A 53,655-nucleotide genomic window follows, 5' to 3' on the forward strand; every position below is an offset into this window, starting at 1 on the left:
TCGAGCCTCCAGTGACCACGGTTGATGTCCTGGGAACCGAAAGCGGCGCGGATGGCAGCGCGCGGGGTCAGCGTGCGGCCCGACAGATAAGCGTACTCGTTCGCCGCGATTTCCATCTTGAGTGCCGACATTGCGATGTCCCGGGCGGCATCGGCGTCCGTGCGACCGAGAGCGCGGTGAAGGTCGTCCTGGCAGCCGAAGAAGTTCACGAGTGCGACCGTCGGGGAGCAGGCCGAGGTCTGGCGCTTTGCCAGCGATACCGTAGCCTTGGACCGAGCCTTCCGGAGCGAGACCGGACGCGCCAGCGAGACGGTGGTCTGGGCGTTTACGTTAAGTGCGAACATGTGATCTTTCCCTTGTTGAAATTGCGCCGGGTTCCAGTCGGCGGGGTCGGATGCGGCCCAATGACACCACCCCAAGCGGTGGTGTCAGAATGCGGCATCAGGCGGCTTCGGCCATCATTTCCCGGTACGAGCGGATCGCATCGGGAAGCTCGCTGCGGACGAATGCGGCTTGCGCGAAGACGCTTTTGGCGAGTTTTTCGTAGTACTGAGCAACACCGTCGGTAAGTCCGTCGCGCTCGTCGAGGACGAGTTCGACGTGGTCCTCACTCTCAGCGAGATATACCCAAGCGTACACCCCTGCTCTGCCTTCGCCGTATGAGAAACGGAAATACCACTCGGCCTTTCCGTTTTCGTTTTCGCCGTATTCGCCGACGCCATCAGCACCTTCGACGGGCGCGTGTTCGACGCAGTAGACAGGGAATCTAGCAACGCGTGGAAGATTTTCTTTGGATACTTTCATGTGATCTTTCCTTTTTCTGTAAGCGCCCGGTTCCAGCGAGCGGGGTAGTGGGTTTGGCTACCGCGACCGGGTTTCCCCGGTTTCGGTCCCGGCCAAGGGACCATCGTCAGGCGGCTTCGATACGGACCGCCTTCAGCTCTGCAACGACAGCGGCAAGCTTGTCGCCGACAACATCCGCGATATCGCCGAGGACACCGCTGCGGGCGTCGGGGCTGGTCTCTTCATAGAATTCCCTGACGTCGCCGAGCGCCGTCGCAACCGCATCGCGGTACTCGCTGTTGACGTTCAGGTGACGGTCTTCGGTTACCAGATCAAGATCGGCGTCGAGCAACTCGAGCGTGCTAACAACGACCGTGCCGTCGAGGGCGATGTCGAAGGCAACATGCAGGTCCTCATCGGTGACGACTGTCGCGTTGACGATGGAAATGCGTTCCCTCATCGGTGCCAGGAGTTTGACCTGCGTACTGTCGATGAATTCCTCCACCGTCTCTTCGAGTACGTCGGCCGCACTTTCGATGCTCTGGTATCCGGCGTCCTGCACGTGGGCGAGAAGGGCGGCTTTCGCATCGATGCCAGTGTAGACACCGAAGAACGTGCCGTTGGCCCAAACTGCGAAATTCTGAATTGCTGTAGTCATTTTATTCTTCCTTACTTAGTTCGCCCGGTTCCGAGAGCGTTGAGAGTGGCTAATTCCGTCTCTCAAGTAAGTATGATTGCTGATCCCTGTGTCGGGGACAACCCCATTTTTCAATAAAAATTAAGCACAGTTCGCATCTTGAATTATGGTGTCTTGAATTAATTAGAATTGTAAACGAATTTTTATTCAAGAAATCGCGTCGACGGTAGCTTTTTATGAAAATCATGCAGAGTAATTCGAGAAGTATTCGAAACGTTGTCAACACTTCTATAGGGGCGGATACTGCGGGCCGGCGGCGGCGTATACTGTATAGAGCGGGATGCCGGTCAGAATCGGCCGTTGTACGCGGAGCTTTCGAAATTGACGCCGAGGCGCTCGACAGCACGGTAGATGCCCGCGAGTTCTTGAATTGTCAGGCTCGCGTTGTAAGCAACCTCGATGACGTCAAGGCGCTGGGCATAGCCGTCAAGAACCGGAACGACGAATAGCCGGCCGCCGAAAACGATGTGCAATTCCGGGCCGGCGGCTTCGAGTGTGACGATGGCGGCGGTCATCTTGCGATGTCCCGGGTGCGGAAGCCGAAGTCATGCATGTGGCGGAGCCGCTTGATGTCGGTAGGAGATAAGGTCATGGCTTGTCTCGCAGTGTGATCGGCTTCGGACCAGTCCTCGATCGGGGCGTAAAAGGGGTTCTCCGTAAGGCTGTGGAAGAACTCGTTCGTCGTGGCCGTGTGACGGCCGATGAATTCGTCGTCGAGCGGGCGCAGGTGCCGGACGATGCTATCCCAGTTCTTCCCAAAGTCGGCGAGGCCAAGGAACAAAGGCTCGCCGGAACGCTTCTCGTCCGCTTCGAGGCGCTCGAATTCCCGGAACAGGTTCCAGAGTGCCACCCTGGCGTCCTGCCGTGCTTCGACAACGGCGTCGGCGTCGAAACACCGACTGGGCATCCGATGCTTGTAAGAAGCCCACGAGAGCGCGAGATGCTTATCGAGGATGTACCGATAGCCCTCGATAGCCATCAGGCCGCCGTCCAGACGATATCGGTGACTACCCATGATCTCCGGGCAAGCGAACACGAAAATGCGCATCTCGGAGATGGCGGTTTCAAACGTCTTGGCATCGCTCATGACGCGGTCCTCCTGTCGATGATGTTGACGACCTTGTCGTTGATGACGGTCTGTCTCAGCATGAAGTCACGCAGGTGGTTGACGTGGTGCGCGATGAGCTTGACCTGCTCGCGGAGCTTCTCGGTCTCGGCGAGCAGGGTCTTCAGCTCGTCCTCGCGGGCGCGCTGCTTCTCGGCTTCGGCTTTCGCGAGTTCGAGACGGAGCCCGGTAAGATTGACGATACTCATACCGACACCCTCCTTCCCATGACGTCGGCCAGCGCATCCACCGTCCGCTGGAACTCGGTCTTTGGCTTGAGATCGAGACGACGCCCGGTTTCCCAGACCACCGACAGCGCCGACTGAAACCGCTCCGCGGACATGACGCCAAGAGCCGGCCGGCCATGGCGCTCGACGATATCGGCATCGGTCAGCTTGATGGAGCCGCGTCCGAACGGCCCGGGCTTAGTACCCTTTCGGACGTCGTGGGAGACTTTGCTGCGGATGGCGCGGTTGCCATGCTCGTTGGCGTTCTCGGCGACAAAGTCGAGGCCGATCAGCTTGACGGTGTTCGCGCGTTTCCGGGCAAGGTTATGCTGGCGCAGCGCCTTGACGGAACACTTCAGCTTTGTCTGTCTGGTGTTGTCCAGGTATTCGGCGAGGAACTTCCTGCTCCATTCGTCGAAGTCACCAAGTTCGACCGTGCCGCGTGGATCGACGTCGCCATGCTCTAGGTATTTCGCGGCGACCCTGGCCCTGATGTCATTTTCGGCGTCACTACCGAGATCGAGAGCGGTCGGCGCGATGTGCTGGGTTTCAAGATTCATAGTGTTCCCTCATTTTGTCTTTTCTGGTTGCTCGGTTCCGGAGAGCGGCCTTGGCCGGCATGGCGAAGATCGGCGTCTCGGGATCGGGAATTGGCTGGTCGCCGACAGGGCTTCCCAAGCGGCCACCCGCGCGCCGAGGCGGGGATGGCGGCGGAAGCCGCGCAGGTCGGCGTAAAGGTCGGGGCCGCGATCTACGATATCGGCGCAGCGCGAACGGCGGAGATGGACGTGGCCGGTGATCTGGCGGAGCGAGTGCCCGACGGCGAATAGCTCGACGATGTAGTGTTCGAGATCGGCGGCGCGGCATGCCTGGACCCAGCGGCCGTGGCATGTGCGGTTCTCGATGTTGGCCGGGGTCGTCGGGATATATGATCGGTCGCCGCTCGATGCGCCGCCGCACATGCCGATCCGGACCATGTCGAGTCCGGGTGCGGAGAGACCGTCCTCGAGCGCGGCGCGGATCGCGAGCGCTGCCTGGAGCCGGTGCGGTTGGATTTCGGATGAAAGAAGGGGATCGGACGTCACACGGCGGCGGGTCTCGGGCGTGCCGAGATCGCGCTTTTCAACCGTTTAGACGGATTTCTTCTTCCGAGTCACTTAGCCGTTCCCCAACTACTAAGTATATCTCCGGGCTACCGGTGGCGAGAAACAAGTATTTATCGCGCCATGAAGGGCGAATTAACCATGAAATACTTAATTTATATTAGGTATTCTATAGAAACGAAGAAGGCGCAGGTCATTTTTGGAACCCCTGCGCCCTCCCGGAAAGAACACAGCTGTTTCGCGACTGCATCCATGCCGCAATATCCGTCGACCAGGTTAATGTGTCAAGACAACGAGAAACCCCGGCGTCGGTGAAGACGCCGGGGTTTTAGCTACTAGAGATGTTCCTCGGCCCAGGCAATGATGCGCGGGCGGAGGCGTTCAAGAGTCCATGCACCGAGAGCGAAGACGTTCGACGCCTTGTAGCGCAAGATGTCGTGATCTTCGGGGCAGGAGATAGGAAGATAGACGACGGCCATCTTCTTCCCTTTCCAGTGCGTCCAGTAGCGGTCGTACTTCGCCTTGCTGGCGGCGTCGAGGAGAGCAACGGCTGCTTCCTCGAACTCGAGCTTGACCACCACCAGGAGCTTCTTCTCGATGAGACGAAGCACCACGCGCAAAGTCGGAGACTTGTCCGGGAAAAGCTGCGCGACCTTGTCGCTAGCCTCGGCCCAGTGGTTCCCAACGATCCCACACATCAAGTAAGCGCGAAAGAAATCGGGAATGTTATCTCCTTCAGCCTTCAGCACGCACTCGGGCTGACGGATCATCTGGAACTTCTTCTGCCCCAGAACCTTTCCTTCGGCGTTCGGGAAGTTGTAGAAGCGGCTACGCGGCTTCTGCTTTGAGAGCGGGGTGGTAGTCTTGGTGTTCGCCATAAGCGATACCTCCGACGGCAATGGGTGCCGGACCCACACTGCATACTGTTATGCAGCGTATGAGCCCCGGTTTAGTCATGCACGCCATGTCACACCTTCGTTTTCGTGGACGGCCGATGTACGCGTCAGAACTCAAGAAACCCCTTCGGAAATCGCTCGCATTTTAACTACCCATCGCCAGCGTGCACTTTTTTGGTGCTCATTTGCGCTAAAGCCGGACAGGCGTCGGGCGTGGACCATGTCTCAGTGAGTTCGGTAAAATTGTCTGCAACTAGATACCTTTAATTCAACTTCTCCGGGTTATTCATCGGATCGAGATGCAATCTCAGGAGTGCAGTGATGTCGTTCGGAAAACTTGTCGCATTGTCGATGCTCGGAGCGTTTTCGGCCGGCGTAGGTTACAGCTACGTCGCCCAGCCGCAACAATTTCAGGCGGCCGGACATCAGGACGTTGTGTCGTCGGCGAAGATCGAAACCGTCAGTCCGTCCGTGCAACTCATCAAAACACCGACGACGACGTCAACCGTGAAGTCCGAAGCTTTGAAGCCCTATACGCTCTGCTCGGGGTCGAAGCGCTACCACTGCGTTGTCGATGGGGACACGCTCTGGCACCAGGGGGCGAAAATCAGGATCGCCGATATCGATACCCCGGAGGTTGGAGAGCCGAAATGCTCGTCCGAAGCGGCGCTCGGCGCTCGGGCTACGAAGCGGTTGCTCCAACTCGTCAACGCAGGACCGATCGAGTTTGCGATGTGGGACAATCGAGATGAAGACAAGTACGGCCGCAAGCTACGAGTCTTGATTAGAGACGGCATGAGCCTCGGCGACGTTCTGGTATCGGAAGGTCTGGCGCGGACGTGGAGCGGCCGACGGGAGCCTTGGTGCTAAAATGGGGAATGGAATGAAGAAAACGGTATGCGCGGCCATCGTCGCGATGATGATGTCGCCTTCGGCTGGTTCGGCTGGAAACCTCACGACGGACCAGTGCCAAGCGCTTTCCGACATGCTCGACGTCTATATGGAAGCGCACCTCATGACCGCCAAGGCGGCGTTGAAGGCGCAGAAGGCGGCGCTGTTTGCCATGGCAGACCTGACACCGCAGGACCCGATCCTCAAGGAGTTGCTCGAAGAGCAGCGTGCTGCCGTAGCTCATGTCGACAAGGAGAAGATCGTGCCTGGTGTCGTAGCCTTTCGTGCGGCGTGCGCGGACGATCTCGGCCTTCACTGAAAACTAAAGTCCCCGCTGACGGGGTCGCCGCTACCTGATAACGGCCGGCTGACAGATGGCGTCGGCGGTGTCGATGCGGCACTGGTCTTCCTGTCTCCGAATCCAGGCGGCCGTTGTTCCGTGGACAGGGATCGCCCGGACCATGCCGCTGCCGTCGAGCGCAGGTAGGTAGCACTCGGTATCCCAGTCGATGTGAAGCATGTCGTCTTCTTCGGATGCCTCGGGCATCTCGATGTCGTCCCATTCAAGCAGTTCGCCGCCACCGATCTCGTAGTCACTCGTAATCATAGACGTCATCCCCGAACTCGTTGACCCCGTGACGATGCTGACCGCAATTCCGGACCTCGGCAACCCGTCGCCGCTCGCCCTCGGCGCGCTGCACACGACGGACCATCGTCGCGTCTTCGAAGGACACGACGTTCGACGTCGGGGTCTGTGCCGGTGCGGGCCGGGTCTCATCGAGATAGAGTTCGAGGCAGGCGACGTACGGATCGACGAGGGACCGCTCGGCGGGCGAGAGCATGCCGAGCTTACCGAGGAGCCTGAGGCCGCGTGCGGTGAGAGTTTGGATGTCAGGCTGTGTCGTGTTCATGGCGCTCCCCTCAAAAGCTTCTCGGGTTATGTTTGCTCGAAAAAGGCCGGCATCAAATCCGCCGGCGGTTTTCGAACACGGGAAATGGGACGCCTGGAATATCGTCATCAGGATCGGGAAATTCGGACGTCGCCGCATGCAAATCATGCCAACCCCAGACGTCGGCAACGGCAGCGACGCGGTCGATGATGTCGCGGTTTGGAGCCATGTTGCATGGACCCGCGAATTGGCGGACGTGGCCGACATGAAGTTCGAACGTGCCGAGCGGCTTGTCGTCGGTATCGCGGACGCTGTAGTAGCGGGTTGTCGACCAGGTCAGGACGTTCCCGTGGTCGCCGTGGCGCAGGCAGTTGTGCATGCGGATGCCCTCGCGGCGAAGGGCATTAGGCGTCAGGATTTGAACGAGACTGTAGCCGTCGCCGAGGTGTGCGACATGGACCTCCTCGTCGTGGTCGAGGACGATCTCGGGTTGTTTGCTACGATGACGAAGGCCCCTGGTTGCTTCCACGACAAGGCGGTCAAGCGTGCTGCACTTCGTCAGCTTCTTCGGATGTCCGCGATCATCGACGTTCCGGAGCCAGTACTGATTCATCTCACGCGATACGATCAGCCAGTCGATGACATGGCTGACGTCGATGTTGTTGAGATCATACCAGGCCTCGGCGCGAATACGCCATTTGCAGTCTGTTTCCTCGGGCGATGTGCCGCCGATTTCCGAGCTCCCGTCGTCCGCATCTTGCTGCCAGAATCGGAAAAACACCTGCCCGAGACCGGGGTCGATCAGGTCCCGGATTGGGCCGAGCAGATGATCAGGGAGGTCGATCGCGACAACGAGCGCGTTCATCGCCGCATCCCATTCCGCCGTGTCGGCCGACTTGCTCATCGCATGCCTCCGACCCGACGTGCGGGCGCATACGACGGCTGCGGGCGCATGGACATAGCGGCCTGGACGTCTTGCCAGATGCCGTCGGCGGCATCGATCGCGTCGTCGAAGGAAATGGGCGTCATGCCAAGACGGTTGAATTTCGACCAGTTCGACCGCAGGCGCTCGTAGTCGGCGACATCAAGCGTGTCCGGCAGCGCCGTCGGATCGATGCCGCGGTGACGACAGACGCGTTCGAGTTCGTCGGCGATCTGATCGGTATCGATGCCGTCCCACAAGCGCTCGTCGGCGACGTCGGCGAGATGTTTGACGCGCATGTCGGTGCCAGATTGGCAGATGACAGCGAGGAGCTTTTCGGCATAGGCAGCCTCGAGTGGCTGGCAGGCAATCGTCAGTGGCGGAAGGCGCGAGATCAGCGATGGGATTTCGGTGACCTCGATCGCGGGCGAGAATGCGTCCGGGCCTCGGCCGAGGGTAATGTCGAGCTGGGTGTGCGCGCGCACGCCTCCAACGGAGCCACGGATGGTCCAGCGTTCGACGGGGTCGCCGTGGCCGATGTCTATCGGCTGCGGTAGATTGGAAAGGAAGTCGATATCCATGCCCTCGCTCTGGAGCAGCGTGCGGATGATGAGGAGGCCCCGGTGCATCTCGTGCGGCATGTAGCGGCGCACGGCCGTGATGTCGGCGTCGGACGTCGGACGGATGCGCTGGTCGAACAACTCGCCGCCCTTGAGTTCGATCGGCGACGGCCCCATCCCGTGGTGCCAGTGGCGCAGAACGCCTTCGGCGAGCGTGCGGTCCGCGAGGGCGTTGATTTCGACGCCGTGGGCGCGGACGGCGGCTTTGAGACGCCCGTCGAGGCTTTCGGCTATTCCAGAAACTTTTGCCATGATGATCCCCTCAGAATTTTTGGCTCTGAGGGGATCGTTGGCCGTCGGCTTGCAAGGAACTACATCACTACGTGATTTAACCGGTGGCCGATTCACAGAAAGGAAGTAATGGGGAGAAGACGGCCAAAAAACACCATCCGAAACCCGATATGCAGCGGGTCACAGAGACGGAAGTGGTCACTTCAAGACGGCATGATGTAACGATCGAGCAACGTCACGCCGGAGGTGCTGTTGACCAGCGGAACGAGAGACGCGGCATCGAGACGCCGAACTCGACGGCGGACTTGACGCGCCGCCTGGTCATGAGCGTAACCTCTGGCAACGAGGTAGTTTACCGCCATCAGTTCCAGAGCCGTCGCGCGAGTCACGTCACGCTTCGAAGACGTCGCTTCTGCTGTGTGTCTGTAGACGGTGACGGCGGCCGCCAGCGCGGTATCTACAGCGTCCGTCTCAGGTCGGCGCTCGGCCCTGTTTCGCTTGCGCCATTCGCGCGTTGGCTCTGTGCTGTCAGCCCCATGGTTCGCTCTCGGCATGTCCATCTCCATCACTACGTATCATCACTACGTGATAGTCGGCAGAAGCGACGCATGAGACAAAAACGGCGGCCGAGATGTCCCAACCGCCGAAATCAAAACACGTTGAGAATGGGACATCCGCGTCCCATCGGTAAATCATGATGACTTCATCGCAATCTCCAAGAGCTTTGGCTTGAGGCGGCCGCTACGCGCATTTGCCCGGATCGTGAGGACAGCACCGTGCTGATCGTGGAAGACCTTTGTCAGATATCGCTCAATCGACGCCGATCCTTCCGCACCAGACGCCAGGAGCATAATCGCGGCATCCGCCAAGGCTTCTCGCGCTGACGCCGCATCGAACTTCACGCTGCCTTCGTCGGTGCGTGCCTTGAGCTTGGCACGGCGCTCGGCCTGGCGTTGGGCTTTGTACGCTCTGCGCTCCGCGTCCGGCAGGTCACGGATACCGATCGGCGTCGGCTTTTTCGGCGGCATGCGGATAGTTGGCTCGTCGATAAGTTCTCTGAGAAGCTCGGCTACGTACGACATTCTGAAACTCCGTTCTACCTGTAGAACAAGAGTGCTTGTCGGCGACGCTCGAAACAAGTGGCATTCAGATTTTATGTTCTACCTGTAGAACACAAGTATTTTTCCAAACGGAGAGGCCAGGGCGGAGTTGTAGAAATGGAAAAGGGGCGACGCCGGAAGTCACCCCTTTTCAGAGCAAGGCGGCCGGGATGGCGCTTGCTTTACACTTCGATTCTGATCGTCGGCGGAGCATAAAGCAAGCGCCGCGACCGTTTATTCTGGGGGCGTCAAACTTGGCCATACAGTACCGTTTCTTGTGTCAGATGTGCCGAGATACCTTCAGGAACGTTTCCGGTGCTGTACGAGCCTCCCTGTTGCGATCTTGAGGCTTTGCGTTTCTCGGCGGCAGCCTTTGCCATTTCCCATTCTGCGATACGTTCAGCATTGGCGCGACGCAGGAACTCTGGAGCAGGACGCCGAACGGTTGGACGAGGAGTTTCCAGGTTGACGAAGGAGACGACAGGGCCAGAAGAGACACCAGGTAGAATCTCAGAAGCTGAGGCGAGAGAAAGGGAAGAAGACTCGAGATTCTTATTGACCGTTGGAGCCAGAGGAGAGGGCCGCCCACAAGGACCATTCCATTTGTAGTCTATATTCACGTAAACCTCTGTTCTCGTTGTCGTATTCGACACGATCGACTTGACGATCTGATCACGGTTCGAAACCTTACCGAGGACCCGTTCGAAGGCGTCCTTCATGACCTGGACGAGCGTCTCCCTATGGCTCTCCGGAAAGATAAAGCTGTCATGGACGGGCAGGACTGGAATACCGCGCTTGACGGTCATCTCGGTCAGCACGATCTCGGCCATGCGGGCATCGAGACCCTGGAGTCGAATGCCGACGCCACTGTGAAAATAGCTCTCGACGTCGCGGTGGCGGTGCTTGATAGCTTCGATAACGGCCTCGGCTCCACGGTAGTCACCGTTCATCTCCTTTGCGACCGCGCCCAGCGCCGACTTGTACGTGGCGGCATTGATCAGGATATTGAAGGCAGCCTTACACAATCCTCGGTCATGTCCCGGCATGTCGTATGCGTCGCCGACGAGTTCAACGCCCGCTTCCATGTAGATGATCCGCGGGTGTATCTGCGAGTAGTCGATTTCCTCGGTCCGCTCGCCGTTCAAGAGAAAGTACTGGCGGTCCTCGGACTTCACACCTTGCCACCAGCCACCGTAATACCGTCCGCCATAGGTCAATCCGCCGTTGAAGACACGGTAGACGCACTTGAGCGCCGGATACATCACGTAGTCGCCTTTGCGCAGCCATGGGCCGTCAGCGACTACGCCTTCGGCAGCCAGAACGATATCCGTGTGCTCAAGGACCTCGTTTACCTTACGGACAACCTGACGCATGTCGTGTACTCGCCCCGAGAAAGACGGCCCCTTCTTCTTGCTATCTGTTGTGCCGGTTGGACGACGTGCATCGTTGAAAGGGACGACGTTGCCATCCTTGTCTTTCATAATGATCTCCGTGCGATGACGGGTCGGTATGATCGGCTGCACCAGCATGGCGAGCGACGGATGAGGCTTAAAGGACGACTGTCTGCCCCGCGGCCCTGGTGGACGGCGGATGTGGTCAATGATGTAGCCGAGGCTATCGAGTACATCGATGGCCTCGGTGACGTTGGTAAGGTTGACGCCGCGCGGCAGATACTGGCGTCTAGCCTTATAAAATGCGTCCGTGCGCGAATATGAGATGCTCCTGCCAGGATGCATCTTCGCTGACATGACGATATCGGCGGCGACCATGCGCAGTACTGCGCTGCCGATCTTCGACTTCATCAAAGGGAGCATGAGCGTATCGGCACAGTCGTCACCGACGAGTTCGGCGCGGAAGCCAAGAGGCTTGTCCCGGGTTGAGTCTTCGAGCCAGTGGTCGTCATATCCGTGCATCGTCGATGGCTGCTGTAGCGCATCGACGTCTTTGATATTATCGAAATTAAGCATTGTTCTATCCCGGTCTTTGACGAGATAGAATTCCGGCTCCATCTCGTTATGAAATGGTGCTTGTCGGCGGAGATTGAATCAAATGATACTTGAAAAATACTTTATCTATTGTCGATCGTTGAAAATTAACTACGTACGCGGTCGACGCGTTGACTGCAGACTCGGTGCCCGGCACAACAGGCCCAGAGTTCAAGGAGACGGTCATGAACGCACTGCGAATAGCCCGATAGCCCCCACGCCGCCGCATCCGCGGGCGGCGACGCTATCATCTATTTGCAGGAGTTCGCGATGTCTCGCTTCGATTCTCGGCCGTCATTCGAGTCCACGATTGCCCGCCTTCACCTCATCCGCGTCATCACCAACCTCGGCCCGTCGGCGTCGGGGACGTACGTCGTCGCCGTTCCGGCGACGACGGAGGCCGAAAAATGGCTACGGCCTGCACTGGCTTACATTCAGGAAATCCAACACGTCGCAGACATCGAAGAAGCTGTTGACGGTGTGAAGCCGCAGGCTGCTTACGACGCCGCTCTGCTGACGTCCGACGGCATCTACACAGGTCATATCGGTGCGCGCTGCACGCTGTATCTGACCGAGACCGAGCATGAAGACCTGGGGCATCCGTCCGGCCGCCTCGCCGACGGCATCATCGACGTCGAACTCGACCCCGAACTCGTCGTCCAGGCGGCTGCGGAGATGGGACGCGACATCTCCTTCGACGAGGCCAAGCTCTTGATCTCGATGCCCTGGCGTCACCGTCGACTTGCACTGCTGTCACCGCGCCCCATTTCCGAGAGCTACGAGCTTCACCTCGTCGCGCTCGAGGACGAGGCAGGCGTGAAGGTCGCCGAGGAAGCCAAGAAGGCAGAGAAGGACGGGAAGAAAAGCAAGACGCCGAAGCGGATCGTCCCCGACGTCCGTCCGCTTGAGGAGTTGCACGGCTACGGAGACGCCAAGGCGTGGGGTCTCGAACTTGCCCGGGATATCGACGACTGGCGTCGCGGTGACATCGCTTGGCCTGACGTCGACAACGGCGTCCTGCTTTCAGGGCCTCCGGGTTGCGGCAAGACCACGTATGCAGCGGCGCTGGCGAAAACCCTCGACGCCCATTTTGTGTCAGGCAGCTACTCGGCTTGGCTGGGAACCGGTGACGGCCATCAAGGCAACCTGATTATCGCTATGCGCGCAGCCTTCGATGAAGCTCGTTTGCACGCGCCGTCGGTGATCCTGATCGACGAGATCGATAATTTTGTCCAACGCGGCAGCATCGGTGACGGCCGTGCCGACGAATGGACCCGCGGTGTCGTGAACGCTCTCCTTGAGTGCATGGACGGCGCTCTCGAGCGCGAAGGCGTCATTGTCGTCGGAGCTACCAACGATCCGTCGGGGATCGATGCTGCGCTTCGCCGAGCCGGCCGCCTTGACCGACATATCGGAATCAAGCTCCCCGACCGCGAGGCGCGGCTCGCGATCCTCGCGCAGCATCTCGGCGTCGGTAAGGATTTCCCGCTCAATCTGTTCGGGCGTCACACGGAGGGCATGTCTGGAGCGGACCTCGAGCGCCTCGCTCGCGATGCCCGTCGGCATGCACGACGCGACAAGAGTGAGCTCAAGCACCAGCACGTCGCCCGTGCATTCCCGCGTCGTACGCGCCGGAGCGACGATGACATCCGCCACATCGCCGCTCATGAAGTCGGCCATGCTGTCGTCGCGGCCGTCCTCGGAGCGAAGGTCCACGAGGTCATCGTGCAGCGCGAATACGACCCCGCCGTCTCCGCCCAGATCGCGGGTGCGGCGATCGTCAAGACCCGAGAGACGCGCCGAGACTATCAATGGCACCTGGATCGCGTGGCTCACATCCTCGGCGGCATGGCGGCCGAGCAAATGGTCTATGGCGCTCATACCGACGGCGTCATCGTCGATCTGTCCGAGGCCACTAATTTGCTGACCTATGCGTTGTCGACCGTCGGAATGGGCGAAACCATTGGCTCGGACGGACACCGTGATCCGGCGTCGATGGTCAGTGCGCGGCAGTTCGATCAGCGTCTACGGCAGCGCGTCGAGGATGTGCTTCAGGAGCAGGCAGTCCGCGCTCGTGACATCCTCGAGCGTAACCGACCGGCTTTCCAGGAGCTTGTCGAGCGGCTGGCCTCGCGCTGCCGCCTGGACGGCGAGGAGGTGCATGCGGTGGTCGATGGCTTCGCTCAACCGCAGCTTTCTCTGGCGATTTGAGGGAGGGTCACATGTTCGTAAGGAAGTTCTACATCTCGGACACCCACTTCTGCCACGAGCGCTTGCTCGCGATGCAGCCGCGGCCGTTCTCGTCGATCGATGAGCATGACGAGCACCTCATCGAATCCTGGAATTCGGTCGTCGGTGAGTTGGATATCGTCTACCACCTCGGCGACGTCTTCTTTTCGTTGAGCCGCAACGCCGACAAGGTCCGTGAGATTTTCGGCAGGCTGAACGGGCGTAAGCACCTGGTCATCGGCAACCACGACGTTGATAAGCGGGGCAACCTGCATCCGACGCTGGCGGCGCTCGACTGGGCGGCAAGACCCGAACACGCGCTGCGCACAAGGGACGGCGGCCGCGACGTCTATCTGAGTCACTACGCCGCAAGGACTTGGCCGAGCCAGCACCATGGCGCTGTCCATCTCTACGGCCACTCCCACGGCCGCCTACCATCGTTCGGACTTTCCCGCGACGTGGGCGTCGATGTCCCGGATGTAGACTTCACCCCAAGGACATTTCAGGAGCTGACGGCCACGATGGAGCTGCCCGATGTCAAATGAGATCGCCGAGGCGGCTGCCTATTTCCTCTCGGTCTGCCGGGAGCATGGCCGCGAGTTTCCGTTGCGTAACATCCTGGTCGTCACCGACGGCTATCGGGCGGCCGAGGACAAGGACCGGTTCGTCGCCGACGTGCATTCCTTTCTGGAAGCCGAGAAGGGCAACTCTGCCGGCGGTTAGCTTCCGCCGGCTGAATCCCGAACCCATCATTGATGTCAGAAACCTACTCTGAGGGGAATTGCATGACCTGCCGAATGCCGTTCATGAGCGATTGGATCGGGAATCGGCGGTGCTCGCCATGTAAGATTCGCACCGCGTCTGAGGGCGTAGACGACTGAAATTCAAGAACTCGCGATGCACGCGGAATGGTTGAGTTCTTGAATTTTAGGTGGCATAGATAAACTTTAAATCAAATGCTTCTCGGCAATTCAAGACTAAATTAAGTTGCTGTTTTCAATTTACAAATTTCGCCGACGAAGCCAGTTTCGCGACATTTATAAACTGGGTTAGAAATTTATCTCCGGTTGTTATTTAGTTGTTGACGAGTTGCCTTGATACGTGATTTCTGCGCTGACAGAAATCGACGTGGAGACGAGCAGATGGCGACAAAGCGACCTGAGGATGAACTGGATCACATGGAGCTGAGCCGTCGCAATCTTGCGGACATGGAAGAATTCCTCGTCGATTTCCAGATGGGCATGAACGACGTTATCGACGGGATGCATGTCGCGAAGGACGCCGTCCAGGTCGAGGCTATGGGCATGGCTCCAAGGGCGTTCGGCGAGGATGTTCCCATCAAGCTCCGTGACGCCGTTTATCTCCCCGTCCTCGGCGGCGAAGTGCTGCGAAACGGACAGCGGATCGCAAGCCCGACATACAAAGTCAGCTCCCTCGACCGCGCGATCCGGCAGGGCCATCTTGAGGGGAGAATGGACAACAACAAGATGTGTGTGACGATCAGGGCGCTGACAGACTGGATCGCGAGTGGCGCGCCGTCGGCAGCCCCGAAAACCGTGCGTCAGCCTCAGACCGCAGCCGCGATCACCGCTCGAGATACCGAGCGCAAGATTGGGGCGAAGCAGAACGCAATGTCCACGATCAACGCACTTTTGGATGCCGCGAAAAAGAAGAAGTAAGGAGCGATCATGGGACGGCCGCGCAAGGGTGCCAGGGAATGGCACGACGAAAAGACCGACACATACTTTCTCCGTGACATCGACGCCGACGGGAAGCCGATCAAGTTCTCGTTGGGCTTCGGCAAAAAAGACCCCGATCACGTAGCGAAGATCGAACTCGCCAAGGTCAAGTACATCTCGGAGAAGCATGCGAAAGCCAACGTCGCCGTCAGGGTGAAGAACCAGGACATCGCTGACGTCCTCGTCGCCGACGTGATCGCGCTCTACGTCGATGTCCGGCTCACCAACTTCATTCCGGGTTCCGACGGAAAGAAGAAGCCCGTGGCGAGGCCTGAGGAACTTCTCAGCCGTCTCCGTACGATCGTCGAGTTTTTTGGCGACATGACGCTCGACGATCTCGACATCAATGCCCGCGATCAGTTCGTGCGGCTCCTGCGCGACAAGACAGTGCAGCGCGCCCGTGAGGCTCATGCTCGGGCCATGGAAACGTACGTCGAGAAAAAAGAGAAGTGGGACCTTGCCGCCGCTGCCCGCGTTGGCACAAGGCGCAGCCATATCGAGTTCAAGCGGAAGCCGCCCATCGCTCCAGAACCGTTCAACGCCAAATCCGTCTCGTTCGAGCCTCAGGCGGCCCTTAGATATCTTCAGGACCTGAACGCCGCACTCACCTGCGCGTATGAGCGACGACTGACCCGTCTGCACGTCAAAATCCCGCTGACGGGGAAATACGACCGCCGCACGACGGTGTTCACGGACGAGCAGGTTGTTCGCCTCATCACGCATGCGCACTTCAAACGAGGCATGGGCTGGGTAAACGGCCGCCCGAAACAGCGCGTCTTCGTCTGGCGTCACCTGGCGCGGTTCATGTTAATGGCGTACTTCACCGGTTCCCGAAAGACGAAGATGTCTCTGGCGTCATTTGTGGACGAAGGGGATCGTCCTTGGATCGAACTGCGCCAGTCCCGCGACGCCGAGACCGGGCTTACTGTCTGGAAGGGGTGGCTTCATCGCCTCGGCGATGAAGAAGAGGTCCATTCCACGAAGCAGGCCCCGACTATCAAATTGCCACCGCTCCTTGTGAAGTATTGCGTTCGCTGGAAACGGCAGGGGCTGCGCTATCCATGCATGTATCCGTACAGCTCCAATGGCAAAGAGAAGCCAGGTGAGCTGGCCCGCGCTATGCGAAAGTGCTTTCACGAAGTGCTGGGAGACGATACCGATGCGGTCATTCATACCTTCCGACACACTTGTGCGACCAACCTCTGCCAGAACCCGAAGCTGTCGTTCGTTGCAATCGCGGCCTATCTCGGAATGACCGTAGAGACGCTCGTCACGACCTATGCCAAACACCGCAATGAGGACATCAAGAATGTCGCCGATTCCTTCGCCGACCGTGAAGATTTTTCCGTCATCAAGGCACGAAACCTCGGACAGAAACTGACAGAAACTGACAGAAACGGAATCATTCCGTTTGGTGCGGAATACGTGGAGAGTCAAAAAAACGTAATTAGATCAATCGTAAAGGCTGGAAAGAAGGCTGCCTAATTAGCTTACCTCTCACGTTCGGGACGTGGGGGTCGAGTGTTCGAATCACTCCACTCCGACCAGCTTAAAAGCCTCGATCTTCAGGGCTTTGACACTTTCCCGAAACCCTCCCTAAACGACGCCTCGCTTGAACGGCCCGATGACCATCGGGACTATGTCGCACGCGCTTGCGACCGTTGCACGTGCTCACTCGTCTCCCATCGGCCGGATCGAATAGGGGATCGTGCGGCGCATGTTGTGTTCGATCACCAGATGCCCCTTGAGCGGCGGCACGGCGCGGCTGGCGCATTGGGTGCGTTCGCAGATGCGGCAGGAAATGCCGATCGGGTCGTAGGCGCCGGCATTGCTGAGATCCATGTCGTCGGCATAGACGAAGTTTTCGGCGTAGGAGATCTCGCAGCCGAGCGCCAGCGCATAGTGCTGCTGCGGCTGGCGGAAGCCCCGGCCACCGCGCGAGACCTGCATGGAAAGGCACAGATAGCGCGCGCCATCCGGCGTCTCGGCGAGCTGCCGGGAAATCCGGCCGGGGCTCTCGAAGGCCTGATGGGCATTCCACAGCGGACAGGCGGCGCCGAAGCGGGCGAATTGCAGGCGTGTGGCGCTGTGGCGCTTGGTGATGTTGCCCGCCCGGTCGATGCGGGCGAAGAAGATCGGCACGCCCTTCTGGCCGGGCCGCTGAAGCGTCGACAGCCGGTGACAGACCTGCTCGAGGCTCGCGCCGAAACGGGCGGAGAGCAGGTCGAGATCGTGCCGCACCTCGCGCGCCGCCTCCATGAACTTGTGATACGGCAGGAGCAGCGCTCCGGCGAAATAGTTGTGCAGGCCGATGCGACAGATCTCATAGGCTTCGGCCGTGCGGAAACCGGCGCCGCCGGCAACCCTGTCGACGATGGTTTCGGCATGGAGCTGGGCGATCTGCAGCGCGATCTGGAAATGGCGGGTCGGCGCGGGCAGATAGGAGTTCAGCGTGAGCAGCCGCGCCTTGGGATCATAGGCGCGCACGAGATCGTCGTTTTGCGCGGCACGCGTGATCCGCACGCCATATTGTCGTTCGAGATAGCTGGACAAGAGAGGCCCCGGATCGGCGTCGCCGATACCGATCTCCGCCGCCAGCCGTTCGGCCAGCAGATCGAGGTCGCCGATATAGTTGTCGACGAAATGGAAGAAATCGCGCACCTCCTCATAGGGGGTCGCCTCGACGGCGGCGGGGCTGCGGCCCAGCGTGTCGTTGATGCTGGCAAGCTGCTCCGACGTGTGGCGATAGGCGCGGTGCGCGGCGATCAGCGCGTGCGCAAAGCCCGGTGCGTTCTGGGTGACGAGCTTCAGCTCCTGCAAGCTTGGCGAATAGCCGTCGAAAAGCGTGTCCGTCAGCGTTTCCGAGAGCGCCGAAACCAGCCGATCGCCTTCGCCGCCCGAGAGTTCGGCGAGATCTATGCGGAATTTCTCGGCGAGCGCCACGAGCACGCCGGCCGAAACCGGGCGCTGGTTGTTTTCGATCTGGTTGAGATAGGAGACGGAAATGCCGAGGCGTTCGGCGAACTGCGCCTGTGTGGCGCGGTTCGCCTGGCGCAGGTCGCGCACCCGTCTGCCGATATAGAGCTTGTTCGCCGCCATGTTTGCAACTTTGCAAAATTAATTTGCAAAATGTGTAACGCTTGCATGTGCACCCGATCAAGTGTTCATTTCTGCCGCTATTGGGCCTAAGCATGATCGACCGGGGCATTTTTCACGCCCCCTGTTGAACCAGACACGGACAGAGCGATGCACGCAATTCTCGACCAACTCGAAGCCCGCCGGGAGGCGGCGCGGATCGGCGGCGGCCAGCGCCGCATCGATGCCCAGCACGCCAAGGGCAAGCTGACAGCGCGCGAGCGCCTCGACGTGCTGCTCGACGAGGGTTCCTTCGAGGAATACGACATGTACGTCACCCACCGGGCGACGGAATTCGGCATGGCCGAGCAGAAGATCGCCGGCGACGGCGTCGTGACAGGCTGGGGCACGATCAACGGCCGGCAGGTCTATGTGTTCAGCCAGGATTTCACCGTGCTCGGCGGCTCGCTCTCCGAGACCCATGCGAAGAAGATCTGCAAGATCATGGACATGGCGGTGAGGAACGGTGCGCCAGTCATCGGCCTCAACGACTCGGGCGGCGCACGCATCCAGGAGGGCGTGGATTCGCTCGCCGGTTATGCGGAGGTTTTCAGGCGCAATGCCGAGGCCTCCGGCGTCGTGCCGCAGATCTCCGTCATCATGGGGCCGTGCGCAGGCGGCGCGGTCTATTCGCCCGCCATGACCGATTTCATCTTCATGGTGCGTGACTCGTCCTACATGTTCGTCACCGGTCCCGACGTGGTGAAGACCGTGACCAACGAGATCGTCACGGCGGGAGAGCTGGGCGGCGCGCGCACCCACACGCAAAAATCTTCCGTCGCCGACGGCGCCTATGAAAACGACATCGAGGCGCTGGAGCAGGTGCGCGCGCTGTTCGATTTCCTGCCGCTCAACAATCGCCAGAAGCCGCCGCTCCGGCCCTTCCACGACGATCCGGCACGGCTGGAGGAACGGCTCGACACGCTGATCCCCGACAGTTCCAACAAGCCCTATGACATGAAGGAACTGATCACGGCGATTGCCGACGAGGGCGACTTTTTCGAGATCCAGGAGGCCTTCGCCAGGAACATCGTCATCGGTTTCGTGCGTATCGAGGGCGAGACGGTGGGCGTCGTCGCCAACCAGCCGATGGTGCTGGCCGGCTGCCTCGACATCGACAGCTCACGCAAGGCCGCCCGCTTCGTGCGGTTCTGCGATGCCTTCTCCATTCCGATCCTGACGCTGGTCGACGTGCCGGGCTTCCTGCCGGGCACGGCACAGGAATATGGCGGCGTCATCAAGCACGGCGCAAAACTGCTCTTCGCCTATAGCCAGGCCACCGTGCCGATGGTGACGCTGATCACCCGCAAGGCCTATGGCGGCGCCTATGACGTGATGGCCTCCAAGCATATCGGCGCCGATATCAACTATGCCTGGCCGACCGCCGAGATCGCCGTGATGGGCGCCAAAGGTGCGACGGAAATTCTCTATCGCTCGGAACTCGGCGACCCGGAAAAGATAGCCGCGCGCACCAGGGAATATGAAGAGCGTTTCGCCAACCCGTTCGTCGCCGCCGAGCGCGGCTTCATCGACGAGGTGATCATGCCGCATTCCTCGCGCCGTCGCATCGCCCGCGCCTTCGCCTCGCTGCGTGGCAAGCAGGTGGAAACGCGCTGGAAGAAGCACGACACGATCCCGCTCTGAGCGACGCGACAAAGGCCTAAAAGAATGTTCAAGAAAATCCTCATCGCCAATCGCGGCGAAATCGCCTGCCGGGTCATCAAAACAGCGAAGAAACTCGGCATCGCCACCGTCGCCGTCTATTCCGATGCCGACCGCGGGGCGCTGCATGTCGAGATGGCCGACGAGGCCGTGCATATCGGCCCGGCACCCTCGGCGCAGTCCTATATCGTCATCGACAGGATCATCGAGGCGATCCGCAAGACCGGGGCGGATGCCGTGCATCCCGGCTACGGCTTCCTCTCGGAAAACGCCGCCTTCGCCGAGGCGCTGGAAAAGGAAGGCGTCGCCTTCATCGGCCCGCCGGTCGGCGCTATCAGGGCGATGGGCGACAAGATCACCTCCAAGAAGCTTGCCGCCGAAGCGGGCGTTTCCACCGTGCCGGGCCATATGGGCCTGATCGAGGATGCCGACGAGGCGGTGAGGATCGCCGGCCAGATCGGCTATCCCGTGATGATCAAGGCCTCTGCCGGCGGCGGCGGCAAGGGGATGCGCATCGCCTGGAACGATGCGGAGGCGCGCGAGGGATTTCAGGCCTCGAAGAACGAGGCGAAGAGCTCCTTCGGCAACGACCGCATCTTCATCGAAAAATTCGTGACGCAGCCGCGCCATATCGAAATCCAAGTGCTGGGCGACAAACACGGCACCACGCTCTATCTCGGCGAGCGGGAATGCTCGATCCAGCGGCGCAACCAGAAGGTCGTCGAGGAGGCGCCCTCGCCTTTCCTCGATCCCGCGACGCGCAAGGCGATGGGCGAACAGGCCGTGGCGCTTTCCAAAGCCGTCGGTTATCATTCCGCCGGCACGGTGGAATTCATCGTCGATGGGGACAGGAATTTCTACTTCCTCGAGATGAATACGCGCCTGCAGGTGGAGCATCCGGTGACGGAGCTGATCACCGGTATCGACCTCGTCGAACAGATGATCCGCGTTGCCGCCGGCGAAAAGCTGAGCTTCGGGCAGGATGACGTCAAACTGAACGGCTGGGCGATCGAAAGCCGGCTCTATGCGGAAGATCCCTACCGCAACTTCCTGCCCTCCATCGGCCGCCTGACGCGCTATCGCCCACCGGTCGAAGGCGCGCAGGCGGACGGCACCATCGTGCGCAACGATACCGGCGTCTTCGAGGGTGGCGAAATCTCGATGTATTACGACCCGATGGTCGCCAAACTCTGCACCTGGGCGCCGACGCGGCTTGCCGCCATCGATGCCATGGCGATGGCGCTTGACGATTTCGAGGTCGAAGGCATCGGCCACAACCTGCCCTTCCTCTCCGCCGTGATGGGCCACGACCGTTTTCGCACCGGGCGGCTGACCACGGCCTTCATCGCCGAGGAGTTTCCGGATGGGTTCCATGGCGTCGCGCCGGATGCGGCAGCGGCCCGGCAGCTTGCCGCCGTCGCCGCCTTCGTGCAGCAGGCCGTGCAGGAACGCGCCGCGAAAATTTCCGGCACGATCGGCAATCACCGCCGCGTCGTGGGCCGGCAATGGGTCGCAAGCCTTGCCGATGGCGAGCACGCGCTGACGCTGGAGAGCCAGGACGGCGGCGTTTGCGTCCGCTTCGAGACCGGCGAGACGCGTGATGTCGAAAGCGACTGGATGCCCGGCCGCCGCCATGCCGTCTTCACCGTCGCGGGGGAACGACTGGGCGTGAAGGTGGACCTTGCCGGCCCGGCGATCCGCCTGCGCTGGCATGGCATGGATGTGAAGGCGCATGTGCGTGCGCCGCATGTCGCAGCCCTTGCCCTGATGATGCCGAAGAAAGCGCCGCCGGATACCTCGAAACTGCTGCTCTGCCCGATGCCCGGCGTCGTCACCGCCCTTCTCGTTGCCGAAGGCGATGTCGTCGAGTCGGGTCAGGCGCTCGCGACGATCGAGGCGATGAAGATGGAAAACATGATGCGGGCCGAGCGCCGCGGCACCGTCAAGCGCCTCGCCGTCAAGGTCGGGCAAAGTCTTGCGGTGGATGAAACGATTCTGGAGTTCGAATGATGGCCGACAAGACGCTGAAGGACTGGGAGGCGCTCGCCGAGAAGGAACTGCGCGCCAGCCCGGAAACGCTGACCTGGCGCACACCTGAGGGCATCGCCGTCAAGCCCGTCTATACCGAAGACGATCTCGCCGGCATCGACCATCTCGGCTCGCTGCCGGGCTTTGCGCCTTTCGTGCGCGGCCCACGCGCCACCATGTATGCCGGCCGCCCCTGGACGATCCGGCAATATGCCGGCTTCTCGACGGCGGAAGCATCCAATGCCTTCTACCGCAAGGCGCTCGCCGCCGGCCAACAGGGCGTCTCCGTCGCCTTCGACCTCGCCACCCATCGCGGCTATGACAGCGATCACCCGCGTGTCGTCGGCGATGTCGGCAAGGCGGGGGTGGCCATCGACAGCGTCGAGGACATGAAGATCCTGTTCTCCAACATCCCGCTGGAGAAGATTTCCGTCTCGATGACGATGAATGGCGCAGTGATCCCGATCCTCGCCAGCTTCATCGTCGCCGGCGAAGAACAGGGCGTCGCGCGCGAAAACCTGTCCGGGACCATCCAGAACGACATCCTCAAGGAGTTCATGGTCCGCAACACCTATATCTACCCGCCGCAGCCCTCGATGCGGATCATCGCCGACATCATCGACTACACGGCGCGCGAGATGCCGAAGTTCAACTCCATCTCGATCTCCGGCTACCACATGCAGGAGGCCGGCGCGACGCTGGTGCAGGAACTCGCCTTCACCATCGCCGACGGGCGCGAATATGTCCGCGCCGCCATCGCCAAAGGCTTGAATGTCGACGATTTCGCCGGCCGCCTCTCCTTCTTCTTCGCCATCGGCATGAACTTCTTCATGGAGGCGGCCAAGCTGCGCGCCGCCCGCCTGCTCTGGGACCGCGTCATGGACGAGTTCCAGCCGAAGAAGGCCTCCTCGCGCATGCTGCGCACCCATTGCCAGACCTCCGGCGTCTCGCTGCAGGAGCAGGATCCCTACAACAACATCGTGCGCACCGCCTTCGAGGCGATGTCGGCGGCACTCGGCGGCACGCAGTCGCTGCACACCAATTCCTTCGACGAGGCGATCGCGCTGCCGACGGAGTTTTCCGCCCGCATCGCCCGCAACACGCAATTGATCCTTCAGCACGAGACGGGCGTGACCAAGGTCGTCGATCCGCTGGCCGGCTCCTACTATGTCGAAAGCCTCACCAGCGAGTTGGCCGACAAGGCCTGGGCTCTGATTGCGGAAGTCGAGGCGATGGGCGGCATGACGAAGGCCGTCATCGAGGGGCTGCCGAAACGTCTGATCGAGGAAGCCGCGACCCGCCGACAGGCCGCCGTCGACCGCGGCGACGAGGTGATCGTCGGTGTCAACAAGTACCGGCTGGAGGACGAGCAGCCGATCGATATTCTCGAGATCGACAACAGCGCCGTGCGCGCATCGCAGATCAAGCGGCTGGCGGATATCCGCCGCCGCCGCGACGGCAAGGCCGTCGACGCAGCGCTCGAAGCGCTGGAAACCGTCGCGAAGACCGGCGAAGGCAACCTTCTCGAAGCGGCCGTCGCGGCTGCAAGGGCGCGCGCTACCGTCGGCGAGATTTCCGATGCCATGCGCCGTGCCTTCGGCGATCATGCGGCGCTGCCGGAAGTCGTCGGCGATATCTACGGTCCCGCCTATGGCGACGATCCGGAATTCAGGACGCTCACCGGCCGCATCGCTGCGCATAAGGCGCGGCCCAAGATCATGGTCGCCAAACTCGGTCAGGATGGCCATGACCGCGGGGCGAAGGTGATCGCCTCGGCCTTCGGCGACCTCGGCTTCGAGGTGCTGATGGGCCCGCTCTTCCAGACGCCGGACGAGGCGGCGGACCTTGCCGTCGCCGAGAAGGTGCAGGTCGTCGGCATGTCCTCGCTTGCCGCCGGACACAAGACGCTGGCGCCGGCGCTGATTGCATCGCTGCGCGAACGCGGGGCGGAGAACGTCGTCGTGGTCGTCGGCGGCGTCATTCCGCGGCAGGATTACGATTTCCTCATCGAAAACGGCGTCGCCGCGGTCTTCGGCCCCGGCACAAACGTGCTCGATGCCGCCAATGCCGTGCTCGATCTCGTCGAAGGCCGGATCCGCAACCAGTAAGGAGAGACCCATGCTCGGAGCGCTCAACCACGTCGCCATCGCCGTGCCCGACCTCGCCGCCGCCGCGGACCGCTACGCCGCGCTCGGAGCGACGGTCTCCGCCCCGCAGGACCTGCCCGAGCACGGCGTCACCGTCGTCTTCGTCGAACTGCCCAACACGAAGATCGAGCTGCTCCATCCGCTCGGCGAGGCCTCGCCGATTACCGCGTTCCTCGAGAAGAACCCGGCCGGCGGCATCCATCATCTCTGCTTCGAGGTGGCCGACATCGCCGCCGCCGCCGATACGGTGCGGGCGACAGGTGCTCGCATCCTCGGCGACGGCACACCGAAGATCGGCGCGCATGGCAAGCCGGTGCTTTTTGCCCATCCCAAGGATTTCCACGGCGCGCTGGTGGAGTTCGAGCAGGCGTAAGAGGCGGTCTTCCCGCCATACTGTTGCAAATCCGCAAGGTTTCCAGTCGTTCGACGGGGACAACCACAAAGTTTACGGCAAGCGATTCCCCTTTTGCACGGGCTGCGCTATGGCGAATCGAGGCTCGTTTTCGAGTCGCCCCAACACGGCCGCACCGAAGTCCAAGGAACTGGCACTATGAACTCCCGCATTGCAATTCTGGCAGGCGTCGCGCTTGCCCTCGCCGGATGCACCACCGCCACCGTCGCGTCCAATCCGCTGCAGGCCCGCTGGAACGGCAAGACCGCCGGCACCTTCTTCGCGGCCTACGGCCCGCCGCAGTCCGACGCCGCAGGTTCGGGCGGTTCGACGGTCTACAAGTGGCGCGGCGGTTTTGCCAAGGGCAAGTCCTGCACGGTCGAGTTGACCGTCAGCGAGAGCTACAGGATCAACAATATCCGCGCCGTCGCCGATCGTCCCGATCCGAAGGGCGGCCCGTCGCACTGCGAAAAGGTTCTCGACGCGGCCAAGTAACGGACGCATCGATCGATCCCTTTCAAGGCCGTGCGGAAACGCGCGGCCTTTTCATTTGGAGGACAGAATGCAGGAAGACCGTCTCTATCACGACCCCGAACTCGCCGATTTCTACGATCTCGAAAACGGCTGGTCGCGCTCGCCCGATTTCGACTATTGCCTGTCGCTTGCCAAGGATGCCGCAAGCGTGCTCGACCTCGGCTGCGGCACGGGCGAGCTTGCCGCAGCGCTGGCTGAGGGCCGGACGGTCGTCGGCGTCGATCCGGCGCCCGCGATGCTGGAGATCGCGCGGGCAAAACCGGGCACGGCGGAGTTCATCGAGGGCGATGCGCGCACGCTGCGGCTCGGCCGCCGCTTCGATCTCGTGCTGCTCACCGGCCACGCCTTCCAGGTCTTCCTGACGCCGGAGGACCGCCGTGCCGCGCTCTCGACCATCGCGACCCATCTCGCCCCCGGCGGCCGCTTCCTCTTCGACAGCCGCAACCCCGCCTGCCGCGAATGGGAGGAATGGGGACCGGAGGAATCGCTGCGCACCGTCGAGCATCCCCGCTTCGGCCCCGTCTCCGCCTGGAACGATGTCAGCGAGGACCCCGCGACCGGCATCGTCACCTATGGCACCCATTATGAAATCCAGGCCACCGGCAAACGCCTTTCGGCCGCCTCGCACATCGCGTTTCCGGAAAAGGCCGAGTTGGAAGGTTTGATCGCCAAGGCCGGCCTGCGGGTGGATCGCTGGCTGGGCGACTGGGAAGGAAACGAATGGCGCGCGGGCGCGAAGGAACTGATCCCGCTCGGCGGCCTGGCTTAGAAACAGGCACGCCTGCGCGTCAGCGGCTCTGCAAAAGATGCGCCCACAGCATCATCAGCGGCCGGGCCGTGGAACGCATGGCAAAGTGGCTTCCCGCCGGATAGTGCAGCGCCGTGCCCAGGCGGCGCCGGCTCCAGTCGCCGCCTTCGAGCGTGAACTCGCCGTCCGTCAGCGGAAGAACGACGGATGGGTAAGGCTGGATGAAATCGGGAAAACGCGTATAGGGCGCCAGAAGGGTCAGACCGATGCGGACGTCATTGCGCTGCTCCAGGCCATGTTCGCCGATCAGCACCGCATGCGCATGGTCGCGCTCGAAATTCACGCTGGCATAGGGTCCGGCCGGCCCCTGATGCCAGACCATGGAATCACGCAGGTCGCCGAGCGCCTCGGAAAGCCCTCGCCCCTGGGCACCCTGCTTGGAGAGAAGGCGTAGCGCCGTATCGAAGCTCGCCGGGCGTGCGCCCTTGATCGCGGGATCGCCCACGGCCGTCACATGCGCGCCCGGCTTTTGTAGCTTGTGGATCACCTTGCATCCGGTGAAGTTCGCCATCAGCGGCGAGGCCGGCGATACGATCACATTGCCCATCGTATCGATGACATGCTGCAACGCCTTGGGCCGCCCGCCCCATGAGCGGCTTGCACTGCGCGCCGCACCCGCTGGCGTCGCCAGGAACGGGTCCCTGCTCTCCTGTTTGCGCCGGTTCGATGAGGTCATGCGTTTCATCCGACATGTCAAAAACGACAGGGGTGCCACCGGCCATTGAACGAGGCCGACAATGGCCAAACGGAATGAAGGAGAATCCGCCGGAGATCAATGTGCCCCGACGACTTTTGCGGTCGTAGCAGCGTTCATTTGTGGCAATGCCCGTCAAACCACGAGGTTGTCATCCAGCAACGCATGGAAGCGGCAGGATTCGTGCGATTGAGCCTGATCGAAATGGATTCTGTTTGCTTGAAAAGAGCAGCGTGGCTGGGGCGCCAGGACAGTAATCCAGCCAATCCTAGCGCCTTATTTTCTCTCAACATATTGCAATTAAACACATATTTCCGCTATAACTGTTCCGGTAAGATGTTCCGGTTTACTGTTCCGAAAGCGGTCTCATGGCTCGACGTTCTAATCTTATTCGACGCGATGGCGGCACCTATTATGCCCGCGTTTATGTCCCGACCGACCTGAGGGAGCACTTCCCGAGCGAGGACAAAAAGGTCTCGCTTCGCACCAAGGACGAGAACGTTGCAAAGCAGCGCCTCTATCCAGAGCTTCAGAAGTGGGAAGCAATTTTTGAGGATATCCGCGCCCGTCGTGAGATGACAGCCGACGACAAGGCGCATGCGACATGGCAACACTACGAAGCGACCCTTGAGCGCGACGAACAGCAACGGCAGCATCTACCTACCAAGCTCGACATAGATGCAGCCATGGCAAGCGCCATCGATCAGGCGAAAGTCATCGGCATTGATATGGGTAGCAAGCTCGCCCTCATGGATGCCGCCCTCGACGTCATGACTCTCACCGAGCAACGCAAATACGAGGCGAATGCCCGGAAGGTGAAGCTGGAGCATTTGCAGCGTCATCTTCAGGAGGGAGAAACAGCCCTCATCGATCACGACATTGCGGATTACGCGGCGCGAAATCGCTTGCTCATCGATGAGAAGCACCCCGATTGGAGGGATACGGCGCGGCGCATGATCCGTGCCGAAATTGAAGCTCTAAAACGCGGCATGGAACGCGATGCCGGCGACTACACCGGCAAGCCGTCCGACCCCATCGTTAAGCCGGCCACCGGGAAAGCGCGCGAAGCAGCAGCGCCCGGCGAAGGCATCATGGAACTATTCGCGATCTATGAGCGCGAGAACCCAAAGGGCATCACGACCGACACGCTCAATCAAGCACGGCGCGACATAGGCACCTTCCTTGAGCATGTCGGAAGCACGTGCCCAGTGCATCGCATCGACAAGAAGGCCGTTCGCGAGTGGAAAGCGCTTCTGATGCGCTATCCCGTCAAGGCGACCGAGACAAAGGCGTTCGCCGGTATGTCGCTGGCGCAGATCGTGAAGCACAACGAGGAAGTCGGCAAGCCGACCCTCACCCCGCGCACCGTCAACCGCTATCTCTCCAGCCTCGGCGCGTTCTGTAACTGGCTTGTCAATCACGGATACCTCGACCAGAATCCGACCGATGGCATGGCGCTGGCAAAGGAAAAGAAGAAGAGCACCCTTCCCTTCACCATCGACCAGATGAACACCCTGTTCCTGTCTCCCCTGTTCACCGGATGCCAGAGCGCGACCGAGTGGAATAAGATCGCCAAGCCCGGCAATGTTCGCATCCGCGACCATCGCTATTGGGTGCCGTTGATCATGCTCTTCTCTGGTGCACGCCCGGCAGAGATTGCGCAGCTTTCCGTGAGCGATGTTCGCCAAGAACACGGCCATTGGATAATGCACATCACCACCCTTGGCGACGATGACAAGAGCGTGAAGACCGAAGGTTCTATGCGCGTGGTGCCGATCCATTCTGAATTGGTGAAGCTTGGCTTCCTCGACTATCACGCTGGCATGAAGCAGGCGGGACAGGCGCGGCTCTTCCCGTTGGCAGAGCGCAATTCACGCGGCCAGATGATTGCGGATTTCTCACGTGAGTTCGGTCGCTACCTCATCCGGCTCGGGATGAAGACCGGGCGCGGCCTTTCACTCTATAGTTTCCGCCACGGCGCGGCCGACGCCCTTCGCCGCGCTGGCTATCTGGACGAGAACTTTGGTTTCATCCTCGGCCACACCAAGGCGAGCACGACGGGGATTTACGGTATCCTACCGCAGGGGATGCTAGAGCAACGCGTAGAACTCATCAGCGCGATTGCTTATCCGGGCTTGAAGCTGAATCATCTGAGCGAGAAGCATGTCGGCGAAGCACAGCTCTGAGATGGTTCAGTGCGAAATCCCCACAACTCACAGGCAAACGGCACAAAATATAGGGTTCAAACTTCGTTCACAAACCAGCCCTTGACGGGAATCGGCCGAATAGAGTTACTGGTTATGTTCCTGCGATGGTGGCGATGACCGGTGACGCAACCACCGGCCATCGCAGCAGTAATGCCTGGGAACTGGCTCCCCTTGGAAGGCATGAGGACTGCCATCGAGTCCTTATGTTCCATCATAATTTCCTCTGCGCGATTTCCAAGGCCTTTCTTGCCATCGCGCAGCCTCATCCAAAACATCACAAATATCGATATTTTATCGAAAATTCATCAATTTCTGTGAAATAAAGGATTCACACCAGATTCCGAGTGTGTCAAAATTCTCCTCAAGTTGAATTGAGGATGGATTGCCTAGTGCTGGAGAGTATCAAGAAAGCGGCTATGAAGCCGCTGAATAACCTAGTCGCGAAGAAGGCATATTCCCTCTTAGACGAGCGCCTCGGGGAGCTTCTCGGTGTCAGACCTACTGTATCCGGCGTCAATGTGGCCGGTAACTCCGCACTGTGTGTTCCCGCTGTTCTTCAGGCAGTGCGGCTTATCTCTGAGACCATCGGCTCTCTTCCTTGCAAGCTCTATCGCGAGATTGACGCCGTCAAGGAAGCCGCGAAAGATCATTCGGCTTATCGCATCGCCCATCGTCGGGCGAACGAGTGGACCGGCGCAGGCGAGCTTCGCACCGTCCTGACTGCGGACGCCCTCATTCATGGCAACGGCTTTGCGAAGGTGGTCCGGTTCGAGGATGGCCGGCCGTTCGAGCTACACCGCTTGAAGCCGGCCAAGGTCACTATCCTCGAGGACAGCGTGACCGGCGCGCCCGTCTATCGCGTTTCTGAAGTCGCCGGCACCCGCGACTATCCGCACACCGAAATCCTTCACGTTCCGTCGTTCCTCGACACGTCGCCGATTACTTTCGGCAAGGAAGGTATCGGCTTGTCATCTATTCTTGAGCTTGAAGCTGCCCGTTTCTTTGGCAGCGGGCGGCGTCCCGCTGGCGTCATCTTGAACGACAAGCCGCAGGGCGGCGAAGCCGGTCACAAGACCCTTGAAAATATCAAGGCATCTTACCGAAAGTGGCAGGGCGGCAGCAGCCTCGACCCACTCGCCCTTGATGCAGGTTGGAAGTTTGATCAGCCAGCCATGACCTCGACCGACGCGCAGTTCCTTGAGAACCGCACGTTCCAGCTTGCCGAAATCGCCCGCATCTTCGGCGTCCCGCCGCATCTCTTGTTTGACCTCGGTCGAGCGACGTGGAGCAACGCCGAACAGATGGGCGCGAGCTTCCTCCAGCTTTGCCTTCGCCCTTGGCTCGACCGCTGGCAGGACGCTTTCACGACTGTTCTTCTCAGCGAGGACGAACAGGACAACCATTATTTCGAATTCGTTACGGCCGACCTTGAGCGCGCCGACGCTGCCGGCCGTGCTGATATCTATGCCAAGCTGATTGCGGCGCGCGTCTACACGCCGAACGAAGTCCGCGCCCGTGAGAACCTGCCGCCCCTGCCGGGCGGCGACTACCTCGCAAACCCCTACATCACCACGACCACGACCGGCCCGGCCAAGAGCGAGCCGGCGAAGGAGATCGCATGAGCGAGAATATCACCCTTCAGATTTCCGGCACTCCGCAATCGGTTTTGCGTTTTCTGAATGGCCTGAAACAGCCGGCGCGGGAAAACCCCCGGCCGTGGTGGGCAACGGAAACGCCATGGTTTGAGCGTCATGGCAAGCTCACCCCTGCGGAGGCAGCAGACTTGGAGGCCGGCACCTACGGCACGCGCTCCGCATGATGGAGCACCGCGCTTTCTTCGGCGACGGCGAAAAGCTGTTCGCTTTTCCGACCCGCGAACTTATCGAAGAGCTTGAGGCGAAGACCGGCCACGGCATCGGCGCGCTGTTCCGGCGCTTCCGCACGTCCGACTATTCGTTCATGGACGTGCTTCAGGTTCTTCGGCTCGGCCTTATCGGAGGCGGCACGCCGCCCCGCGAAGCCGACCGCCTCGTTGGCGTTTATAGCGTTGGACGCCCGCTGACCGAAAGCTTCGACGTTGCGGATGGCGTCATTGCCACCCTGTTCTTCGGCAACGAAACCGACAGCCAGGACGAAACGCGACAGGCCGCAGCGTCCGGCGATATGACCGCCGCCATCAACGCCGCCCTTGAACAGGTGCCGGTATGAAGAACAATTCCATGCTTCTGAAGGCGACCGTTTCGATTGATGAAGCGGGCACGGTAACGGGTATCGCATGGCCCTTCAACGGCCCCGACACTGAAGGGGATATCATCCAGAAGGGCGCATTCAACTTCGCCCCGGACGTTCCTATGATCATCGATCATGACGGCCGGCAGGTTGTCGGCGTCTGGAAGTCCTACCGGGAAACCGATGCCGGCCTTGAAGTCACCGGGCGCTTGTTTCTTGAGGCGATTGGTCCGGCGCGTGAGGCGCACCGCCTGCTTCGCAAGGGCGTCATTACCAACCTTTCTATTTCTGGCCCGGTCAATGCCAGCGAGCCGCTCCCTATGGGCGGGCGAGATATCTGCGACCTCACCGTGACGGAAATCTCCCTCTGCAAAAATGCTCGCGCCGTAAATCGCGGCGCTCGCGTCACCCTCGTCAAGTCCATCATCGAAGGAAACCAAATGGAAAACGAACTTGAGACCACGCCGGAGGCTAAGGCCGATCCGGTTATCAGCGCCGAAGAACTGAAGGCCCTGAGGGACGACATGAAGCTGGTCAAGGCCAAGCTCAACCGTCCGACCGCAGCGAACAGCAATCACCCGGCCGCCGAGAACGACAACGGCGTGAAGAAGGCGTTCGCGTCCTATCTCCGCACCGGCATCGAAGGCGCACCGGAAACCGTCCGCAAGGCTCTGACCGTCTCCAGCGATGCGCCCGGCTATGTCCTCGCCCCTGAAGAGACCAGCGGCGAATTCATCCGCAACCTTGTCGAGTTCTCGCCGGTTCGCGGCATCGCCGATGTTCGCTCGACCGGCTCGCACACCATCATCCTGCCGAAGCGCCTGACCGTCACTAACGCGAAGTGGAAGGGCGAGGCCGTCGCATCGGAAGCGTCCGAACCGACGTTCGACCAGATGGAATTCAGCGTCAAGGAAATGACGACGCACGTTGATGTCGGCAACTGGCTTCTGGAAGATGCCAGCCATGACGTTGAGGCTGAAATCCGCCTCGCGCTCGCCGAAGACTTCGGCGCGAAGGAAGGTCTCGCATTCGTCAAGGGTAGCGCTGCCGTCGAGCCGAAGGGCTTCATGACCGAGACCGGCATCGGCGAAAGCCTCAACGGCCACGCCGCGAACCTTTCCGCCGACGCCCTGATCACCCTCATGTATTCGCTGCCGGGCATCTACCGGAACCGTGGAACGTGGGCCATGAACGGCACCACGCTTGCCGCCGTCCGCAAGCTCAAGGATGGGCAGGGCAATTACCTCTGGCAGCCCTCCTATCAGGCAGGCCAGCCGGAAACGATCCTCGGCCGCCCTGTTGTCGAGCTTCTCGATATGCCGGACATCGCCGCAAACGCCTTCCCGATCATCTTCGGCGACTTCAAGGCTGGCTATCGCATCTATGACCGTATCGAGCTTCAGGTGCGCCCCAACCCGTATCTTCTGGCAACCGAAGGTCTCATTCGCTTCCATGCGCGCCGTCGCGTCGGCGCTGGTGTCGTCCGCAAGGATGTCTTCCGCAAGCTGAAGATGGCGACGGCCTAATCCATGAACATGCGGCCCGCATACGAACAGGTGAGGATTGAGCACAACGGCCATGTCGTCGTGCTCCGTCCTTCCTTGCGGGCCGCTGCCACCCTTGAGGCCCGCCACGGCTTCCCGGCACTCGTTCGGGCGCTGGACGACCTCAACCTCACGATTATCAGCGATACCATCCTGACGGCTTCTTCCTCGCAGGATGGTGCGGCCTTCCTTTTTGGTCATTCTGGAAGGCCGCTATTCTCTTTCTTCCTCGCCGTGCGCGAGCCGCTCGCCGATCTCATTTCCATGTTTACGCCGGCACCTGTCCAGCAGGACACGGCCCCGCGCTCCGACAAGCCTCTGCCGTGGGCTGACTTCTATCGTGACCTCTATGACATTGCGACGGGCTGGCTCGGCTGGACCCCGGAAACCGCGTGGAACGCCACACCGACCGAAATCACCCGCGCCCATGCCGCTCATATCGACAAGCTCAAAGCCATCCATGGCAGCAGCGAACCGGAGAAGCCAGAGCACGACCCGCGCGAAGAGGTTTCCGAAGCAGATGCCCGCTCCGGCCTTGATCAGCTTAGGGCGAACGCCAAGCGAGGCCGCGCATGAGCCTGCCACCTCGCATCTGCTCTTGTGGCCGCGTCGTGCCGAATGGCGTTCTTTGTGAATGCCAGCGCCGCGCCACACAGGAGCGTAACGCCCGCCATGACGCTCGCCGGCCGTCCGCTGCCAAGCGCGGCTATAACCATGAGTGGCGCAAGGCTCGCGTCGAATACCTCGCCAGCCATCCCCATTGCCGCGAATGCAGTAAGGCCGGCATCACGCGCCTTGCATCCGTCGTGGATCACGTCATCCCGCACCGTGGCGACAACCGCCTGTTCTGGCACCGGGCCAACTGGCAACCCCTCTGCAAGCCCTGTCACGACAGCGTGAAGCAGCGGCAGGAGCGCGCCCTATGAGTCCGGCTGAACGTGCCCGCGAGATCGACAAACAAGAGTTTGCCGCCGAATGCGCAGCAGTTCGCAAGCGCGCGCTTGCCTATGCAAAGCAGCGCCGCAAGCATGAAAGGAAGCAGTTCGAAGCATGGTTGCGAGACGCTCCTGCTCTGCCAACCGGCCCTGCACCGCTCAAGATCAAACGCGAGACGAACACCTACACGGTCGATGGCGTAAGTCGCTCGGTCGAAGGATGGGCCGATCATATCGGCATCAGCAAAAGCGCCGTTGTCGCGCGTTTGAAAAGGTTCGGCTCCATGGAAGCTGCCGTTTCGGCAGGCATCGGCAACATGCGCGGCAAGCGCATTGTCACCGTCACCGTCGATGGAGAAGCGCGCACCCTCAAGGAATGGGCCGCTCATCTCGGCATAACCTATCTCGCCTTGTCACAGCGCATTCATAAGAAAGGCAGTCTTGAAGCAGCTATCGCCATGGGTGGCCCGCAGTGTCGAGGACGCACACCGGGGGTGGTCTCTAATTTGCCAGCCTCAACAGGGACCGGCGCGGGGAGCACCGCGCAAGAGACCCCGAATTTAACTTTTTCAGGAATTGAAGCATGACCGCTATTAGCCTCGACCTCGCCAAGTCTCATTTGAAAGTGGATGGAACCGCCGAAGATGAGCTTATTGCGCTCTACATCGACGCCGCAGAACAGTGGGCCGGCAACTACATCGGGAAGCCGATTGCTGACCTCGACCCCGTTCCGGCAGACGTAAAGCTCGCCGTTTTGCGGCTTGTTTCCTTCTATTTCGAGTGCCGGAACATCGCCACCTTCGGCATTTCCATGCAGCTTACGCCCCAGAACATCGCTTCGATCCTCGATAGCTACCGTGAAAAGTGGTTCACCGATGGCGAGTGAGGACGGCCTTGACGACCTCATGCGGGCGTTCGACCGGGCGAAGAATGCCCCGCGTCAGCAGATCACGAAGGCGCTTGTCGCTTCGGCGAGCGAACTGGCGTCTGCGCAGGCGCACCTTGCGCCGAAGGATACCGGCGCGCTCGCCGACAGTATCGCCGTCACCGGCCCCGGCGAGGCCACGCCGGCTTACAGCCAGCCGGGCGGCGCGCGTGTCGCTGGACCGCATGAGGTGATCGTCTCGGCCGGCAATACCGATGTTCGATACCCGCATCTTGTTGAATACGGGACCAGCAAGACCGAAGCCCAGCCGTTTTTCTGGCCGGCGCTTCGCCTTCTCCGCAAGCGCCTTCAGCAGCGCATTGACCGCGCCGGCCGAAAAGCCGTGCGCGATGCATGGAATGATACCAATGTTTGAACCGACCCTTGCCCTTCAGACGGCAATCCGCACCGCGCTTGTTGGCACGCCGGCCGTGACCGCGCTTGTCCCTGCCGATCATATCCGTTCCGGCAGCACCCGGCCCGACAAGACGCCGGCCATCATCATGAGCGACGGCAACACGTCATTGCACGGCCAAGATTATACCAGCCAGCGCACGGCATGGGTCTATCTCGACCTTCATGTATGGACGCTCGACGCCGGCCCGGATGCTGCAAAGGAAATTGCCGGCAATGTCATGGCCGCGCTGGATAAGCGCAACATCGCGGTCGAAGGCGGCTATTGCGATCACTTCCGAGTCACGGCGTCGCGGTTTCCGCGCGACCCTGACCCCGCCTATGGGCACGGCGTCCTTTCCGTCGAAGCCCTCGTTCGGTGGTTCGTATAATGCTCAATATCGGGAACATGGATCGCCGTATCACCATCGAACGCGAGACCGAGACCGTGAAGCCGTCCGGCAGCGTCGTGAAGGCTTGGACGCCGGTTGCGACCGCGTGGGCCGAAATCCTTCAGCAGACGGCCAGCGAATTCTTCACCGGCTATGGCGAGGCAGAGACCGGCACCGTGATTTTCCGTGTCCGATATCGTCCTGGCATCACCACGGCCGACCGCGTGACCTATGCCGGCACGGCCTACGGTATCAAGGAAATCAAGGAACTCGGCAGGCGTGACGCACTTGAACTTCGCGGCGAGGCCCTGAAGTGACCCACCTTCGCGGCGTCAAGCCGGCCGTTGAACGCGACAGCAACGCGCTGACGAAGGCACCTTCGGCACCGAAGCACCTTTCGGCCTATGCCCGCGCCGAATGGAAGCGGATCATGCCCGGCCTTATTGAGCGCGGCATCATCACGCGCGGCGACCTCGGCGGCATCGAAGACTTGTGCATGGCGCGCGGCTTTGCCCGCGAGGTTGAAGACGCCCGGCGTGCGGCCCCGATGGATAAGGTTCTGTTCGGGATGCAGAACCGCGCCTTGCAGACGGCCCGGCAGCTTGCGGCGGAATATGGCTTGTCGCCGACCAGCCGCGCCCGCGTCGGCAGCGCAGCCGCAGACGATGACGAAAGCGACAATCCCATGATGATCGGCAGGAACCGCCCTTGAGCAAGAGCGCGTTCCCGCATTGGATTTATGACGGCAGCAAAATTGAGGACCCGTTCGGATACGGACAGGAAGCTGTTGATTTCATTCGAGCACTGAAGCACCCGGCTAGCACTGCACCGAAGCAGGGCTTTCAGCTTTTCGACCCGTTCGAGCGAATGACGCGCCGCATCTATGGCCCGCGCCATCCTGACGGCTCCCGCATCGTGCGGACCGTTTTCAATATGCTCCCACGCGGCAACCGGAAGACCAGCCACGCCGCAGCGTGGGCGCTTCTCCATACCATCGGCCCGGAAGCTCGGCCGGCTGGACAGGCGATCTTTGCCGCGTCCGACCGCGAACAGGCGGGTATCGGCTTCAAGGAAGCCGCGAACATTATCCGTGAAGATCGTCGGCTTGTCGGCGCAACCCGCATTTATGACGCTCACAATTCGGCAAAGAAGATCATTTGCAAGCCAAACAAGGCCGAATTGCTCGCCGTGTCCAGCGATGGGGCGGCGCAGCACGGCAAGACGCCTTCCTTTGTGCTTGTCGATGAAATCCATGCTTGGAAGGGTCGCGACCTCTGGGAAGCGCTGAAGTCCGGCATGGCGAAGGTTCCCGATACCCTCATGATCATCGCCACGACCGCAGGCCGTGGACAGGAGAATATCGGTTTCGAGCTTTACGATTATGCCCGGAAGGTCGCGACTGGTGAGATTGACGACCCGTCTTTCCTGCCGATCATCTTTGAGGCCGAACCGGGCGACGACTGGCGCGATGAAGCCGTTTGGCACAAGGTCAATCCCGGCCTTGCGCATGGCTTCCCCGATCTTGGCGGATTGCGGACGATGGCACGCGAGGCCGAACATCGGCCGGCCGAACGGTTCGCCTTCCAGCAGTTCCACCTTAATATGTGGCAGGCCGCATCCCGCGATCCGCTCTTTGACATGGCCGTCTATGACGCTGGCCGTGATCCGAACTTCGACCTCGCCGATCTTGAGGGCTTGCCGTGCTGGCTTGGTGTGGACTTGTCCCGTTCCGGCGACCTGACCGCTATCGTCGGCGCTTGGCGTCATGACGATGGCCGCATCACCGTCCATCCGTGGTTCTTCCTGCCGTCTGAAGGCTTGGAGGACAAGGCCAAGATCGAACAGGCCCCATATCCCCGGTGGCGCGACGACGGCCTGTTGACCGTCATCGACGGCCCGGTGATCGAACCGGACGTGATCGCTGACCGTATCATTGGCCTTTGCGGCACTTATGACGTGCGGGAAGTCATCTTCGACCCGTCGCTTGCCGGCCCGCTCATGGCGAAGCTCATGGATGCCGGCATCAACGTGCTTCAGGTGCCGCAAACGGCGAAGCACATGCACGGCCCGATTTGCGACCTTGAGCGTATCGTGAACGGCCGGCGCATTCGTCACGGCGCACACCCGATCCTTCGCAACCACTTCGAAAGCGTCGTGGTGAAGCGCGCGACCAGCGCCAGCGAATTGACGACGATGCACAAGGGCACCCGTCACAGTAACCACATCGACGGCGCGATTGCGTCGGCGCTTTCCGTCTTCCGGGCAGCGGCGAACGATAATCAGCGCTCAATCCACGAACTCGACCCCGATGAATTTGACCGGATTCGCGAAGAAGCCGCAGCCGCATAAGGATATTTGCAATGGATGAGGGCCAGCGCCTTTTAGTCACCTTTGAAGCCCGCTTGAACAAGTATGAGCGCGATCTTGAGCGCGGCAAGAACCGCACCCGCACCAACTTCCGCGCCATGCAGAAGGAGGCCGAACAGGCAGGCGCGGGGATTGAGAAGGCATTCGCTGCCTTCAGCAAGGGCGGGGTAGCGCTGGCCGCAGTCGGTGGCGCGGCGCTTGCCTTCAAGGAAATCGCCGGCTCGGTTGCCGAAGTCGAGCGAGAAGCTCGCACGGCCGGCGTCACGTCGAAGGTATGGAGTCAGTGGACCCATGTCGCCACGGCAACGGGCATGTCGATCGATGGTGTCACCGACGCTTTGAAGGAACTCAACATTCGCGGCGACGAATTCGCCAAGACCGGCAAGGGGAGCGCCGAAGAGGCATTCCAGCGTCTCGGCTATACCGCAACCGACGTTGCCGCACGCCTGCGCGATCCGAGCCGCTTCCTTGATGAGATCATTGGCAAGCTCCAGAAGCTCGACGACGCTGCGCAGACTCGTATCCTTGACGAGGTGTTCGGCAACGGAGGGGAGCAGTTCGCAAAGGTTCTCGGCCTGTCTGTCGAGCAAATCCAGAAGCTTCGCGGCGAGGCCGCAACCTTCAGTGACGAGCAGATTGAAGCCGCGAAGAAGATCGATGCCGAATTTGCGACCATGTGGCGGAACGCAACCGTCCGCATGAAGGGCTTTGCTATCGACGCCGTGGATATGCTGTCCAAGGTGCGGGAAGCCCTCAACCCCGGCAAGGATGATTACGATAGGCTGGTTGCCCGCTACAACAGCCCGGAAGAGCAGTTGAAGCGGTTGCAGAAGCAGCGCGCCGACCTTGTTGCAGCCATCGAACGCGAGAAGGCGAACACCGGAAACTTCCTTCAGCAGGCGGACCTTCGGAACCTCGAAACCTCGCTGAAGGCCATTGACGAGCAGATTCACGAAGTCACGGGCGGCAGCGACGAATTTAAGCAGTCGCTCAAGGAATTGTCAGCGGCTAGTAACAGCCTGTCCGGTGCCTTCAGCGGCAACGTCGCTTCGGCCGCGAACTTCAAGGCGGCGCTGACCGAACTGAAGAACCTTGTGCCGGAACTCAAGGCCGAACTCGATACGCTCGCCACGACGAACGGCATTGATACTGCCTACCAGAACGCCGTGAATAATGCCCGCACCATGGGCGAGGTGATGCAGGCGACCGACCTTGCGAACCGCGCCAAGAGCGTTGCCCGCTTCGGCAAGCACGACAATATTCTTGATCTCATCGCATCCGTTGAAAGCGGTGGCGACTATAATGCTACCCTTGATCACGGCCGCTGGACGGGCGGCGCGCAGAACCTCACCGGCATGACGCTTGATCAGGTTCGCGCCCTTCAGCGCCAGATGCTCGCCGACCCGGCGAACCGCGCCCTTTATGGCGACGGCAAGGGGTCTTCGGCGCTCGGCCGCTACCAGATCACCGGCCGCACGCTGGAAGGTCTTATGAAGGAACTCGGCCTGTCCGGTGATCGCCTCTTTGACGAGGCCACCCAGGACGAGCTTGCCCGCGCGCTATTGCGCCGTCGCGGCAATGATCCGGCAGAGCTTCGCAACGAATGGGAGGGCTTGCGCCGTGTAGATGATAGCACCATCCGCACCGCCTATGCTGGCACGCCTACGGGTGCGCAGCCGCTTGCCCCGACCGACAGCGAGCGCCAGCGCACCGAGTTGCTGAAGCAGCAGGACGCGGCCCGCAAGAGCTTGAACCAGACGGTGCAGGAGGGGCTGGACCTTGCCCGGTTCGAACAGTCGATTTCCGGCATGTCGGCATCGCAGCAGCGCATTGAGCTTGCCGTCTATCAGGCGCAGCAGGAGGCCAAGCGCGCGGGCATCACCCTGACCGAGCAGGAGCTTGCCAAGCTTCGCGAGAAGATCGCGCTAACGGTGCAGCTTGACAGCACCAATCAGCAGGTTGCTGCAGCGGCCGACAGCCTGAAGAACGCGCAGGAGTATTTCGCGGAAAGCTTCACGTCATCGCTGTCCGGCCTTCTCACCGGCACCCAGACCCTTGAGGGCGCAGTGCAGAGCCTGCTTAACTCTCTGATTGACGCCACTTTGCAGGCCGCACTTCTCGGCAAGGGACCGCTTTCCGGTCTGTTCGGCGGGATGGGCGGTGGTATCTTCGGCGCGCTATTCGGCTTCCCGGCCGCGCCTGCCGTTGGCTTGTATCGCGAGGGCGGGCATGTTCGCGGCCCCGGCACTGGCACCAGCGATAGCATCCCTGCGCGCCTTTCTGACGGTGAATACGTCATCAATGCCAAGGCCACTAAACGCAACCTGCCGATTTTGGAGGCCATTAATAGTGGCAAGCTCGCCGCGTTTGCCGCAGGCGGCTATGTCGGCAGCGCACCGGCCATCCGTCACCCCGACCTGAAGCCTGCGAACGGCAACGCCGCCCCAGTGCAACAGATCAGCATTTCCGCGCCTGTCACCGTCAACGGCAGCGCCAGCACGCCGGAACAGAACGCCGACCTTGCCGCCCGTATGGCAAAGCAGATGGAAGCGACCATGCGCGGGGTTGTCGCATCCGAAATCCAACGTCAGGCCCGACCGGGCAATATGCTGAACCGGAGAGGGCGCTAGTATGGCATTGCCAACCTTCACGCCGCCCGTTGGCCCGTCGCCGGGCACCGCGCATAAGCCGACCGTGAACCTTTGGGAGACGGAATTCGGCGACGGTTACAGCCAGACCTCGCCGAAGGGCCTGAATCACATTCGCAAGAGCGTCTCCTTGTCGTGGGGTGCGCTCGACTATGCCGACATGCGCGCCATCGTGGATTTCTTCGAAGCGCGCGGTGGATATGAGCCGTTCTATTTCAAGCCGTATGGCGAGCCTGCCACCCGGAAGTGGACGTGCAAGGACTGGAGCTATTCAGCGGAAGCGCCGTGGAAGGTCACGGCGGAATTGGTGCAGAGTTTCACGCTCGCAGCTTGAGCCACAGCGAGACGCAAAACGCCGGAAGCCATTTCTGACTTCCGGTGTTCGCAATCAGTTTTGGCAAACCAAAACAGTGACACCACGTCACCGCTGCATTTACCTGCGCATATTCTCCCAAGGCATCAGTCTGCCGTCAATACAGCTTTCTTTCTCGTAAGCATAAAAACAAGTCTTCTAGACACTTAGTAAAAATAAAACCCACGGCGCGCTCGACTTCGCCGTGGGTTTGAGTGCTGCCACCCCTGAAGAACGATGGCGCAATTACATAATAGTCAGTTTTCGCCGCGATTTCCAATTATTTTGCAAAATATTTCTTTTGGCATCCGCAGGCGAAAGGGTCTATTATATGCACGTCTTCCAATTGGAGGGCTAAAAGCGGCGCTCGACAATACCGCTCCTGAATAGACTGGCATAGCCATCGATAATTTCAGAACATAGTGTCGAACGCTGTTGGAGCAGGCTCCGCTGGGAATTGCGACCTGCAAGGTGCATTGTGATCGCTAGACTTGGTTCAATGCTATCTACGCCAGTTGGTCCCGAAAGGATCGTGAAGCTAGGCATAAAAGCGGACAGGCTGACCCCCGCTTACCTGTAACAAGGTTGCCGAAGTCTAGTGTGCCCTCCCACACGCCCCGTCATATGGTGGCGCTGTGTGGCCTCAGATGAGAGATCATCGGGTAAGCTTTCACCTAGAGCATAAGAGAGACGCTTGCCGATCGGTCTATAACGTTTCTCTTATGTGCTAGGTGAAGCTATGCCCAATTCCTAGATGAGGATTATAGATAAGAAGATTCTAACAATAGGTTTTTGGTCCTTCTATCCACTTCCAGCAGGAAGCCGAAGGCTTCCTTGGAAATGACGTTTAGCACTCCTGCCGCCGACCATCGTCCGGCCTTTCGCTAAATAGCGAAGTCGCTAAATCGCTATCTAAGTATCTGAAATTATTTGATTTATATCCATTGACGGCGATTCGCGAATACGCGATTAGACCCCTCGTAAACATCGCATAAGGGTTCTAAATCGCATGCCGCAATTCATTCTCGACACTTTGACTTATGACCGGCTCATGGTCGCACTGCTCACCGTTTCCGCTGACGCATACGTTTCTCAGGACGCCGACGCCTTCAAGATCGCCCTTGGTGAGATCGCCGGCATTTGGCCGGAAAGCGTTCTGGCATCGTATGATCGTCAGCCAGAAGAACTTTCATTGGCCGCGTAAATTGCCCTTGCGCTTTCGGTTTCGGTTACATATAAACTGTAACCGAAACCAAGGAGTGGTTATGGCTTTATCTAGTGCGGAGAAGGTTCGGCGGTTCCGCGAACGCCAAAAGGAAGAAGAGAAGCAGGGTCTTCGGCGAAGTGAGGGCACGCGGCATTGGTATGTTAAGCGTGGTTTCTCTGAATACGAGGATGTTCACGGCGAGCGCATGGACTACGAACTCGCCCTCGACATTGCAGGCTTTGACGCGGACGGCTTCTATGATGAGACCCCGGCGAAGTCCGCCACCGACAATGTCGAACCTTCCACCTATGACGAAATAGAAGGTGCGATTGGCCGGGCGGAGCTTACGGTCGGTATGCTTCTGGAGGCCGCGACAGCCCTAGCCGGCATGATCAACGACTTTAAACAACAAGAAATTTCCGCCCGAGTTGCGGAACTTGAGGACGCGGACCTCAGTAATCCTGCCGCGAAGAAACAGGCTTTGGCGGATATCGTCAGGCTTACGAGCTACCGCGATCAGCTTGACAAGCAGGTCCGGTGGAGCCTTCCGCAATGGAAGGTCAAGGGCGAGTGATCGCCTAGAATGCCCTACCGGAAGCGGTTGCAGCCGCCCCGGCAGGTTTGAAATGCCGACTACCAAATCAACATCCAAAGGCCGTGAGGCCAGGAAGGCTTATACCATGTCGAAGACCGACAAGGAACTGTTCCGCGATTATCTCATGTCAAAGGAAGCCGAAAGGGCCGATACCGTCGCAACTCTCTATCTCACCGGGCATGAGTGCTTCGGCATTGATGAAATGTTGCGCGACGTTGTTACCAGCATCACCAACCCGGACGCGGACCCGCAGCCGGTGGAAGAACTGGACTTCCTCATGGAGGAGTTGCGCGGCCTGCTTCACAACCTCACCCATGTCCGCGAAGGCTTCATTGCCTTCAAGGCAGCGATGAAGGAAGCCGCATAATGCCCACCAACCGCACCTTTCTTATGACCGTCACCCGCACCGTTCGCGGCGAGGATTACCACTTCCATGTCTACACCGACGCCCAAATGATCCATGTCGCAGGTCAGGGTGATGAGGAATCGACTGGCAAGCCTCACGATGACGTCAGCGGTGATTTTATCATCAACGACATGATCGGCACTTTGCTTCGTCGTGGCAACGTCACACCGGGCGAATGGAAGGCCGCATAATGACCGACCAACCTAAGCGTAAACCCACCCACGCAGAGATCGCCGCAAGCCTTCAGGCGGGGCGTCGGCTTTCCCCGGCGATTCAGAAGCTGGTTGATACTGGTCGCCAGCTTCATGAGCGAGAAGTCGCCACGGTGCGAGCGATCACGCGCGGTCTCTTCGATCATATCCGCGCTCAAGCCACTGCCCTGAACATCGATCCGAATTCGATTGTCGGGATGCCGGATGACGCGGCTGACTCTCTTCTCGAAAGCCTCAGGACGATGAAGGCGCTTGAGGGCGTTCCCGGAATGAAGATCATGGTGAACCTCACCAGCGAGGTTACAGTGAACGGCGTCCCGGTGCCGAAAGAAGAATAGCGAATCGAGTTAGCCTAAGGAAACCCGCACGCTCGCTTGCCAGCTCGTGCGGGTTTTCCTTTGCCTGTCACTTAGACAGAACGGCGTGAACCTTTGGAAAGCGCTTTATCGCCTTGTTGATGATCTTCGAATAATCAACGGGCGGCTGCGAAGGGCGCACGTCGAACGTCTTCCGGGTATTGGTCATCTTTTCGGTGCCCATGATCTAAGCCTTTTCATTAGACCTTTTTATCACCCGTGCTTTGGCCGCGCAATTCCAACGCGAGCAAGCAAACTTAAAGCATAACGCCCTTAGAAAACGCTCTGAATCGAATTCGCGACACTTACGACATCAAACGGAATCATATCGTCACCCCACTCGATGACGCCGCCATCCTTGTTAAAGATGGTCTCCAATATTGTCCGTTCCCGATCATTCTCCGACAGAGAGATAACCAGTGTGTCGTGACTGCTCTCAGGCGAAATGATTATGTAGCTCTGGATTGAAACTGTTCCCGTGAAATGGGCAGCCTCTTGGATGATCTCCGCGACCTTTGTGGTATATTGCGAATTTTCGGCATACTGAACCCATCCGCCTGTGTCATCGAACGTAGCATGGCTTAAAATTTGAGAGCCGTGGCCGATCTTGTTACCAATGTATTTGACGGCAAACTCCTTCGCGGCCTCCTTATTGGCAGCAAATATGTAATAGATGGTCTCCTCGGGCACGCGGCGAGCGACCTCACCTCGGGCCAAGAACGCGCCTTTATCCACACGCACCTCAAACACCTGCATTTTACGCCTCCATTCCCTACTATTTTCGACAACCCATAATTGATGAAATGATACCGCGCCGCAAGCGATTGAACGCCATTGAGGCCGGAACAGCTCCATTTACTCGATTTATACGCACTACATGTTGTAACCGATATGTGAATCACGGTGGATATCTCCTAAATGTGGTTGCCAATGCGATTTTCCTATGGACTCGAACGAGACTCACTTTAGATTAGCGCATGTTCGTGAATTGTTCGATTTTCTGTAACCAGAAGGAGTAGAAGCCATGATCATAAAACGAGGACCATTTGACCCCTTTCGCGGCTTGGATATCCCGATTTCGGGAATGTCAGGTGTGCAGGGTAGCTACCTCATGACACCAAAAATCATTCCAACCGCAGCAGCAGCGCAAGAGGCCAATGTGGCAAAGAAGGAAAATAAAGAAGAGACGCCCAGCAAGGGCAACTCCTAACAGAAGGATTACATTATGGCAGACAACAAGCGCGTATTCATCACAGAAGGCTTCAAACCTACCCCGGTAATTGTTGCTCCGGCTGCGAAACCAAGCACCTCACAAACTCCCTCAACATCAAAGAAATAGGACTCACAATGACCAACAAGAATGAACTCCCGGCTGATGCGATTTCCTCTTACGAGCAGGCTATTAGACCCACAAATACAGAGATAAACAGCTACATGCAGACGCCACCTATTCGCCCCACCGCCGCTACAACGCAACAAACTACCTCTCAGAATACTCCCGCGTCTTCTGAGAAAAAATGAGCACGGAGTTAGCAGCTTCGGTGTCAGAACTTGCAGCTAGGCTACTTTCGGGCTTTCGCTGTCTGGGAGAGGGCTGCGCGCGTGAAACCACATGGCGCTTGTTCCCCGATGAGGTGAATGCTCTAGATCTAATCACTGCTGTGGGGGCGATTGGTTCGTTGCTTGCTGTGGTAGGCGCAGCGATTGCAATTCTGCAGGCGACGAAAGCTAGAAATCTCTCGACGGTGATTGAACTTACGCGTCAACTTTCCGCAGAACGCGAGAAAGCTCATGCCGCTGGGATTTACGGCATGGAAAACCACGAATTCCACGCCTATCAAATGGTCCATCTCATTGAGCAAGCTTCTATGATCGTGAATGAGGGATGGGTTACAGGTCGCTCTAAGGAATTCCTTCTGGATTGGCTAAGGCTAGAAATTCCCTCGATGGCTGATCAACCCGCCTATCGGGTAAATTTTGACAGTGCCACAGGCCAGCAACTTTCCGAACTCTTCAAGCTTCGCGATCAATTTGAGCGGGAAAGAAAACAAGAAGCACACTTTGAGCGCATACACGACGCGAGCAAGGTGAAACGAATCCAATAGAGGCCCCGCCTTCAAAAACGGGCCGGAAACATGAGACGTAAAAGTGTTCCGGTTTCGAAATCACCATACTCGCAAGTTATTGATTTCAATGAATAATATAACCTTGGCTGGGGCGCCAGGATTCGAACCTGGGAATGCCGGTACCAAAAACCGGTGCCTTACCGCTTGGCGACGCCCCAACACGGCGGGTGCCTGATTAGCAAAGGGCGCGGGGGTGGACAATGGTTAAGTTCTCTCTTCCGCGATTAATTCTCGCAGGCACCGATTTGGAATGCCGGACCGCTTGGCGCTTGGCAGGCGGGGCGGTGGCGGATAGGGTCGCGGGATGACCGTCCTGGGCGGCCTCGGCCTGCCTAACAGGTCTGCGCGCCGCCATTCTCACGAGGAGCCATCATGTCCCAGTTTCGTGCCCGTCCGCCGGCCGTGCCCACCATTCTTCTCGACGATGCCGTCGTGCGCGTCACGCGCTGGGATTTCGAGCCGGGGGCCGATACCGGCCATCACGTGCACGGGCTGGGTTACGTCGTGGTGCCGATGACGGATTGCGACTTTCTCATCGAGGAGGAGACGGGCGAGCGGCGCGTGCATACGAAGACCGGCGCGGTCTACCGGCGCGAGGCCGGCGTGGCGCACAATGTCGTCAATGGCGGCGACAAGCCGATGAGCTTCATCGAAATCGAATACAAGTGACTGCTGTGTCCAGCACTTCGCAAGACGACGCGCCGCGCTTCGACCTCGATTTCAAGCCGGCCTATGGCGAGGCGGTACCCGTCGCGCCGGGCGTGCAGCGCATCACCGTCAACAATCCGAGCCCCTTCACCTTCCACGGCACGAACAGCTACATCGTCGGCGACACGTCCGTGGCGGTCATCGATCCTGGCCCCGAGGACGAGGCGCATTTCGCCGCCCTGATGCGCGCGCTTGCCGGCCGGGAGGTGACGCATATCGCCGTCAGCCACACCCACCGCGACCATTCCCCGCTTGCCCGCCGGCTGAAGGCGGAGACGGGAGCGATCATCGTCGCCGAGGGGCCGCACCGGGCCGCACGGCCGCTGCATGAGGGCGAAAGCAACCCCTTTGCCGAGAGTTCGGACGTCGATTTCGTGCCCGATATCGCGCTTGGCCATGGCGAGCGCGTGCAAGGCGACGGCTGGGCGCTGACCGCGCTGCTCACGCCCGGCCACACGGCCAATCATGCGGCCTTCGCGCTCGACGGTCCCGATGGCATCGTGTTTTCCGCCGACCATGTCATGGCCTGGGCGACGACCATCGTCGCACCGCCCGATGGCGCCATGGCGGACTACATGGCCTCGCTGGAACGGTTGCTGGAACGCGACGATCGCATCTACTTTCCCGGCCATGGCGGCCCGGTGCGCGAACCGGCCTCCTTCCTGCGCGGGTTGCGCACGCATCGGCGCATGCGCGAGCGGGCGGTGCGCGAGCGCATCCGGGCGGGCGACCGGCTGATCGCGGATATGGTGAAGGTCATCTATCGCGAGACCGACCCGCGCCTGCATGGTGCGGCGGCCCTTTCCGTGCTGGCGCATCTGGAGGATCTCGTGGGGCGCGGCGAGGTGGTGACAGAGGGGCCGCCCTCGCTGCACGGGCTCTATTTCCCGGCGCCGGGTACTTAATCCCCGGCGATGCCGAGCAGTTCGGCGTCGAGCGCCTTCAGATAGCCCTCGACCAGTTCGGCGCCGATGCCGAGATCGTGCGGCCCGTAGCGCGAGGCGGCGCGCATGTCGACCAGCGTCGTCTCCGCCTCCTCGCGCAGGCGGATGACCACGTCGAAGCGGAAGCCGAAGATCGGCGAGCGCCATTCGCCCTGCAGCAGCACGTCGCCGGGGCCGCCGATATGCGGCAGGGTCGGCGTGGCCTCTGGGCGGGCCTCGGGGATCGGCACCTCGCCAAGCTCCTCCTGGCTCTTCGCCACCTTGCCCGGATCGACGACGAGGTCTTCGAGATCGGCCTGGATATTGTCGAGGCCGGATTCGCTGGTGATGGTGATGCCATAGGCGGCAGCGACCTTGCGCGCGCCCTGATAGACGCGATCGAGTGCGCCTTCGTAGCGGCGGCCGGACAAAGCGGGATAGGCTTCGAGCTGCACCTCGCGGTCGCGCGCCGTTACCATGCCGACGCGTCGCAGCCAATCCTGCTGGGCGGACGGCTGGGAAAGCCAGGGCGGCGGGGCAAGCGTGTCCGTCGTCACCTCATAGAGCGCCGGGCGATAGAAATAGGCATAGGCCGCTGCACCCGAGACGCCGAGCGGCGAAAGCGAGAAGAGCAGCGCCGTCAACGCTGCCTTGCCACCGCGCGCACCGACCATCCAGAGCCGCGCAAGGCCGACGGCCGCCAGCAGCACGGCCACTCCCGCCATGACAGCGGCAAAGCCGGCAAGAGCCAGGAAATGCGGCGTCGTCAGTGGGCCGAAGCGATGCGACAGCACGACGGCGACGAACAGCAAGCAGGAAAACAGCGCAAGCCGCCGCGCCCAATGCGCCGCATGGGAAACGGGCCGTTCGTACTGGATCGTGATCGCCATGGCTCACCCGCTCTGCCCGCGGCGTCGCTGCCGCTTTCCTTCCCTAACGCAGGAAGGCGGATTTTTCCATCGGCGTCGTGGCGCGCTTTAGCGATGACATTCCGAGCACGCCCTACGAAAAACCTTGCGTGCCGTAAATTTGCCACGCTCGTTAACGAGTTTTCATAAACGGGGGTAATTTACGGATGCACGGGCGAACAAAACAGCGTTTCGCCCGTTCGCTGGACTTGGTTTAGGAGCAAGACGATGTTGCCGACGCAGACTGCCGCCGACACACCGCTCGCCATCACGGCTGGCGAACCCGCCCTCCCCCTGGAGCTTCTCGAACTCGAATTGTCGCTCGACGGTTTTTCCGGCGAAGAAGCCGGTTTTGCCGAAGCGGTTCGCGCCGCTGCCAGTCAGCTCGGTGGCGATTATCTCTTCGACCTGCCCGCCTCCGGCCTTGCCGACGATTGCCTGCGCATCGCCGCGTTGCGTGTGCCGAAGGGCGATGCGGGCGCTTTGAGCGTCGTCTTTGCGCTGCTCGATGCTGAAGCCGCGGCCATCCGCGTGGAAAATCCCGACGAGAAGACCGCGGACCTCAAGCGGTTTGCCGACGCTTTCGTCGATGTGCTGCAACGCATATGACGGCCGATTTCCGGACCGCGCCATTCGGGAAGCGCGCTATACACTGTCGGGCGACAGGCGTTATGTCTGTCGCATAACAGTTTCCGGAGTTCCCATGTCGAAAATCCTCATTCGCTTCGCTGCCCTTGCCGCGACCGCGCTTTTCCTCGCGGGCTGCCAGACGGCAGCCGAAGTGCGCGCCAGCGATGAAAACAAGTGCCGCACCTATGGCTTCCGCCCCAACACCGATGCCTTCGCGGAATGCCTGCAACGCATCGATCTCGACCGCCGCGCCGAGTTCCGCGCCACGCGCATGGACCCGATCATGTGGAACCAGCCGACCGTGATCTATGTCCGCGGCCGGCGCCACTGATCGTTTGCCGGATCAGCCCTTGCCCTTGAAGGCGGCTTGCGCTGCCGCAAGCCGCGCGATCGGCACGCGGAAGGGCGAACAGGACACGTAATCCAGCCCCGCCTCCTCGCAGAAATGGATCGAGGCCGGATCGCCGCCATGTTCGCCGCAGATGCCGAGTTTCAGGTCGCCCCGGGTGCGGCGGCCACGCTCGGCGGCGATGCGGATGAGTTCGCCCACACCGTCGAAATCGAGCTGCACGAACGGGTCCTGCTCGACGATGCCCTTCTGGATATAGGTCGACAGGAAGGCCGAGGCGTCGTCGCGCGAGATGCCGAAGGTCGTCTGCGTCAGGTCGTTGGTGCCGAAGGAGAAGAATTCGGCCGATTCGGCGATGACATGGGCACGCAGCGCGGCGCGCGGCAGCTCGATCATCGTGCCGGTGAGATAGGTGATCGGCACGCCGCTTTCGGCGATGACCGCCTTGGCGACCGCGTCGATGCGCGCCTTCACATAATCCAGCTCCGCTTTGAGGCCGACGAGCGGCACCATGATCTCGGGTTCGACGGCGGCACCCGTCGTCCTGGCCGCCTCCACGGCGGCCTCGAAGATGGCGCGGGCCTGCATTTCGGCGATCTCCGGATAGGAGATGGCGAGGCGGCAGCCGCGGTGGCCGAGCATGGGGTTGAACTCGTGCAGCGTATCGACCCGGCGGCGCAGCAAGGCCTCGTCGATGGCAAGTGCCGCCGCCACTTCGGCGATCTCCTCGTCCGTCTTCGGCAGGAATTCGTGTAGGGGCGGGTCGAGCAGGCGGATCGTCACGGGCATGCCGTGCATGATCTCGAAGAGCTCGACGAAATCCGAGCGCTGCATCGGCAGGAGCTTGGCGAGCGAGGCCCGCCGGCCGGCTTCGTCCTCGGCGAGGATCATCTCGCGCATCACATTGATGCGGTTGCCCTCGAAGAACATGTGCTCGGTGCGGCAGAGACCGATGCCCTCGGCACCGAAGGAACGCGCGGCGCGCGCATCCGCCGGCGTTTCGGCATTGGTGCGCACCTTCATGCGGCGCGTGCGGTCCGCCCATTGCATGATGCGGCCGAAATCGCCCGACAATTCAGGCTGGAGCATCGGGATCTCGCCCTTCAGCACCTGGCCGGAGGAGCCGTCGATGGTGATGACGTCCCCTTTCCTCAGCGTCACGCCATGCGCCACCAGCATCTCGTTGCGCAGGTCGACCCGCAGCGTGCCGGCGCCGGAAACGCAGGGGGTGCCCATGCCGCGCGCCACGACCGCCGCATGGCTCGTCATGCCGCCGCGCGTGGTCAGGATACCCTCGGCGGCGTGCATGCCGTGAATGTCTTCCGGGCTGGTCTCGATGCGCACGAGAATGACCTTGCGGCCCTCCTCCTCGGCCTGCACCGCATCTTCCGAGGTGAAGACGATGGCGCCCGTGGCCGCCCCCGGCGAGGCCGGCAGGCCGGAACCGATGACGTCGCGGCGGGCGCGCGGATCGATGGTCGGATGCAGGAGCTGGTCGAGCGAGGCGGGATCGATACGGGAGACCGCTTCGCCTTCGCTGATCAAGCCTTCCTCCGCCATCTCGACGGCGATCTTCAGCGCGGCCTTGGCGGTGCGCTTGCCAGAGCGGGTCTGGAGCATCCAGAGCTTGCCGCGCTCGATGGTGAATTCGAGGTCCTGCATATCGCGGTAGTGCTGTTCCAGCCGGTCGCAGATGCCGCGGAATTCGGCAAAGGCCTCCGGCATCAGCTTTTCCAGCGAGGGACGGTCGGAACCCGAGGCGAGACGTGCCTCCTCGGTGATGTTCTGCGGCGTGCGGATGCCGGCCACGACGTCCTCGCCCTGCGCATTGACGAGGAATTCGCCGTAGAGCTTGTTTTCGCCCGTCGAGGGATTGCGCGTGAAAGCGACGCCGGTCGCCGAGGAATTGCCGAGATTGCCGAAGACCATGGCCTGGACGTTGACGGCGGTGCCCCAGACGGCGGGGATATTGTGCAGCATGCGATAGGTGACGGCGCGCGCATTCATCCAGCTGGCGAAGACCGCGCCGATGGCGCCCCAAAGCTGGACTTCCGGATCCTGCGGGAATTCCTCGTCCAGCTCCTCGCGGATGATTTCCTTGTAGCGCGCAATGACATGCTGCCATTCGACGGCGGAGAGTTCGGTATCCTGCTCATGGCCGAGCCGGCCCTTCTCGTCTTCCAGGATCTCCTCGAAGACCTCGTGATCGAGGCCCATGACGACATCGCCATACATCTGGATGAAGCGGCGGTAGCTGTCCCAGGCGAAGCGGGCGTCACCGGCATCATGACCGAGCGCCTCGACGGTCCTGTCGTTGAGGCCGAGGTTCAGCACCGTATCCATCATGCCCGGCATGGAGGCACGCGCGCCGGAACGCACGGAAAGCAGGAGCGGCTTGGCCGTATCGCCGAAGATGCGGCCGGTGATCGCCTCCATATGGCGCAGGGCCTCGCGGACCTGATCCTTCAGCCCCGCCGGCAGGGCGCGGCCGCTATCGTAATAGTGATTGCAGGCGGCGGTGACGATGGTGAGGCCGGGGGGCACGGGAAGGCCGAGATTGCACATTTCCGCAAGGTTCGCGCCCTTGCCGCCCAGCAGATTGCGATCCGCAGCGCTGCCCTCGGCACGACCGTCCCCAAAGGTATAGACCCACTTCTCCATCGACGCCTCCCCAAATGCGTTTTCTCAATCTACAGGAAGTCCATCCCGTTGAAAACGCGGCCCGATAGGAATTTTGCTGCACTGCGTCAAAATTGCGACGGCGATGCAATATCATCGATGAAAAATATAATGCCGCACGCCCCGTTCGGGGCGGCGGCAGGCTCAAGACCAGGCATGGCCTCAATTTCCCTCGATGGAAAGCCCCTTCTCATCCACCCGGATTTCGACGCCGTCAGGCTTCTTCTCCTGCTGGTAGGCATAGTAGGAAAACCCGGCCACCACGACGATGAGGGCGCCGATGACCATGTAAAGTGTATCTCTGCTCACGAATTTGATCCCCAATTGCATGTCTTGCCGGCAAGAACGCGCAGGCGCTCATCAATGCATCGGGTGAGGTTTTGTTCCCGTCAGGAGGCCTCGCGCAACTGCTCGGCCGTATGCAAATCCACCGATACCAGTTGCGACACGCCCTGCTCGGCCATGGTGACGCCGAATAGGCGGTTCATGCGGGCCATGGTGATGGGGTTGTGGGTGATGATGACGAAGCGGGTTTCGGTGGAGGCCGCCATCTCGTCCATCAGGTTGCAGTAGCGCTCGACATTGTGGTCGTCGAGCGGCGCGTCCACCTCGTCCAGCACGCAGATCGGCGCGGGATTGGTGAGGAAGACGGCGAAGATCAGCGCCATGGCGGTCAGTGCCTGCTCGCCGCCGGACAGCAACGTCATGGTCTGCGGCTTCTTGCCGGGCGGGCGAGCGAGGATTTCGAGGCCGGCATCAAGCGGGTCGTCGCTCTCGATCAGCTGCAATTCCGCCGTGCCGCCGCCGAACAGGTGGGTGAACAGGCGCTGGAACTGCACATTGACCACGTCGAAGGCGGCGAGCAGCCGCTCGCGGCCTTCGCGGTTGAGGCTCTGGATGGCCGAGCGCAGCTTGCGGATCGCCTCGATGATATCCTCACGCTCGGCAACGAGGGCATCGAGCTTTTCCGTCAGCTCCTTCTGCTCCTCCTCGGCGCGCAGGTTCACCGCGCCCAGCCGTTCGCGCTCGATCTTCAGCCGATCGAGTTCGCGTTCGCGCTCGCGCGGATCGGGCAGCGGCGCATCGGCGGGGTGGCCGGTGAGGCGCAATGCCTCGTGCGGCGCGCAGGACAGGGCTTCACGGATGCGGGCCTCGCCCTCGACGCGGCGCTCGCGGGCGGAGACAAGGCGTTCTTCCGCGCGGCCCCTGACCTCGCGGGATTCGGCGAGCTGCGAGAGAGCCGTCGCGGCGATGCGGTCGGCCTCACGCCGGCGGTTTTCGGCCTCCTGAAGCGCATCGGCGGCTTCCCGGCGGGCGGCTTCGGCATTGGTCAGGCCGGTCAGAAGTTCGCGGCGCTTGTCCTCGATCTCGTCGGGCGCCTCGGCCAGCTCCTCCATTTCCTCGCGCGCTTCCGCCTCGCGCTCGCGCAGGGTCGCGATGTGGTTTTCGGCACTGGCGGCGCGGGTTTTCCAAGTCTCGCGCTCGGCGGCAATCGCCATCAGGCGGCGCTTGCGGTCGGCCATTTCACGGGCAAGGCCGTCATGGGCGGCGCGGGCTTCGGCGAGCGTCGCACGATCGGTGGCGACATCCATCGTATGGGTGCGCAGGCGAAAATCCAGATCGGCGAGATCGGGGGCATCCTCCAGCGCGCCGCGGGCATCCTCCAGCGAGGTCGCAGCCTCATCCACCTGCGCCTCGATCTGCGCGCGCGTTTCCGCAAGCACGGCGCGGCGGCGGATGAGATCGC

The 53,655-nt window shown here is 60.7% G+C and carries 62 protein-coding genes and 1 tRNA gene; 40 read left to right on the plus strand and 23 right to left on the minus strand.

Annotation, left to right across the window (positions count from 1 at the left end):
- The 9 genes from AC27VQ_RS24230 to AC27VQ_RS24270 all read right to left on the minus strand — a co-directional run.
- Window positions 1–344: hypothetical protein (locus tag AC27VQ_RS24230; RefSeq protein ID WP_488718336.1), on the minus strand; the 344-nt coding region annotated here is incomplete at its 3' end.
- 97 nt (window positions 345–441) lie between these two features.
- Entirely contained in the window at window positions 442–804 is a 363-nt protein-coding gene (locus AC27VQ_RS24235) for a hypothetical protein (protein ID WP_488718337.1), read from the minus strand.
- Window positions 805–910: 106 nt separating this feature from the next.
- A complete protein-coding gene (locus AC27VQ_RS24240) occupies window positions 911–1,441 on the minus strand; it encodes a hypothetical protein (RefSeq protein WP_488718338.1) in 531 nt (176 codons plus the stop codon).
- Window positions 1,442–1,767: 326 nt separating this feature from the next.
- Window positions 1,768–1,995 carry a hypothetical protein gene (locus tag AC27VQ_RS24245; RefSeq protein WP_488718339.1) on the minus strand — a complete coding sequence of 76 codons (228 nt, stop codon included), beginning with the start codon at window positions 1,993–1,995 and terminating at the stop codon, window positions 1,768–1,770.
- Window positions 1,992–2,567, minus strand: coding sequence for a hypothetical protein (locus AC27VQ_RS24250; RefSeq protein WP_488718340.1), 576 nt, complete (start codon window positions 2,565–2,567; stop codon window positions 1,992–1,994). The genes AC27VQ_RS24245 and AC27VQ_RS24250 overlap by 4 nt, the downstream gene beginning before the upstream one ends.
- Window positions 2,564–2,794 (minus strand): hypothetical protein, encoded by a 231-nt coding sequence (locus AC27VQ_RS24255; protein ID WP_488718341.1) that lies wholly within the window; start codon window positions 2,792–2,794, stop codon window positions 2,564–2,566. Before AC27VQ_RS24255 ends, AC27VQ_RS24250 begins: the two co-directional genes overlap by 4 nt.
- The gene (locus tag AC27VQ_RS24260) at window positions 2,791–3,372 is read right to left on the minus strand and encodes a hypothetical protein (protein ID WP_488718342.1); all 582 of its coding nucleotides are present in this window, start codon (window positions 3,370–3,372) and stop codon (window positions 2,791–2,793) included. Before AC27VQ_RS24260 ends, AC27VQ_RS24255 begins: the two co-directional genes overlap by 4 nt.
- A 9-nt stretch (window positions 3,373–3,381) precedes the next feature.
- Window positions 3,382–3,897, minus strand: a complete 516-nt coding sequence (locus AC27VQ_RS24265) for a hypothetical protein (RefSeq protein WP_488718343.1) — start codon at window positions 3,895–3,897, stop codon at window positions 3,382–3,384.
- Window positions 3,898–4,250: 353 nt separating this feature from the next.
- Window positions 4,251–4,793, minus strand: a complete 543-nt coding sequence (locus AC27VQ_RS24270) for a hypothetical protein (protein WP_488718344.1) — start codon at window positions 4,791–4,793, stop codon at window positions 4,251–4,253.
- Between the two features lie 339 nt (window positions 4,794–5,132).
- Between AC27VQ_RS24270 and AC27VQ_RS24275 the strand changes: the two genes are divergently transcribed.
- Together AC27VQ_RS24275 and AC27VQ_RS24280 are read left to right on the plus strand one after the other, a co-directional pair.
- Window positions 5,133–5,681, plus strand: a complete 549-nt coding sequence (locus tag AC27VQ_RS24275; protein WP_488718345.1) for a thermonuclease family protein — start codon at window positions 5,133–5,135, stop codon at window positions 5,679–5,681.
- Between the two features lie 13 nt (window positions 5,682–5,694).
- Window positions 5,695–6,021, plus strand: a complete 327-nt coding sequence (locus AC27VQ_RS24280; RefSeq protein ID WP_488718346.1) for a hypothetical protein — start codon at window positions 5,695–5,697, stop codon at window positions 6,019–6,021.
- A 30-nt stretch (window positions 6,022–6,051) separates the two neighbouring features.
- On the opposite strand, the gene AC27VQ_RS24285 is transcribed toward AC27VQ_RS24280, so the two are convergent.
- The 6 genes from AC27VQ_RS24285 to AC27VQ_RS24310 all read right to left on the minus strand — a co-directional run bounded on the left by AC27VQ_RS24285 (window position 6,052) and on the right by AC27VQ_RS24310 (window position 11,432).
- The gene (locus tag AC27VQ_RS24285; RefSeq protein WP_488718347.1) at window positions 6,052–6,309 is read right to left on the minus strand and encodes a hypothetical protein; all 258 of its coding nucleotides are present in this window, start codon (window positions 6,307–6,309) and stop codon (window positions 6,052–6,054) included.
- On the minus strand, window positions 6,296–6,613 hold the full coding sequence (locus tag AC27VQ_RS24290) for a hypothetical protein (protein WP_488718348.1): 318 nt from the start codon (window positions 6,611–6,613) through the stop codon (window positions 6,296–6,298). The genes AC27VQ_RS24285 and AC27VQ_RS24290 overlap by 14 nt, the downstream gene beginning before the upstream one ends.
- Before the next feature lie 52 nt (window positions 6,614–6,665).
- Window positions 6,666–7,496 carry a hypothetical protein gene (locus AC27VQ_RS24295; RefSeq protein ID WP_488718349.1) on the minus strand — a complete coding sequence of 277 codons (831 nt, stop codon included), beginning with the start codon at window positions 7,494–7,496 and terminating at the stop codon, window positions 6,666–6,668.
- Entirely contained in the window at window positions 7,493–8,386 is an 894-nt protein-coding gene (locus AC27VQ_RS24300) for a nucleotidyl transferase AbiEii/AbiGii toxin family protein (RefSeq protein ID WP_488718350.1), read from the minus strand. Before AC27VQ_RS24300 ends, AC27VQ_RS24295 begins: the two co-directional genes overlap by 4 nt.
- A 671-nt stretch (window positions 8,387–9,057) precedes the next feature.
- Complete coding sequence (locus tag AC27VQ_RS24305; protein WP_488718351.1) at window positions 9,058–9,447, minus strand: hypothetical protein; 390 nt, start codon at window positions 9,445–9,447, stop codon at window positions 9,058–9,060.
- 266 nt (window positions 9,448–9,713) lie between these two features.
- Window positions 9,714–11,432, minus strand: a complete 1,719-nt coding sequence (locus AC27VQ_RS24310) for a hypothetical protein (RefSeq protein WP_488718352.1) — start codon at window positions 11,430–11,432, stop codon at window positions 9,714–9,716.
- Between the two features lie 288 nt (window positions 11,433–11,720).
- On the opposite strand from AC27VQ_RS24310, the gene AC27VQ_RS24315 reads away from it, so the two are divergent.
- The 5 genes from AC27VQ_RS24315 to AC27VQ_RS24335 all read left to right on the plus strand — a co-directional run bounded on the left by AC27VQ_RS24315 (window position 11,721) and on the right by AC27VQ_RS24335 (window position 16,903).
- Window positions 11,721–13,661 carry an AAA family ATPase gene (locus tag AC27VQ_RS24315; protein WP_488718353.1) on the plus strand — a complete coding sequence of 647 codons (1,941 nt, stop codon included), beginning with the start codon at window positions 11,721–11,723 and terminating at the stop codon, window positions 13,659–13,661.
- 11 nt (window positions 13,662–13,672) lie between these two features.
- Complete coding sequence (locus AC27VQ_RS24320) at window positions 13,673–14,224, plus strand: hypothetical protein (protein WP_488718354.1); 552 nt, start codon at window positions 13,673–13,675, stop codon at window positions 14,222–14,224.
- A complete protein-coding gene (locus AC27VQ_RS24325) occupies window positions 14,214–14,402 on the plus strand; it encodes a hypothetical protein (protein WP_488718355.1) in 189 nt (62 codons plus the stop codon). The genes AC27VQ_RS24320 and AC27VQ_RS24325 overlap by 11 nt, the downstream gene beginning before the upstream one ends.
- A gap of 419 nt (window positions 14,403–14,821) precedes the next feature.
- Entirely contained in the window at window positions 14,822–15,358 is a 537-nt protein-coding gene (locus AC27VQ_RS24330; protein WP_488718356.1) for a hypothetical protein, read from the plus strand.
- A 9-nt stretch (window positions 15,359–15,367) separates the two neighbouring features.
- Window positions 15,368–16,903: a hypothetical protein gene (locus tag AC27VQ_RS24335; protein ID WP_488718357.1), complete on the plus strand. Its 1,536-nt coding sequence runs from the start codon at window positions 15,368–15,370 to the stop codon at window positions 16,901–16,903.
- A 186-nt stretch (window positions 16,904–17,089) separates the two neighbouring features.
- On the opposite strand, the gene AC27VQ_RS24340 is transcribed toward AC27VQ_RS24335, so the two are convergent.
- Window positions 17,090–18,517 carry a helix-turn-helix domain-containing protein gene (locus AC27VQ_RS24340; RefSeq protein WP_421591523.1) on the minus strand — a complete coding sequence of 476 codons (1,428 nt, stop codon included), beginning with the start codon at window positions 18,515–18,517 and terminating at the stop codon, window positions 17,090–17,092.
- 147 nt (window positions 18,518–18,664) lie between these two features.
- Here AC27VQ_RS24340 and AC27VQ_RS24345 point away from each other — a divergent pair, with 147 nt between their 5' ends.
- The 6 genes from AC27VQ_RS24345 to AC27VQ_RS24370 all read left to right on the plus strand — a co-directional run bounded on the left by AC27VQ_RS24345 (window position 18,665) and on the right by AC27VQ_RS24370 (window position 26,084).
- Window positions 18,665–20,197 carry an acyl-CoA carboxylase subunit beta gene (locus tag AC27VQ_RS24345; protein ID WP_488718358.1) on the plus strand — a complete coding sequence of 511 codons (1,533 nt, stop codon included), beginning with the start codon at window positions 18,665–18,667 and terminating at the stop codon, window positions 20,195–20,197.
- Between the two features lie 24 nt (window positions 20,198–20,221).
- On the plus strand, window positions 20,222–22,225 hold the full coding sequence (locus AC27VQ_RS24350) for an acetyl-CoA carboxylase biotin carboxylase subunit (RefSeq protein ID WP_488718359.1): 2,004 nt from the start codon (window positions 20,222–20,224) through the stop codon (window positions 22,223–22,225).
- Window positions 22,225–24,351, plus strand: coding sequence for a methylmalonyl-CoA mutase (scpA, locus tag AC27VQ_RS24355; protein WP_488718394.1), 2,127 nt, complete (start codon window positions 22,225–22,227; stop codon window positions 24,349–24,351). Before AC27VQ_RS24350 ends, scpA begins: the two co-directional genes overlap by 1 nt.
- 10 nt (window positions 24,352–24,361) lie before the next feature.
- Window positions 24,362–24,763, plus strand: a complete 402-nt coding sequence (gene mce / locus AC27VQ_RS24360) for a methylmalonyl-CoA epimerase (RefSeq protein ID WP_488718360.1) — start codon at window positions 24,362–24,364, stop codon at window positions 24,761–24,763.
- A gap of 177 nt (window positions 24,764–24,940) precedes the next feature.
- Window positions 24,941–25,276 carry a hypothetical protein gene (locus tag AC27VQ_RS24365; protein ID WP_488718361.1) on the plus strand — a complete coding sequence of 112 codons (336 nt, stop codon included), beginning with the start codon at window positions 24,941–24,943 and terminating at the stop codon, window positions 25,274–25,276.
- 67 nt (window positions 25,277–25,343) lie between these two features.
- A complete protein-coding gene (locus tag AC27VQ_RS24370; protein ID WP_488718362.1) occupies window positions 25,344–26,084 on the plus strand; it encodes a class I SAM-dependent methyltransferase in 741 nt (246 codons plus the stop codon).
- A 19-nt stretch (window positions 26,085–26,103) separates the two neighbouring features.
- On the opposite strand, the gene AC27VQ_RS24375 is transcribed toward AC27VQ_RS24370, so the two are convergent.
- Window positions 26,104–26,799, minus strand: coding sequence for a dimethylsulfonioproprionate lyase family protein (locus tag AC27VQ_RS24375; protein WP_488718363.1), 696 nt, complete (start codon window positions 26,797–26,799; stop codon window positions 26,104–26,106).
- Window positions 26,800–27,185: 386 nt separating this feature from the next.
- Between AC27VQ_RS24375 and AC27VQ_RS24380 the strand changes: the two genes are divergently transcribed.
- The 21 genes from AC27VQ_RS24380 (at window position 27,186) to AC27VQ_RS24480 (ending at window position 43,567) form a co-directional block, all read left to right on the plus strand.
- Window positions 27,186–29,003: a DUF6538 domain-containing protein gene (locus AC27VQ_RS24380; protein WP_488718364.1), complete on the plus strand. Its 1,818-nt coding sequence runs from the start codon at window positions 27,186–27,188 to the stop codon at window positions 29,001–29,003.
- Between the two features lie 410 nt (window positions 29,004–29,413).
- The gene (locus tag AC27VQ_RS24385; protein WP_488718365.1) at window positions 29,414–30,646 is read left to right on the plus strand and encodes a phage portal protein; all 1,233 of its coding nucleotides are present in this window, start codon (window positions 29,414–29,416) and stop codon (window positions 30,644–30,646) included.
- Window positions 30,643–30,843: a hypothetical protein gene (locus tag AC27VQ_RS24390; RefSeq protein WP_488718366.1), complete on the plus strand. Its 201-nt coding sequence runs from the start codon at window positions 30,643–30,645 to the stop codon at window positions 30,841–30,843. Before AC27VQ_RS24385 ends, AC27VQ_RS24390 begins: the two co-directional genes overlap by 4 nt.
- The gene (locus tag AC27VQ_RS24395; RefSeq protein ID WP_488718367.1) at window positions 30,840–31,232 is read left to right on the plus strand and encodes a gene transfer agent family protein; all 393 of its coding nucleotides are present in this window, start codon (window positions 30,840–30,842) and stop codon (window positions 31,230–31,232) included. The genes AC27VQ_RS24390 and AC27VQ_RS24395 overlap by 4 nt, the downstream gene beginning before the upstream one ends.
- Window positions 31,229–32,779, plus strand: coding sequence for a phage major capsid protein (locus AC27VQ_RS24400; protein ID WP_488718368.1), 1,551 nt, complete (start codon window positions 31,229–31,231; stop codon window positions 32,777–32,779). Before AC27VQ_RS24395 ends, AC27VQ_RS24400 begins: the two co-directional genes overlap by 4 nt.
- 3 nt (window positions 32,780–32,782) lie before the next feature.
- Window positions 32,783–33,373, plus strand: a complete 591-nt coding sequence (locus AC27VQ_RS24405) for a hypothetical protein (protein ID WP_488718369.1) — start codon at window positions 32,783–32,785, stop codon at window positions 33,371–33,373.
- The gene (locus AC27VQ_RS24410) at window positions 33,370–33,723 is read left to right on the plus strand and encodes an HNH endonuclease (protein WP_488718370.1); all 354 of its coding nucleotides are present in this window, start codon (window positions 33,370–33,372) and stop codon (window positions 33,721–33,723) included. The genes AC27VQ_RS24405 and AC27VQ_RS24410 overlap by 4 nt, the downstream gene beginning before the upstream one ends.
- Window positions 33,720–34,319 carry a hypothetical protein gene (locus tag AC27VQ_RS24415; RefSeq protein ID WP_488718371.1) on the plus strand — a complete coding sequence of 200 codons (600 nt, stop codon included), beginning with the start codon at window positions 33,720–33,722 and terminating at the stop codon, window positions 34,317–34,319. The genes AC27VQ_RS24410 and AC27VQ_RS24415 overlap by 4 nt, the downstream gene beginning before the upstream one ends.
- A complete protein-coding gene (locus AC27VQ_RS24420) occupies window positions 34,316–34,618 on the plus strand; it encodes a head-tail connector protein (RefSeq protein WP_488718372.1) in 303 nt (100 codons plus the stop codon). The genes AC27VQ_RS24415 and AC27VQ_RS24420 overlap by 4 nt, the downstream gene beginning before the upstream one ends.
- On the plus strand, window positions 34,608–35,033 hold the full coding sequence (locus tag AC27VQ_RS24425) for an HK97-gp10 family putative phage morphogenesis protein (protein WP_488718373.1): 426 nt from the start codon (window positions 34,608–34,610) through the stop codon (window positions 35,031–35,033). Before AC27VQ_RS24420 ends, AC27VQ_RS24425 begins: the two co-directional genes overlap by 11 nt.
- The gene (locus AC27VQ_RS24430; RefSeq protein WP_488718374.1) at window positions 35,026–35,442 is read left to right on the plus strand and encodes a DUF3168 domain-containing protein; all 417 of its coding nucleotides are present in this window, start codon (window positions 35,026–35,028) and stop codon (window positions 35,440–35,442) included. Before AC27VQ_RS24425 ends, AC27VQ_RS24430 begins: the two co-directional genes overlap by 8 nt.
- Window positions 35,442–35,759: a phage head closure protein gene (locus tag AC27VQ_RS24435; RefSeq protein WP_488718375.1), complete on the plus strand. Its 318-nt coding sequence runs from the start codon at window positions 35,442–35,444 to the stop codon at window positions 35,757–35,759. The genes AC27VQ_RS24430 and AC27VQ_RS24435 overlap by 1 nt, the downstream gene beginning before the upstream one ends.
- Entirely contained in the window at window positions 35,756–36,154 is a 399-nt protein-coding gene (locus AC27VQ_RS24440) for a phage terminase small subunit P27 family (RefSeq protein WP_488718376.1), read from the plus strand. Before AC27VQ_RS24435 ends, AC27VQ_RS24440 begins: the two co-directional genes overlap by 4 nt.
- The gene (locus tag AC27VQ_RS24445) at window positions 36,151–37,791 is read left to right on the plus strand and encodes a terminase large subunit (RefSeq protein WP_488718377.1); all 1,641 of its coding nucleotides are present in this window, start codon (window positions 36,151–36,153) and stop codon (window positions 37,789–37,791) included. The genes AC27VQ_RS24440 and AC27VQ_RS24445 overlap by 4 nt, the downstream gene beginning before the upstream one ends.
- A gap of 11 nt (window positions 37,792–37,802) precedes the next feature.
- Entirely contained in the window at window positions 37,803–40,439 is a 2,637-nt protein-coding gene (locus tag AC27VQ_RS24450; protein ID WP_488718378.1) for a phage tail tape measure protein, read from the plus strand.
- 1 nt (window position 40,440) lies between these two features.
- The gene (locus AC27VQ_RS24455; RefSeq protein WP_488718379.1) at window positions 40,441–40,791 is read left to right on the plus strand and encodes a phage tail protein; all 351 of its coding nucleotides are present in this window, start codon (window positions 40,441–40,443) and stop codon (window positions 40,789–40,791) included.
- A gap of 1,027 nt (window positions 40,792–41,818) precedes the next feature.
- Window positions 41,819–42,013: a hypothetical protein gene (locus AC27VQ_RS24460; protein ID WP_488718380.1), complete on the plus strand. Its 195-nt coding sequence runs from the start codon at window positions 41,819–41,821 to the stop codon at window positions 42,011–42,013.
- A 61-nt stretch (window positions 42,014–42,074) separates the two neighbouring features.
- Window positions 42,075–42,590: a hypothetical protein gene (locus AC27VQ_RS24465; protein WP_488718381.1), complete on the plus strand. Its 516-nt coding sequence runs from the start codon at window positions 42,075–42,077 to the stop codon at window positions 42,588–42,590.
- A 106-nt stretch (window positions 42,591–42,696) separates the two neighbouring features.
- Window positions 42,697–42,978 (plus strand): hypothetical protein, encoded by a 282-nt coding sequence (locus tag AC27VQ_RS24470; protein ID WP_488718382.1) that lies wholly within the window; start codon window positions 42,697–42,699, stop codon window positions 42,976–42,978.
- Complete coding sequence (locus AC27VQ_RS24475; protein ID WP_488718383.1) at window positions 42,978–43,208, plus strand: hypothetical protein; 231 nt, start codon at window positions 42,978–42,980, stop codon at window positions 43,206–43,208. Before AC27VQ_RS24470 ends, AC27VQ_RS24475 begins: the two co-directional genes overlap by 1 nt.
- On the plus strand, window positions 43,208–43,567 hold the full coding sequence (locus AC27VQ_RS24480; protein WP_488718384.1) for a hypothetical protein: 360 nt from the start codon (window positions 43,208–43,210) through the stop codon (window positions 43,565–43,567). The genes AC27VQ_RS24475 and AC27VQ_RS24480 overlap by 1 nt, the downstream gene beginning before the upstream one ends.
- 291 nt (window positions 43,568–43,858) lie before the next feature.
- On the opposite strand, the gene AC27VQ_RS24485 is transcribed toward AC27VQ_RS24480, so the two are convergent.
- Window positions 43,859–44,341, minus strand: coding sequence for a hypothetical protein (locus AC27VQ_RS24485; protein ID WP_488718385.1), 483 nt, complete (start codon window positions 44,339–44,341; stop codon window positions 43,859–43,861).
- Between the two features lie 268 nt (window positions 44,342–44,609).
- On the opposite strand from AC27VQ_RS24485, the gene AC27VQ_RS24490 reads away from it, so the two are divergent.
- Both AC27VQ_RS24490 and AC27VQ_RS24495 read left to right on the plus strand, forming a co-directional pair.
- The gene (locus AC27VQ_RS24490) at window positions 44,610–44,795 is read left to right on the plus strand and encodes a hypothetical protein (RefSeq protein WP_488718386.1); all 186 of its coding nucleotides are present in this window, start codon (window positions 44,610–44,612) and stop codon (window positions 44,793–44,795) included.
- A gap of 307 nt (window positions 44,796–45,102) precedes the next feature.
- Window positions 45,103–45,690, plus strand: coding sequence for a hypothetical protein (locus tag AC27VQ_RS24495; protein WP_488718387.1), 588 nt, complete (start codon window positions 45,103–45,105; stop codon window positions 45,688–45,690).
- Window positions 45,691–45,794: 104 nt separating this feature from the next.
- On the opposite strand, the gene AC27VQ_RS24500 is transcribed toward AC27VQ_RS24495, so the two are convergent.
- Window positions 45,795–45,869 (minus strand) — tRNA-Gln (locus AC27VQ_RS24500).
- A 214-nt stretch (window positions 45,870–46,083) separates the two neighbouring features.
- Between AC27VQ_RS24500 and AC27VQ_RS24505 the strand changes: the two genes are divergently transcribed.
- Together AC27VQ_RS24505 and AC27VQ_RS24510 are read left to right on the plus strand one after the other, a co-directional pair.
- Window positions 46,084–46,380, plus strand: coding sequence for a cupin domain-containing protein (locus tag AC27VQ_RS24505; RefSeq protein WP_488718388.1), 297 nt, complete (start codon window positions 46,084–46,086; stop codon window positions 46,378–46,380).
- Window positions 46,381–46,385: 5 nt separating this feature from the next.
- Window positions 46,386–47,324 (plus strand): MBL fold metallo-hydrolase, encoded by a 939-nt coding sequence (locus AC27VQ_RS24510; RefSeq protein WP_488718389.1) that lies wholly within the window; start codon window positions 46,386–46,388, stop codon window positions 47,322–47,324.
- Here the strand turns inward: AC27VQ_RS24510 and AC27VQ_RS24515 are convergent.
- Window positions 47,321–48,226: a DUF1499 domain-containing protein gene (locus AC27VQ_RS24515; protein ID WP_488718395.1), complete on the minus strand. Its 906-nt coding sequence runs from the start codon at window positions 48,224–48,226 to the stop codon at window positions 47,321–47,323. The genes AC27VQ_RS24510 and AC27VQ_RS24515 overlap by 4 nt on opposite strands.
- Window positions 48,227–48,478: 252 nt before the next feature.
- On the opposite strand from AC27VQ_RS24515, the gene AC27VQ_RS24520 reads away from it, so the two are divergent.
- Together AC27VQ_RS24520 and AC27VQ_RS24525 are read left to right on the plus strand one after the other, a co-directional pair.
- Complete coding sequence (locus AC27VQ_RS24520; protein WP_488718390.1) at window positions 48,479–48,859, plus strand: hypothetical protein; 381 nt, start codon at window positions 48,479–48,481, stop codon at window positions 48,857–48,859.
- Window positions 48,860–48,953: 94 nt separating this feature from the next.
- A complete protein-coding gene (locus AC27VQ_RS24525) occupies window positions 48,954–49,211 on the plus strand; it encodes a hypothetical protein (RefSeq protein ID WP_488718391.1) in 258 nt (85 codons plus the stop codon).
- A 12-nt stretch (window positions 49,212–49,223) separates the two neighbouring features.
- On the opposite strand, the gene ppdK is transcribed toward AC27VQ_RS24525, so the two are convergent.
- The 3 genes from ppdK to AC27VQ_RS24540 form a co-directional block, all read right to left on the minus strand.
- Window positions 49,224–51,890 (minus strand): pyruvate, phosphate dikinase, encoded by a 2,667-nt coding sequence (ppdK, locus tag AC27VQ_RS24530; RefSeq protein WP_488718392.1) that lies wholly within the window; start codon window positions 51,888–51,890, stop codon window positions 49,224–49,226.
- 180 nt (window positions 51,891–52,070) lie between these two features.
- Complete coding sequence (locus tag AC27VQ_RS24535) at window positions 52,071–52,217, minus strand: hypothetical protein (RefSeq protein WP_313532586.1); 147 nt, start codon at window positions 52,215–52,217, stop codon at window positions 52,071–52,073.
- 80 nt (window positions 52,218–52,297) lie between these two features.
- Window positions 52,298–53,655 (minus strand): coiled-coil domain-containing protein (locus AC27VQ_RS24540; RefSeq protein ID WP_488718393.1); only part of this gene is annotated, 1,358 nt, incomplete at its 5' end.

The sequence above is a fragment of the Shinella sp. 20P9.1.1 genome (genome assembly GCF_057798995.1).

Coding starts and splice junctions, on each gene's coding strand:
- AC27VQ_RS24460 (WP_488718380.1), top strand. CDS start 41,819: ATGCCGCAATTCATTCTCGACACTTTGACTTATGACCGGCTCATGGTC.
- AC27VQ_RS24275 (WP_488718345.1), top strand. CDS start 5,133: ATGTCGTTCGGAAAACTTGTCGCATTGTCGATGCTCGGAGCGTTTTCG.
- AC27VQ_RS24405 (WP_488718369.1), top strand. CDS start 32,783: ATGAACATGCGGCCCGCATACGAACAGGTGAGGATTGAGCACAACGGC.
- AC27VQ_RS24315 (WP_488718353.1), top strand. CDS start 11,721: ATGTCTCGCTTCGATTCTCGGCCGTCATTCGAGTCCACGATTGCCCGC.
- mce (WP_488718360.1), top strand. CDS start 24,362: ATGCTCGGAGCGCTCAACCACGTCGCCATCGCCGTGCCCGACCTCGCC.
- AC27VQ_RS24420 (WP_488718372.1), top strand. CDS start 34,316: ATGACCGCTATTAGCCTCGACCTCGCCAAGTCTCATTTGAAAGTGGAT.
- AC27VQ_RS24410 (WP_488718370.1), top strand. CDS start 33,370: ATGAGCCTGCCACCTCGCATCTGCTCTTGTGGCCGCGTCGTGCCGAAT.
- AC27VQ_RS24455 (WP_488718379.1), top strand. CDS start 40,441: ATGGCATTGCCAACCTTCACGCCGCCCGTTGGCCCGTCGCCGGGCACC.
- AC27VQ_RS24260 (WP_488718342.1), bottom strand. CDS start 3,372: ATGAATCTTGAAACCCAGCACATCGCGCCGACCGCTCTCGATCTCGGT.
- scpA (WP_488718394.1), top strand. CDS start 22,225: ATGGCCGACAAGACGCTGAAGGACTGGGAGGCGCTCGCCGAGAAGGAA.
- AC27VQ_RS24240 (WP_488718338.1), bottom strand. CDS start 1,441: ATGACTACAGCAATTCAGAATTTCGCAGTTTGGGCCAACGGCACGTTC.
- AC27VQ_RS24250 (WP_488718340.1), bottom strand. CDS start 2,567: ATGAGCGATGCCAAGACGTTTGAAACCGCCATCTCCGAGATGCGCATT.
- AC27VQ_RS24350 (WP_488718359.1), top strand. CDS start 20,222: ATGTTCAAGAAAATCCTCATCGCCAATCGCGGCGAAATCGCCTGCCGG.
- AC27VQ_RS24490 (WP_488718386.1), top strand. CDS start 44,610: ATGATCATAAAACGAGGACCATTTGACCCCTTTCGCGGCTTGGATATC.
- ppdK (WP_488718392.1), bottom strand. CDS start 51,890: ATGGAGAAGTGGGTCTATACCTTTGGGGACGGTCGTGCCGAGGGCAGC.
- AC27VQ_RS24470 (WP_488718382.1), top strand. CDS start 42,697: ATGTCGAAGACCGACAAGGAACTGTTCCGCGATTATCTCATGTCAAAG.
- AC27VQ_RS24435 (WP_488718375.1), top strand. CDS start 35,442: ATGCTCAATATCGGGAACATGGATCGCCGTATCACCATCGAACGCGAG.
- AC27VQ_RS24345 (WP_488718358.1), top strand. CDS start 18,665: ATGCACGCAATTCTCGACCAACTCGAAGCCCGCCGGGAGGCGGCGCGG.
- AC27VQ_RS24295 (WP_488718349.1), bottom strand. CDS start 7,496: ATGAGCAAGTCGGCCGACACGGCGGAATGGGATGCGGCGATGAACGCG.
- AC27VQ_RS24340 (WP_421591523.1), bottom strand. CDS start 18,517: ATGGCGGCGAACAAGCTCTATATCGGCAGACGGGTGCGCGACCTGCGC.
- AC27VQ_RS24395 (WP_488718367.1), top strand. CDS start 30,840: ATGATGGAGCACCGCGCTTTCTTCGGCGACGGCGAAAAGCTGTTCGCT.
- AC27VQ_RS24400 (WP_488718368.1), top strand. CDS start 31,229: ATGAAGAACAATTCCATGCTTCTGAAGGCGACCGTTTCGATTGATGAA.
- AC27VQ_RS24480 (WP_488718384.1), top strand. CDS start 43,208: ATGACCGACCAACCTAAGCGTAAACCCACCCACGCAGAGATCGCCGCA.
- AC27VQ_RS24495 (WP_488718387.1), top strand. CDS start 45,103: ATGAGCACGGAGTTAGCAGCTTCGGTGTCAGAACTTGCAGCTAGGCTA.
- AC27VQ_RS24305 (WP_488718351.1), bottom strand. CDS start 9,447: ATGTCGTACGTAGCCGAGCTTCTCAGAGAACTTATCGACGAGCCAACT.
- AC27VQ_RS24505 (WP_488718388.1), top strand. CDS start 46,084: ATGTCCCAGTTTCGTGCCCGTCCGCCGGCCGTGCCCACCATTCTTCTC.
- AC27VQ_RS24310 (WP_488718352.1), bottom strand. CDS start 11,432: ATGCTTAATTTCGATAATATCAAAGACGTCGATGCGCTACAGCAGCCA.
- AC27VQ_RS24375 (WP_488718363.1), bottom strand. CDS start 26,799: ATGACCTCATCGAACCGGCGCAAACAGGAGAGCAGGGACCCGTTCCTG.
- AC27VQ_RS24485 (WP_488718385.1), bottom strand. CDS start 44,341: ATGCAGGTGTTTGAGGTGCGTGTGGATAAAGGCGCGTTCTTGGCCCGA.
- AC27VQ_RS24300 (WP_488718350.1), bottom strand. CDS start 8,386: ATGGCAAAAGTTTCTGGAATAGCCGAAAGCCTCGACGGGCGTCTCAAA.
- AC27VQ_RS24245 (WP_488718339.1), bottom strand. CDS start 1,995: ATGACCGCCGCCATCGTCACACTCGAAGCCGCCGGCCCGGAATTGCAC.
- AC27VQ_RS24425 (WP_488718373.1), top strand. CDS start 34,608: ATGGCGAGTGAGGACGGCCTTGACGACCTCATGCGGGCGTTCGACCGG.
- AC27VQ_RS24365 (WP_488718361.1), top strand. CDS start 24,941: ATGAACTCCCGCATTGCAATTCTGGCAGGCGTCGCGCTTGCCCTCGCC.
- AC27VQ_RS24335 (WP_488718357.1), top strand. CDS start 15,368: ATGGGACGGCCGCGCAAGGGTGCCAGGGAATGGCACGACGAAAAGACC.
- AC27VQ_RS24450 (WP_488718378.1), top strand. CDS start 37,803: ATGGATGAGGGCCAGCGCCTTTTAGTCACCTTTGAAGCCCGCTTGAAC.
- AC27VQ_RS24235 (WP_488718337.1), bottom strand. CDS start 804: ATGAAAGTATCCAAAGAAAATCTTCCACGCGTTGCTAGATTCCCTGTC.
- AC27VQ_RS24370 (WP_488718362.1), top strand. CDS start 25,344: ATGCAGGAAGACCGTCTCTATCACGACCCCGAACTCGCCGATTTCTAC.
- AC27VQ_RS24320 (WP_488718354.1), top strand. CDS start 13,673: ATGTTCGTAAGGAAGTTCTACATCTCGGACACCCACTTCTGCCACGAG.
- AC27VQ_RS24270 (WP_488718344.1), bottom strand. CDS start 4,793: ATGGCGAACACCAAGACTACCACCCCGCTCTCAAAGCAGAAGCCGCGT.
- AC27VQ_RS24255 (WP_488718341.1), bottom strand. CDS start 2,794: ATGAGTATCGTCAATCTTACCGGGCTCCGTCTCGAACTCGCGAAAGCC.
- AC27VQ_RS24325 (WP_488718355.1), top strand. CDS start 14,214: ATGTCAAATGAGATCGCCGAGGCGGCTGCCTATTTCCTCTCGGTCTGC.
- AC27VQ_RS24330 (WP_488718356.1), top strand. CDS start 14,822: ATGGCGACAAAGCGACCTGAGGATGAACTGGATCACATGGAGCTGAGC.
- AC27VQ_RS24465 (WP_488718381.1), top strand. CDS start 42,075: ATGGCTTTATCTAGTGCGGAGAAGGTTCGGCGGTTCCGCGAACGCCAA.
- AC27VQ_RS24380 (WP_488718364.1), top strand. CDS start 27,186: ATGGCTCGACGTTCTAATCTTATTCGACGCGATGGCGGCACCTATTAT.
- AC27VQ_RS24285 (WP_488718347.1), bottom strand. CDS start 6,309: ATGATTACGAGTGACTACGAGATCGGTGGCGGCGAACTGCTTGAATGG.
- AC27VQ_RS24390 (WP_488718366.1), top strand. CDS start 30,643: ATGAGCGAGAATATCACCCTTCAGATTTCCGGCACTCCGCAATCGGTT.
- AC27VQ_RS24415 (WP_488718371.1), top strand. CDS start 33,720: ATGAGTCCGGCTGAACGTGCCCGCGAGATCGACAAACAAGAGTTTGCC.
- AC27VQ_RS24520 (WP_488718390.1), top strand. CDS start 48,479: ATGTTGCCGACGCAGACTGCCGCCGACACACCGCTCGCCATCACGGCT.
- AC27VQ_RS24475 (WP_488718383.1), top strand. CDS start 42,978: ATGCCCACCAACCGCACCTTTCTTATGACCGTCACCCGCACCGTTCGC.
- AC27VQ_RS24290 (WP_488718348.1), bottom strand. CDS start 6,613: ATGAACACGACACAGCCTGACATCCAAACTCTCACCGCACGCGGCCTC.
- AC27VQ_RS24280 (WP_488718346.1), top strand. CDS start 5,695: ATGAAGAAAACGGTATGCGCGGCCATCGTCGCGATGATGATGTCGCCT.
- AC27VQ_RS24430 (WP_488718374.1), top strand. CDS start 35,026: ATGTTTGAACCGACCCTTGCCCTTCAGACGGCAATCCGCACCGCGCTT.
- AC27VQ_RS24525 (WP_488718391.1), top strand. CDS start 48,954: ATGTCGAAAATCCTCATTCGCTTCGCTGCCCTTGCCGCGACCGCGCTT.